At 34.2% G+C, this 57,671-nt stretch carries 55 protein-coding genes, 2 tRNA genes and 1 rRNA gene (2 of these 58 cut by a window edge); 47 read left to right on the top strand and 11 right to left on the bottom strand.

The features are described 5' to 3' along the window. The 3 genes from PHF10_00615 to PHF10_00605 all read left to right on the top strand — a co-directional run. Window positions 1-1,037: the 3' portion of a hypothetical protein gene (locus tag PHF10_00615; GenBank protein ID MDD5534242.1), read on the top strand. 373 nt of this gene lie to the left of the window's left edge; only the last 1,037 of its 1,410 coding nucleotides appear in the window; its start codon lies off the left edge, out of view; it ends in the stop codon at window positions 1,035-1,037. 107 nt (window positions 1,038-1,144) lie between these two features. Then, the gene (locus tag PHF10_00610) at window positions 1,145-1,498 is read left to right on the top strand and encodes a TraR/DksA C4-type zinc finger protein (GenBank protein ID MDD5534241.1); all 354 of its coding nucleotides are present in this window, start codon (window positions 1,145-1,147) and stop codon (window positions 1,496-1,498) included. 11 nt (window positions 1,499-1,509) lie between these two features. Beyond that, entirely contained in the window at window positions 1,510-1,965 is a 456-nt protein-coding gene (locus tag PHF10_00605; GenBank protein ID MDD5534240.1) for a signal peptidase II, read from the top strand. Between the two features lie 161 nt (window positions 1,966-2,126). On the opposite strand, the gene PHF10_00600 is transcribed toward PHF10_00605, so the two are convergent. From PHF10_00600 to PHF10_00590, 3 genes are read right to left on the bottom strand one after another with little or no spacing between them, the layout of a single operon-like run. Beyond that, window positions 2,127-3,062: an FAD-dependent oxidoreductase gene (locus tag PHF10_00600; protein MDD5534239.1), complete on the bottom strand. Its 936-nt coding sequence runs from the start codon at window positions 3,060-3,062 to the stop codon at window positions 2,127-2,129. Next, a complete protein-coding gene (trxA, locus tag PHF10_00595; protein ID MDD5534238.1) occupies window positions 3,059-3,370 on the bottom strand; it encodes a thioredoxin in 312 nt (103 codons plus the stop codon). Before trxA ends, PHF10_00600 begins: the two co-directional genes overlap by 4 nt. Window positions 3,371-3,400: 30 nt before the next feature. After that, window positions 3,401-4,171, bottom strand: coding sequence for a hypothetical protein (locus PHF10_00590; GenBank protein MDD5534237.1), 771 nt, complete (start codon window positions 4,169-4,171; stop codon window positions 3,401-3,403). Window positions 4,172-4,447: 276 nt separating this feature from the next. Here PHF10_00590 and PHF10_00585 point away from each other — a divergent pair, with 276 nt between their 5' ends. From PHF10_00585 to PHF10_00555, 7 genes are all read left to right on the top strand, one after another. After that, window positions 4,448-4,942 (top strand): hypothetical protein, encoded by a 495-nt coding sequence (locus tag PHF10_00585; protein MDD5534236.1) that lies wholly within the window; start codon window positions 4,448-4,450, stop codon window positions 4,940-4,942. Window positions 4,943-5,052: 110 nt separating this feature from the next. Beyond that, a complete protein-coding gene (locus tag PHF10_00580; GenBank protein MDD5534235.1) occupies window positions 5,053-5,187 on the top strand; it encodes a hypothetical protein in 135 nt (44 codons plus the stop codon). A 12-nt stretch (window positions 5,188-5,199) separates the two neighbouring features. Beyond that, on the top strand, window positions 5,200-6,216 hold the full coding sequence (gene mltG / locus PHF10_00575) for an endolytic transglycosylase MltG (protein MDD5534234.1): 1,017 nt from the start codon (window positions 5,200-5,202) through the stop codon (window positions 6,214-6,216). Then, window positions 6,217-6,672 (top strand): GtrA family protein, encoded by a 456-nt coding sequence (locus tag PHF10_00570; protein MDD5534233.1) that lies wholly within the window; start codon window positions 6,217-6,219, stop codon window positions 6,670-6,672. A 185-nt stretch (window positions 6,673-6,857) separates the two neighbouring features. Beyond that, the gene (gene rfbB, locus PHF10_00565) at window positions 6,858-7,865 is read left to right on the top strand and encodes a dTDP-glucose 4,6-dehydratase (protein MDD5534232.1); all 1,008 of its coding nucleotides are present in this window, start codon (window positions 6,858-6,860) and stop codon (window positions 7,863-7,865) included. Next, window positions 7,852-8,715 (top strand): C39 family peptidase, encoded by an 864-nt coding sequence (locus PHF10_00560; GenBank protein MDD5534231.1) that lies wholly within the window; start codon window positions 7,852-7,854, stop codon window positions 8,713-8,715. Before rfbB ends, PHF10_00560 begins: the two co-directional genes overlap by 14 nt. A 70-nt stretch (window positions 8,716-8,785) precedes the next feature. Beyond that, window positions 8,786-9,484 carry a hypothetical protein gene (locus tag PHF10_00555; protein ID MDD5534230.1) on the top strand — a complete coding sequence of 233 codons (699 nt, stop codon included), beginning with the start codon at window positions 8,786-8,788 and terminating at the stop codon, window positions 9,482-9,484. A gap of 63 nt (window positions 9,485-9,547) precedes the next feature. Here the strand turns inward: PHF10_00555 and PHF10_00550 are convergent, their stop codons facing one another. Then, on the bottom strand, window positions 9,548-12,415 hold the full coding sequence (locus PHF10_00550; protein MDD5534229.1) for a PBP1A family penicillin-binding protein: 2,868 nt from the start codon (window positions 12,413-12,415) through the stop codon (window positions 9,548-9,550). Between the two features lie 176 nt (window positions 12,416-12,591). Between PHF10_00550 and tyrS the strand changes: the two genes are divergently transcribed. From tyrS to PHF10_00520, 6 genes are all read left to right on the top strand, one after another. Next, window positions 12,592-13,815: a tyrosine--tRNA ligase gene (gene tyrS, locus PHF10_00545; GenBank protein MDD5534228.1), complete on the top strand. Its 1,224-nt coding sequence runs from the start codon at window positions 12,592-12,594 to the stop codon at window positions 13,813-13,815. Between the two features lie 164 nt (window positions 13,816-13,979). Next, window positions 13,980-15,353, top strand: coding sequence for an extracellular solute-binding protein (locus PHF10_00540; protein MDD5534227.1), 1,374 nt, complete (start codon window positions 13,980-13,982; stop codon window positions 15,351-15,353). A 244-nt stretch (window positions 15,354-15,597) separates the two neighbouring features. Continuing rightward, window positions 15,598-16,275, top strand: coding sequence for a pilin (locus PHF10_00535; protein MDD5534226.1), 678 nt, complete (start codon window positions 15,598-15,600; stop codon window positions 16,273-16,275). Between the two features lie 35 nt (window positions 16,276-16,310). Continuing rightward, a complete protein-coding gene (locus tag PHF10_00530; protein ID MDD5534225.1) occupies window positions 16,311-16,745 on the top strand; it encodes a pilin in 435 nt (144 codons plus the stop codon). Window positions 16,746-16,911: 166 nt separating this feature from the next. Then, complete coding sequence (locus PHF10_00525) at window positions 16,912-17,277, top strand: pilin (protein MDD5534224.1); 366 nt, start codon at window positions 16,912-16,914, stop codon at window positions 17,275-17,277. An 18-nt stretch (window positions 17,278-17,295) separates the two neighbouring features. Beyond that, complete coding sequence (locus tag PHF10_00520) at window positions 17,296-17,718, top strand: pilin (protein MDD5534223.1); 423 nt, start codon at window positions 17,296-17,298, stop codon at window positions 17,716-17,718. A 124-nt stretch (window positions 17,719-17,842) separates the two neighbouring features. Here PHF10_00520 and PHF10_00515 read toward each other — a convergent pair whose 3' ends face one another. The 5 genes from PHF10_00515 to PHF10_00495 form a co-directional block, all read right to left on the bottom strand. Then, window positions 17,843-18,571, bottom strand: coding sequence for a glycosyltransferase (locus tag PHF10_00515; GenBank protein ID MDD5534222.1), 729 nt, complete (start codon window positions 18,569-18,571; stop codon window positions 17,843-17,845). Beyond that, complete coding sequence (locus PHF10_00510; protein MDD5534221.1) at window positions 18,540-18,809, bottom strand: hypothetical protein; 270 nt, start codon at window positions 18,807-18,809, stop codon at window positions 18,540-18,542. Before PHF10_00510 ends, PHF10_00515 begins: the two co-directional genes overlap by 32 nt. Window positions 18,810-19,941: 1,132 nt before the next feature. Continuing rightward, window positions 19,942-21,237, bottom strand: coding sequence for a hypothetical protein (locus PHF10_00505; GenBank protein ID MDD5534220.1), 1,296 nt, complete (start codon window positions 21,235-21,237; stop codon window positions 19,942-19,944). Window positions 21,238-21,270: 33 nt separating this feature from the next. After that, entirely contained in the window at window positions 21,271-22,878 is a 1,608-nt protein-coding gene (locus PHF10_00500; GenBank protein ID MDD5534219.1) for a hypothetical protein, read from the bottom strand. A gap of 104 nt (window positions 22,879-22,982) precedes the next feature. Continuing rightward, a complete protein-coding gene (locus PHF10_00495; GenBank protein ID MDD5534218.1) occupies window positions 22,983-24,032 on the bottom strand; it encodes a bifunctional phosphoglucose/phosphomannose isomerase in 1,050 nt (349 codons plus the stop codon). A 114-nt stretch (window positions 24,033-24,146) separates the two neighbouring features. Between PHF10_00495 and PHF10_00490 the strand changes: the two genes are divergently transcribed. The 11 genes from PHF10_00490 to PHF10_00440 all read left to right on the top strand — a co-directional run bounded on the left by PHF10_00490 (window position 24,147) and on the right by PHF10_00440 (window position 37,643). Next, on the top strand, window positions 24,147-24,872 hold the full coding sequence (locus PHF10_00490; protein MDD5534217.1) for a YebC/PmpR family DNA-binding transcriptional regulator: 726 nt from the start codon (window positions 24,147-24,149) through the stop codon (window positions 24,870-24,872). Between the two features lie 79 nt (window positions 24,873-24,951). Next, on the top strand, window positions 24,952-25,434 hold the full coding sequence (ruvC, locus tag PHF10_00485; GenBank protein ID MDD5534216.1) for a crossover junction endodeoxyribonuclease RuvC: 483 nt from the start codon (window positions 24,952-24,954) through the stop codon (window positions 25,432-25,434). Window positions 25,435-25,449: 15 nt separating this feature from the next. After that, window positions 25,450-26,916 carry a glycogen/starch synthase gene (locus tag PHF10_00480; GenBank protein MDD5534215.1) on the top strand — a complete coding sequence of 489 codons (1,467 nt, stop codon included), beginning with the start codon at window positions 25,450-25,452 and terminating at the stop codon, window positions 26,914-26,916. 80 nt (window positions 26,917-26,996) lie between these two features. Next, on the top strand, window positions 26,997-28,976 hold the full coding sequence (locus PHF10_00475) for a hypothetical protein (GenBank protein MDD5534214.1): 1,980 nt from the start codon (window positions 26,997-26,999) through the stop codon (window positions 28,974-28,976). Window positions 28,977-29,041: 65 nt separating this feature from the next. Next, the gene (locus PHF10_00470) at window positions 29,042-30,073 is read left to right on the top strand and encodes an aminoglycoside phosphotransferase family protein (protein MDD5534213.1); all 1,032 of its coding nucleotides are present in this window, start codon (window positions 29,042-29,044) and stop codon (window positions 30,071-30,073) included. Window positions 30,074-30,090: 17 nt separating this feature from the next. Beyond that, complete coding sequence (locus PHF10_00465; protein ID MDD5534212.1) at window positions 30,091-30,957, top strand: PHP domain-containing protein; 867 nt, start codon at window positions 30,091-30,093, stop codon at window positions 30,955-30,957. 221 nt (window positions 30,958-31,178) lie between these two features. Further along, on the top strand, window positions 31,179-31,802 hold the full coding sequence (locus PHF10_00460) for an MBL fold metallo-hydrolase (protein ID MDD5534211.1): 624 nt from the start codon (window positions 31,179-31,181) through the stop codon (window positions 31,800-31,802). A gap of 12 nt (window positions 31,803-31,814) precedes the next feature. Next, window positions 31,815-32,132 (top strand): hypothetical protein, encoded by a 318-nt coding sequence (locus tag PHF10_00455; GenBank protein ID MDD5534210.1) that lies wholly within the window; start codon window positions 31,815-31,817, stop codon window positions 32,130-32,132. After that, window positions 32,092-34,602: a DNA gyrase subunit A gene (gene gyrA, locus PHF10_00450; GenBank protein ID MDD5534209.1), complete on the top strand. Its 2,511-nt coding sequence runs from the start codon at window positions 32,092-32,094 to the stop codon at window positions 34,600-34,602. Before PHF10_00455 ends, gyrA begins: the two co-directional genes overlap by 41 nt. Window positions 34,603-34,618: 16 nt before the next feature. Then, complete coding sequence (gene pcm / locus PHF10_00445; GenBank protein ID MDD5534208.1) at window positions 34,619-35,254, top strand: protein-L-isoaspartate O-methyltransferase; 636 nt, start codon at window positions 34,619-34,621, stop codon at window positions 35,252-35,254. A 223-nt stretch (window positions 35,255-35,477) separates the two neighbouring features. Next, a complete protein-coding gene (locus PHF10_00440; protein MDD5534207.1) occupies window positions 35,478-37,643 on the top strand; it encodes a S8 family serine peptidase in 2,166 nt (721 codons plus the stop codon). Window positions 37,644-37,736: 93 nt separating this feature from the next. On the opposite strand, the gene PHF10_00435 is transcribed toward PHF10_00440, so the two are convergent. Further along, entirely contained in the window at window positions 37,737-38,192 is a 456-nt protein-coding gene (locus tag PHF10_00435) for a hypothetical protein (GenBank protein MDD5534206.1), read from the bottom strand. 130 nt (window positions 38,193-38,322) lie between these two features. On the opposite strand from PHF10_00435, the gene PHF10_00430 reads away from it, so the two are divergent. The 4 genes from PHF10_00430 to PHF10_00415 all read left to right on the top strand — a co-directional run bounded on the left by PHF10_00430 (window position 38,323) and on the right by PHF10_00415 (window position 43,708). Then, window positions 38,323-38,826 carry an Hsp20/alpha crystallin family protein gene (locus PHF10_00430; GenBank protein ID MDD5534205.1) on the top strand — a complete coding sequence of 168 codons (504 nt, stop codon included), beginning with the start codon at window positions 38,323-38,325 and terminating at the stop codon, window positions 38,824-38,826. Between the two features lie 2 nt (window positions 38,827-38,828). After that, window positions 38,829-40,718, top strand: a complete 1,890-nt coding sequence (locus PHF10_00425; protein ID MDD5534204.1) for a VanW family protein — start codon at window positions 38,829-38,831, stop codon at window positions 40,716-40,718. Window positions 40,719-40,732: 14 nt separating this feature from the next. Then, complete coding sequence (infB, locus tag PHF10_00420) at window positions 40,733-42,781, top strand: translation initiation factor IF-2 (protein ID MDD5534203.1); 2,049 nt, start codon at window positions 40,733-40,735, stop codon at window positions 42,779-42,781. Window positions 42,782-42,991: 210 nt separating this feature from the next. After that, the gene (locus PHF10_00415) at window positions 42,992-43,708 is read left to right on the top strand and encodes a sugar phosphate nucleotidyltransferase (protein ID MDD5534202.1); all 717 of its coding nucleotides are present in this window, start codon (window positions 42,992-42,994) and stop codon (window positions 43,706-43,708) included. Here the strand turns inward: PHF10_00415 and PHF10_00410 are convergent, their stop codons facing one another. Then, window positions 43,709-45,226 carry a PEGA domain-containing protein gene (locus tag PHF10_00410; protein ID MDD5534201.1) on the bottom strand — a complete coding sequence of 506 codons (1,518 nt, stop codon included), beginning with the start codon at window positions 45,224-45,226 and terminating at the stop codon, window positions 43,709-43,711. It lies immediately after the preceding gene. Between the two features lie 12 nt (window positions 45,227-45,238). On the opposite strand from PHF10_00410, the gene murA reads away from it, so the two are divergent. From murA to PHF10_00330, 16 genes are all read left to right on the top strand, one after another. Then, window positions 45,239-46,498 (top strand): UDP-N-acetylglucosamine 1-carboxyvinyltransferase, encoded by a 1,260-nt coding sequence (murA, locus tag PHF10_00405; GenBank protein MDD5534200.1) that lies wholly within the window; start codon window positions 45,239-45,241, stop codon window positions 46,496-46,498. A 54-nt stretch (window positions 46,499-46,552) separates the two neighbouring features. Beyond that, window positions 46,553-46,879: a 30S ribosomal protein S16 gene (gene rpsP, locus PHF10_00400; protein ID MDD5534199.1), complete on the top strand. Its 327-nt coding sequence runs from the start codon at window positions 46,553-46,555 to the stop codon at window positions 46,877-46,879. Window positions 46,880-47,058: 179 nt separating this feature from the next. Further along, on the top strand, window positions 47,059-47,367 hold the full coding sequence (locus PHF10_00395; GenBank protein ID MDD5534198.1) for a KH domain-containing protein: 309 nt from the start codon (window positions 47,059-47,061) through the stop codon (window positions 47,365-47,367). Between the two features lie 63 nt (window positions 47,368-47,430). Then, window positions 47,431-48,105: a tRNA (guanosine(37)-N1)-methyltransferase TrmD gene (trmD, locus tag PHF10_00390; protein ID MDD5534197.1), complete on the top strand. Its 675-nt coding sequence runs from the start codon at window positions 47,431-47,433 to the stop codon at window positions 48,103-48,105. 125 nt (window positions 48,106-48,230) lie between these two features. After that, window positions 48,231-49,753, top strand: a 16S ribosomal RNA gene (locus PHF10_00385). A 137-nt stretch (window positions 49,754-49,890) separates the two neighbouring features. Next, a complete protein-coding gene (locus PHF10_00380) occupies window positions 49,891-50,187 on the top strand; it encodes a MazG nucleotide pyrophosphohydrolase domain-containing protein (protein MDD5534196.1) in 297 nt (98 codons plus the stop codon). Window positions 50,188-50,312: 125 nt separating this feature from the next. Beyond that, window positions 50,313-50,387 (top strand) — tRNA-Ile (locus PHF10_00375). Between the two features lie 214 nt (window positions 50,388-50,601). Next, window positions 50,602-50,677 (top strand) — tRNA-Val (locus PHF10_00370). Between the two features lie 185 nt (window positions 50,678-50,862). Further along, window positions 50,863-52,086: a phosphoribosyl-AMP cyclohydrolase gene (gene hisI / locus PHF10_00365; protein ID MDD5534195.1), complete on the top strand. Its 1,224-nt coding sequence runs from the start codon at window positions 50,863-50,865 to the stop codon at window positions 52,084-52,086. Beyond that, window positions 52,068-52,733 carry an ATP phosphoribosyltransferase gene (gene hisG, locus PHF10_00360; protein ID MDD5534194.1) on the top strand — a complete coding sequence of 222 codons (666 nt, stop codon included), beginning with the start codon at window positions 52,068-52,070 and terminating at the stop codon, window positions 52,731-52,733. Before hisI ends, hisG begins: the two co-directional genes overlap by 19 nt. Further along, the gene (locus PHF10_00355) at window positions 52,723-54,159 is read left to right on the top strand and encodes an adenylosuccinate synthetase (GenBank protein MDD5534193.1); all 1,437 of its coding nucleotides are present in this window, start codon (window positions 52,723-52,725) and stop codon (window positions 54,157-54,159) included. Before hisG ends, PHF10_00355 begins: the two co-directional genes overlap by 11 nt. A 5-nt stretch (window positions 54,160-54,164) precedes the next feature. Continuing rightward, window positions 54,165-55,133: a hypothetical protein gene (locus tag PHF10_00350; GenBank protein ID MDD5534192.1), complete on the top strand. Its 969-nt coding sequence runs from the start codon at window positions 54,165-54,167 to the stop codon at window positions 55,131-55,133. A 13-nt stretch (window positions 55,134-55,146) separates the two neighbouring features. Continuing rightward, window positions 55,147-56,274: a non-canonical purine NTP pyrophosphatase gene (locus tag PHF10_00345; protein MDD5534191.1), complete on the top strand. Its 1,128-nt coding sequence runs from the start codon at window positions 55,147-55,149 to the stop codon at window positions 56,272-56,274. A 308-nt stretch (window positions 56,275-56,582) separates the two neighbouring features. After that, window positions 56,583-56,825 (top strand): hypothetical protein, encoded by a 243-nt coding sequence (locus PHF10_00340; protein MDD5534190.1) that lies wholly within the window; start codon window positions 56,583-56,585, stop codon window positions 56,823-56,825. A gap of 14 nt (window positions 56,826-56,839) precedes the next feature. After that, the gene (locus PHF10_00335; protein ID MDD5534189.1) at window positions 56,840-57,307 is read left to right on the top strand and encodes an NlpC/P60 family protein; all 468 of its coding nucleotides are present in this window, start codon (window positions 56,840-56,842) and stop codon (window positions 57,305-57,307) included. A gap of 5 nt (window positions 57,308-57,312) precedes the next feature. Next, window positions 57,313-57,671, top strand: partial view of an HD domain-containing protein gene (locus PHF10_00330; GenBank protein MDD5534188.1) — the start only. It continues 1,198 nt past the right edge of the window; the window shows 359 of its 1,557 coding nt (coding positions 1-359); it begins with the start codon at window positions 57,313-57,315; the stop codon falls past the right edge of the window.

Genomic DNA, 57,671 nt, shown 5'->3' with positions numbered 1-57,671 from the left:
CCAAGCCAAGGGTTGTTGATTTTCCTTTGGTTATGCTCGGAAATGATTCTAAAACTTTTTATTATAAAAAATTAACTCCTCGTATTTGGGCAATAGCCAGTCAGTCGGAAATTTTAAACAATATTAAGTTAAATTCATCAGGATTTAAAAAACAAATTAAAGATTTTTCTTTTTCTCCAGAATTGGTTTGGGGCAGGGGATATTTAAATTTAAGAGAATTTGCCGATTCCCCGTTGTTTAAAGCGGATATTTTGGGGTTAAACAGCGAAACTATTGATAAAATAAAGAATTTCAAGGGCGTATTTTTGAAAATTAATTTTATCCCGTATCAAAATTCTTTGGTTTTGGATTTTGGCAATTCTTTAAAACCCTTTTTGAATTCAGACGATCAGGAATTCAGTTGGGAACAAGGAAAAAAATTTATTATTTCTTCTCTCCAAGATGATTTTAAAACCAATGCCCTTTTATGGGGCGGCTGGGATTTATTTTCTTCAGATATTCAAAAATTCTCCCCGAGTTTAATTTCTTTAAATCAAATAAAACAAGAATCAGTATTGCCGGACAAGTTAAGTTTCACGGTTATTTCCTCTAATATTAAGGCTATGGATAGCTTGGAAGAAAAGATTAAAGAAAATTTAGCCCTTAAGAATCCGGTTGAAAAAAAAGTGATTTTGCCGGACAAAACTTCTTTTATTGAATTGGTGGCCGACCCGAATATTTTTCATTTTAATGAAAAACAAATTAATAATTTAAAATTATCTTATTTCTCAGACGATAAAATAGAAATAGCCCTGGCTCAAGATAATAAATACGCATTTATTTCAAATAATATTTCCTCTTTAGAAAAAATACTCATTAATTATCAGACCCCTTCTCAAATAAATAATGATTTAAATATTTCCAACTATTTTTCTTCGGATATTTTAAGAAAAAATTTCTCTCCTGTTTTATATTGGAAAATTAAACAATTTGGGATAGATGATATGGTTATTATCAATCAAAATCAAAAAATCAAGGGTTGTTTAAGATTATTCTAGATGTGGATAACTTTCCTTGAAAAAGATAGATTATACCCTAATATAATAGGATTAAAATAAAATTATTATAAGAGATAAAATTTAACAACTTTAATTTTTGAAAAAATATGTTGAAAAACTTTTTAGCTTCAAGAAAGGAAGACCTCTTAAAACAAAGAAGTGAATTAAAAAAACAATTGGAAGAAATCGCCAATAAAAGCTCTCGCAATCAAAATGGTTATGAAGCTAAATTCCCGGAATATGGTGATTCTGAGGACGAAAACGCCGATGAAGTGGCGACTTTTATCGATACTCTTTCTCTGGAAGACAATCTTGAAACTTCTCTGAATAATATTGAGGCTGCTTTAAAAAAAATTGAGAAGGGTAAATATGGGCTTTGTGAAAAGTGTGGTCAACCCATTAACCCAAAAAGACTCGAAGCTTTGCCTCAAGCCAAGCATTGTCTTGATTGTCATAAATAATATTTTTTAAAATGAAAAATAAATTAATATTAATTAATATATTGGTTTTATTTTTTTTTATTTTAGACCGGTTATTTAAAAAAATAGCCCTTTTGGACAGGACTATTGGTAATTCGTTTTTTAATTTTTCTTTATTTAAGAACCCGAATTTGGCCTTGAGTATTCCTTTTAACGGAATACTTTTTTATTTTTTATTAATCATTATTTTTTGGTGGTTGGTGGATAATTTAATCAAAAGTTACAGAACCAATAATATCCTTAAGGTTTTAGCTTTTAGTCTGATTTTTGCCGGAGCAATTTCAAATCTTTTGGACAGATTGGAATATAAGGCGGTGATAGACTATTTAAATATTTTTTATTTTTCAGTTGTCAATCTGGCTGATTTGATGATTTCCGGAGGATTGATAATTTTGATTTTGTCTGAATTTTCAAGCTATTTAGCGCAGAAAAATTCAGGAACAAAATAAAACCCCCTCCTTTATCTCAACGATAAGTTTTCGATAATCGTTAAAATAAAAGGCGAAGCCGCTTCGCTTATGTAATAATATAAAAAGAAAGACTTTCAATGGAGTAAAGGAGGGGGTGCTCAAAATTGTAATAAAATTTTCTTCTTCGCCAGCTGGCGAATCTAAAAATTTTGACAATTTTGGCAAAAACGAAAAGCGGCAATCGCGGCGATAGATCCTTCGGCGCTAGCGGTGACAACTTGCCGCAGTTTATCTTTTTCGCCGGTAATATCACCGGCGGCAAACATGCCCGGAATATCAGTGCGCGTTAAGTAGTCGGTTTTAATATAACCGGCTTTATTTTTTTCCGGATTAGCTGAGATGTCAAATAAAGATAAGTTTTTGTTCGGTTCATAGCCGATTTCCACAAACACACCGTCAATTTTTAAAATTTCTGTTTCTTTCGAAGGAGTGTTTAAAAGAATCTCCTGAACCATATCTTTGCCTCTGATTTCTTTGATTGAATGATTAACAATAGAAGTGATTTTTTTCTCTTGCTGGATTTGTTCTTGTAAAATATTTTGGCCCTTAAATTGTTCATAAATGCTGATCAAATAAACCTTAGCCGCTTGTTTGGCTAAAAAAATGGCGCTGGAAAGAGCTGAATTCCCGCCACCAACCACTGCCACTGTTTTATTTTTATATAAAGGACCGTCGCAAACAGCGCAGTAACTTACTCCCTTGCCGTTAAATTCTTGTTCCCCCGGCACGTTTAATTTTCGGCGCTGATTGCCATAAGCCAAAATTATTGTTTTTGATTCAAAATTTTTGTTATTTTTGGTTTTGATTTTAAAGATTTCTTCTTCTTTTTTGATATTAACAACTTCATCTGACAAAATTTCAGCGTTGTATTTTTTGGTTTGATTTAAAAATTTTTGCATTAATTCCGGTCCGGAGATATTTTCAAAACCGGGATAATTTTCAATGGAAAAAATGGTAGCAGTCAGTCCTTGCTCCATTTGGCCGATCAATAAATGTTTAAGTCCGGCGCGAGAGGCGTAAATAGAAGCGGATAATCCGGCCGGTCCGGCGCCGACAATGATTGAGTCGTAAATCATAAAATTGAATCAATTTCTTGTTGTAAATTTTCTTTGCTTTGAGGTCCTCTTAATCTTTTTATTTCTTCCCCATTTTTAAAAAAAATTAAAGTTGGGACAGAACCGATATTATATTTTTGAGTCAATTCTACGCTCTCCTCAATATTAAATTTGCCGATTTTTATTTTTCCTTCCATTTCTTGGGATAATTTTTCAATAATTGGAGCAAGCATTTGGCAAGGAGGACACCAAGTGCTGAAAAAATCCACCAAAACGGGCAATTTTGATTCTAAGACTTCTTCTTGAAAATTTTGATTATTTAAGATCATAAAGTTATATTTTTTTTTAAAGAATAATTATTAAAAAGCGCCGCTGCTTGAAAGTTTTTCTTTGGCTTCTTGAAAAATTTTTTTCTCGCGATATTGTTCTCTTAAATAAGAAATTTTTTCCAAAGGCTCGATTAATCTGGCGTACTCGGAAAGTTCATAAAAAATTGATTTGGCTGCCCCTGAACTCGGGTCACCGCTGAATTGATATTGGTCTATTTGAAGGACGGGTTTGTGAGTCTCAGGGTCTGCCTCCCAATGGTGATAATAAAATTCAAACTGTTGAGCGGGTTGGACTAATGGTCTCCCTTCCTGTTGAGCTTTTTCGCGCGCCTGACGATCAAACGCCTTTGAAGAGGACAAATGAATTAAATGATTTTCTTTCGCTCCAGAGAGAATTATATTTTTAAAATTTTCTTTAGTAAATATATGGAGTCTTAATTCTTTTAACGGTTCAATTAAATTTTCAGCTTGATCCAGTCGTTTTGATTTAATATCTTCATTAAGGGCCTTGTAGATATTCCAAAGCAGTTCAGGAACCGATTTTTGCTCATATTTTTTCACTAATTTTCCCAACTCATTTAAAACCTCGCGGGGTTCTTTTAAAATTTCATCAAAATTATCCATTAATTCTTGTTGCTCATCCCTTTGATTGTTAATTTCTTGTGAATGAGACAAAGAACCAAAAATTTGCCCCTCTTGGTTTTGGCTAATTGGATTTTCTTTATTATTTTGTTTTTTTCCTATTTCTTCTTGATTTGAAAATATAGAATAATTTTCTCCAGATTGTTCAATCCTGCCCATAAATTATTTAGTTGTTTATATAATGTAGGGTATTATAGCATTTTTTATTTTGTTTGTCTATTAAAAATAGACAGCCTTGACCTTCACACCAGAATGACGATAAATTTATTTTTTGTGACTTTAAGATTTAGAGATAAAATAATTTTATAAAAAGATAAATGAATTTAATAAATTGTTATTTTCTAGATACTACATCGTCATTTGGTGTGGGGGTTGACAAAAATCAAAAAATTTGTTTAAATAAATACTAATGTAATTTAAAAAAAAGGAGGAAAGATGAAAATAGTGCTTAATGCATCTTGTTGTGAATTTTGTCTGTCTCACGAGGCGATAAAGAAATTCGCCAAGTTAAAGGGGTTTAAAATTAACCTTAGAGAAGGCAACTATATTAAGGACGGGAAACGTTTTTATTTTTCTTCAATTGGGAGAACAGACCCCGCCTTAATTCAAGTAATAGAAGAATTAGGAGAAAAAGCGAATGGTATTAATGCAAGTTTGGTAATTATGAAAATTCCCGACGGGACGAAATATACAATAAGAGGAAAAAATAGTGACGGAGATGATTGCGCTACGGGTGAAGGAAATCAATATATTGTAGAAGAATGCAGAATTTGGCAGTCAGAATATCCATACAGGGGGTGGGTAATAACAAGAACCGGATTGAGTACAACAATGAAAGAATTAAATTCTATATATGCAGAAAAAAACGGGGAAAGAATAACTGCCAAAAATTTAGAGTTACTACGCAAAATGATTGATAAAAAAGACTGAAAAATAAAAAATGGGTTGTTAAATAACAACCCATTTTGATTTATATGACTGACTTGCGGATTATTTCATTTTTGCTATAATAAAAACATAATAATAACTTATATGATTTTATGACTAAACCACGTTTGTCCTACAGTCTTTGCAAATTTATTCGCAAAGAAAAAAGCCGTTTGAGAAAAGAAACTCCTGATAAAGAAAAATTAAAAGAATCAATTAAAGAAATATATAAAAAATTGGGACTTTAATTATTTTTTTGTATGGAAAAAAAAGGAATTATCATCGGTTATTTGGTTTTTGTTGTTGTAGCCATTGGTTTGTATTTTTGTTTTAATCATTCAAAACCTGCGGTCACAGAAAGCCAAATTCAAACTTTTGTTGTTGAAAAAGGAGAAGGACTTAATGATATTGCCGCCAAATTAAAAGACAAAGGCATTATCAGTAATGTTAAATTATTTGAATTGTACGCTTTTTTAACCAACACTCGCAATAAATTTTTAGCCGGAGAATATTCTCTAAATAAGGGAATGACCTTGAATGATTTGATTAAATCTTTAACCAGCCGGGCAATAGCTCAAGAAAAAACAGTTACTATTATTGAAGGTTTAACCAATAAAGAAATCGGCTCTGTTTTAGAAAAAGCAGGATTAGTTTCTCAAACTGATTTTTTGACTGCTTTGGAAAAAATGAGCCAAGATCAAACTTTGTATTCTACTTATGATTTTTTGGCCAGCCAGCCGGAAAGTAATAATTTGGAAGGTTATCTTTTCCCGGACACTTACAAATTTTTTAAAGATACCACCTCTGATGCCATTATCAGAAAAATGCTGGATAATTTCGGCAAAAAAATGGACGACCAATTAAGGGCTGACATTAAAAAATCAAATAAAACCATTTTTGAAGTTATAACCATGTCTTCTATTGTGGAGAAAGAAGCAGCTTTGGACCAAGACAGAAGATTGGTGGCGGATATTTTTTGGAAAAGATTGAAAGAGAGCTGGGCATTAGAATCTTGCGCTACAATAAATTATATTTTAGGAGCACCAAAAGCGCGTTTAAGTTTTGAAGATACCCGTACTCCCTCGCCTTATAATACCTATCTCCACCGCGGTTTACCCCCCGGACCGATTAATAATCCGGGTCTTTCGTCAATCAGGGCGACAATTTACCCTCTAGACAGTGACTATTGTTGTTTTCTTTCCACTCCTGAAGGAAAGATTATTTTCAGTCAAACAATTGAAGAACATAATAAAAATAAAGCAGAATATTTGAAATAAATGAAAAGAATTATTGAAAAAATAAGAAATCTTTCAATTATTCAAAAATATCCTCATCTCAGACAGTTTATTAAGTTTTTTATTACCGGCGGGATCTGTACGATTTTAGATTTCGCCGTTTATATTTTTTTAACTCGTCTTTTTCCATTTTTTAGAATTCATTATCTTTGGGCCAATTTTTTTGGCACAGTTGTTGGGGCAACGGTTAATTTCACCATGAATAAAAAATGGACATTCAGAAATGAAGAAACAAAAATTTTAAAACAGTATCTGAAATTTTGGTTTGTCGCCATATTCGGTTTGATAATTTATCAATATTTATTCGGATTTTTAGTGGAAAAAATAAATTTATATGATCTTTTGGGCAAGGCAATCAGCGCCTTGGTTGTTATGTTTATCCGTTTCTATTTAAATAAATTTTGGGTATTCCAAAATTCTTCAAAAATTCGAAGCTAATAACTGAAGAATTTTTGATTAGAATTTTGAGAACCCCGCTCTAAATCTTTAAATAAAATTAATCTAAAATTAAAATAAGCCGCAATCCAAGTTTTATTTGGACGTAGGCGTTTCCGCGAATTAAATTAATTAAAATCTCTAAACATGCTTCGGATTTAGGGCGCGGGTTAAATAATTTTATATTTATGAAAAAAATTTTAATTACCGGCGGAGCCGGTTTTATAGGAAGTAATTTTATCCATTATATTTTAAAAAAATATAAAAATTATCAGATAGTTAATTTGGATAAATTAAATTATTGCGGCAATTTGGAAAATTTAAAAGATATTGAGAAGAATTCGCATTATAAATTTATCAAAGGTGATATCGGCGACAAAGATTTAGTTGATAATTTATTAAAAAATGAAAAACCGGATGCAATTATAAATTTTGCCGCCATGACTCATGTTGATCGCTCTATTTTAGACGCAGAAGAATTCATTAAAACCAATATTTTGGGCGTTCAAATTCTACTTGAAGCTTCAAGAAAATATAAAATCAGCAGATTTATTCAAATCAGCACGGATGAAGTTTATGGCTCTATTTTAAAGGGCAAATTTAAAGAAACAGATATTTTAGATCCTTCCAGTCCTTATTCCGCTTCAAAGGCGGCGGCGGAATTATTGGCCTTATCTTATTTTAAAACTTATAATTTGCCGGTTTTAATCACTCGCAGTTCGAATAATTATGGTCCATTTCAATATCCGGAAAAATTAATTCCGCTTTTTGTCACTAATTTATTGGAAGGCAAAAAAGTGCCGATTTACGGCGATGGCAAACAAGTGCGTGATTGGCTTTATGTTTTAGATAATTCCAGGGCCATTGATTTGGTTCTACACAAAGGAAAAATTGGAGAGATTTACAATATTGGTGCAAATTCAGAGAAAGAAAATATTGAAATCACTAAAAATATTTTTAAGATATTGGGTAAAAACGAGTCGTCCATTGAATATGTCAAAGATCGTTTGGCTCATGATCGCCGTTATGCCATAGATTCGTCAAAAATAAAAAAATTGGGCTGGAAGCCCGAATATAAATTCAGCGAGGCAATAAAAATAACCGTTTATTGGTATAAAAATAATAAAAATTGGTGGCAAAGAATCAAAACCGGCGAATATTTAAAATATTATAAAACCCAATATGGCAAAAAATAATAGAAGAATTGCTCAAAAAATAATTATTATTTTCGTAACCATTGCCACGGTTTTTGTTTTTGATTTTTGGTTATTTTCGCCCAAAGATTTGTCAAAAAAAGAAGTAGTGCCGGCCCAAACAAATCAAACTGAAAAAATAAATATTAATCAATCTGTTCCGGGACAGAGTAAAACAATAAACAAAGAGATTCAACCCCTGGTTGAAGATAATAAAACACTTCCGGAAACTCGAGAAATAAAATCAAGCGTTAATTTATCCGTGCCTTTTGTTTCTCAAGCTCCTTTTGGCAAATGGGATGATTTGCATAATGAAGCTTGTGAGGAAACAGCCTTAATCATAGCCAAATATTGGTTGAATAATCAAAAATTGTCTCCAACTGCGGCAGATCAAGAAATTCTATCTTCAGTCGGTTGGCAAATAGATAATTTTGGCGGACATTATGATTTAAGCGCGGAAAATATTATTAAAATGGCTCAACAGTATTTCGGTTTTGAAAAAATATATCTCACTCCAATTAAAAATATTGACGATATAAAATATCAGCTTAGTCAAGGCAATTTAGTGATTGTGCCAACGGCCGGACGATTACTCGAAAATCCTCATTATCAGCAACCGGGGCCAGTTTATCATATTCTAGTGGTTAAAGGATATGATGACAAAAAAATCATTACTAATGATCCGGGCACCAAGCATGGTGAAAATTTTTCTTATTTTTATAATAATTTTTGGAACTCAATTCACGACTGGCCATTTTCTTTAGGAGAAAATGAGGACTTATCAAAAGATGAAAAGGCAACAGAAATTTTAAATGGCCCCAAAATAATGATTGTGATAGAAAAAAATAATTAAATTTTTTCTAAAAAGTTCTTTACAAGCGCCCAAAAATGGGCAAAGGCCTAAAAGGCCAAAGGAGGAAAAAATGAGCCTTTTTAACGAAAAAGGATTGGAGAATTTAAGATTAGTAAGAGATGTTTTTTTAAAAACAGGACTGCCCGGGTATGATAAAAAATCAAAAATTATCTATAGTCCCAAAGAGCATAATCCTCTAACGGTCTTGTGTCAGGAAGTTTTAAGTATTTTATCGCCGGAAAAAACCAAAGCTGTTCAATTGGGACGATGGATTGAAATCGGTCTTTTGGAAAAAGCTAAGTTATCTCTTAAAAAAATTATAGAAATAGTGCCTATTCCCCTTGAGAGAGAAAACGTAGTCTTGGTTTTTCCGGAAAATATTATTTCTTTTGAAAAACAAATTCAATTGATTGGCGGCAAGATTATATTAGAATTGGAATTTCTTAAAAATCTTACCTCATCTCCTTCAGATAAACCGTACTGGTTGTATAAAGCAAAAGACGGCACAGATGATTTTCGCGAAATTTCATTGGATAAAATGGCTAAAGAAAATTTTGTTTTATCGGAAAACAAAAGAGGCTTGACGCCGACCGAAGGACTGGCAATGTTTATCCAAGACCCAAGTATTTTAAAGGGGTTAAATACTCTAATTCTTACCAACTCTATTTGTCAAGGAAAATTCCCAAGATTGTTAAAGAACAGACTGGGCCAAGTTGTTTTAAGCGTTTCACATGGTCAGGGTTGGGGGGCGCCGACTTGCGCAAAATGATTTTTGTTAAAAAGAAAACCGAGCGTTTAAAATAACGCTCGGTATTTTTATTAGAAAGATTTTTTATTTCACTTCAATATTTATTTCATCAGCCGGGATTGAATTTAAAGAAGTATCAACGGCTTCAACCCAAAGTTTATATTTCCCGGGTTGGGCGCTTGGCCAGGTTAAATCAAATTGACCATTGGTTTCAGGTGTAAAAATAGTGCTGATTAAAAATATTTGATTGGTTTCCAAATTTTGAGCGAAAAATTTAATATTATTTATATTAACAATCGGAGCCAAAACGGAAAGGGTTACGGGAAAATTTGATTGCCATAATATTTTATTATTTTCCGGAGAAATCCAGGTTATTTTTTTCTCAAAAAATTGGGTAGTCGTAATTAAAATTTCTTCAGTTTTTGAATTATCAATATCATCATAGGCTGTGGCGCTAACCTTGTGTTGTCCCGGGTTAAGACCGATAAGATTCAATTCGCATTTATAAGGATAATAATAAGCGGTGGTTAATGGTATATTGTCAACTGAGCAAATTATTTTTTTAATTCCTCGCGGCGCTGAAGCTCCGAGTTTAACTTCTAAAGTTTTATCTCCACTGATGGCACCGGTGTTAGGCCAAATAATGGAAACATTGGGTTGATTGGCCGGAACATGCAAATCATCATAAGCGGTTGGTGCTAATTCGGCAATTAATGAAGGATTTTTTTGCGTTTTTGCTTCTTCTGTTAGCCATTTTTGGATTCCTTCCTCCCAGCGACTGTATTGAGGATCATCAGCCGGATTTTGGAGAGCCGGTCCTTGAGGATTATTTTTATCGACATAATAAAGAATATCGTGATATCCTTTAAAGGTTTTTTCTACAACATAAGAAGCCGGGGTTAAGTCTGTGGCAAGTTTGCCTGAAGCTTTGTCTATTTTTACAGTAACTTCGTTGGGCAGTTCTCCTTTAAGAATGGATTTGTCCGTAGAAATCGGTTGAGGCGGAATGAAATTTTCCGGAGAAGTATTTTTCAGCGCTTCTTTCATAAAATTTTGCCAAATTGGCGCGGCAATTGTTCCTCCATCCGCTTTTTCTTTCATTACTGTATTACGGCTATTGCCAACCCAGACGCCGGTGACAAGTGAAGGAGTATAACCGATCGTCCAAGCATCTTTAAAATCATTTGTGGTGCCGCTTTTGGCCGCGACCGGACGATCAGGCAGAGTAAAATAATTTTGTTCGCCAAAAACATAACTTCGCGCTTTATTATCAGAAAGAATATCATTAATATAATCAGCGGATTGTTGAGAGAGAACTTCTTGAGGCAAGAAAAGATGAGAATCATTCATTTCTAAAGTTTCCCCTTCATTGTCTTCCACCTTTAAAATTGCGACATTGGGAATTTTTTTGCCTTCTCTGGCAAAAATTCCAAAAGCCGAAACATGTTCTAATAATTCAACTTCACCGCCGCCTAAAACCAATGAAAGTCCGTAGCGGCTTCGGTCGGTTAAAGTGGTATAACCCATTCGGCTGGCCAAATCCAAAACATTGTCTACTCCTGCCAAATAAAGAGTTTTAACGCCGGGAATATTTAAAGAACCGGCCAGGGCTTTACGCATTGTCACGGGTCCGTTAAATTTTTTATTGTAATTTTGAGGAATATAATCTTTCTGCCCTATTCCGGAAGAACCGAAATTTGTTTCAGTGTCAAAAACAATCGTCTCGGGTGTAAATCCATTTTCAAAAGCCTCGGCATAAACAATTGGTTTAAAAGAAGAGCCGGGTTGGCGAGAGCGGAGAGCAACATTAACTTGTCCGTCAATTGAATTGTTGAAAAAATCTTTTGACCCGACCATGGCTAAAATTTGTCCGGTTTTAACATCCATGCTTACCAGAGCGGCATTGGTTGCGCCGTAAGTTTTTTCATTTTTCTCGGCAAATTTTTCAATAGATTCTTCGGCGATTTTTTGTTTATCCGCATCTAAAGTGGTAATAACTTTAAGACCCCCTTCTTCCACTAATCGCTGTCCGTATTTATCAGTTAATAATTCTTTGACATACATTACAAAGTGAGGAGCAATGATATTCTCTCGGCGGGAAATAATTTTTTCCAAAGTGTTAATATTTTTGGCTTTTTGATTTGATTCAGGAGAAATATATCCTCCTTCAACCATTAAATCTAAAATATAATTTTTTCTGGCTATTAATTCTTCACGATGATTGCCGTCTGGAGAATAATAAGTAGGGGCCTTAGGTAACGCGGCTAAAAGCGCAGCTTCATCCAAGGCTAAATCCCTAACTGATTTTCCAAAATAAATTTGACTGGCCGCCTCCACGCCATAAGCGTTTGAGCCATAAGGTATTTCATTAAAATACATTTGGAGAATTTCTTCTTTGGTATATTTTTGTTCAATTTGATAAGACAAAAATATTTCTTTGATTTTACGAATATAACTTTTCTCCGGCGATAAAAAAGCATTTTTAACCAATTGCTGGGTTAAAGTGGAACCGCCCTGGACTTTACCCCCTCTTAGAATATTAATAATTACAGCTCTGGCAATAGATTTTAATTGAAAACCGGAATGGTTGAAAAAATCTTTATCTTCCGCCACTATGGTTGCCGAAGATACATCTCGCGGAATATCGGAGAGTTTCACCAATGTTCTTCTTTGGTTGGTAAATATTTCATAAAGCACAACCTTGCCGGTTCGATCGTAAATTTTTGTGCTTTGGGCAATATTTCTTTCTGATAATTTATTCGGGTTTGGCAAATCTTTACTGATCCAAAGCAAACCCGCGAATATAGTTACTCCCAAAAATAAAATAAAGAAAATTATTATAATAAAAGAAACTCTCAAAACTTTTCTTTTTGGTTTTTTGGGAGTTTTTTTTATTGACTGAGATCGCCAATAAGTAGGTTGTTTTTTTACTGTTAATCCGGAAATAGGCATACCAAAGATTATAACACAAAAAATATATTTTTCAACCCATAAAAATTTAAAATTCCTCGCGCAGTCTCGCTCCCCGCTTCGTCCCGCCTAACGGGATCGTTTCAACAATATGACCAAACTTACAGCATGCACATTTTCGGCTTGTATTTTTGTTTTGCTGTGTTAAAATAGATTTTATGAAAATCATTATTGACGAAAAATTAATAGATGAAATTTTAAGCCGAAGCGTGGTTGAAATTTTGCCATCAAGAGAAAAGTTGAAAAAAGAACTTTTGTCCGGCAAGCCTTTGAGAATTTATATCGGGGCGGATCCAACCGGACCGGCTTTGCATATCGGCCACGCGACAAATTATATAATTTTAGAAAAATTAAGAAAATTGGGGCACAAAATAATTATTTTAATCGGTGATTTTACTGCTCGCATCGGCGATCCGACGGACAAATCAGCAACCAGAGTTCAATTGACCCGGGAAGATGTTGTTAAAAACACGAAAACTTGGTTAAAACAATTAAAACCGATTATCGCCATTGATGACAAGAAAAATCCGGTGGAAATAGCTTATAATCACGATTGGTTCTCAAAAATGTCTTTTGAAGAGGTGATTAAATTGGCGTCTAATTTTACGGTTCAAAGAATGCTGGAAAGAGATATGTTTGCCAAAAGATTGAAAGAAGAAAAACCGATTTATTTGCATGAATTTTTTTATCCGCTGATGCAGGGTTTTGACAGCGTGCACCTTGATGTGGACGTTGAAATGTGCGGCAATGATCAAAAATTCAACGCCTTGGCAGGAAGAACTTTAGTGCAAAGATATAAAAATAAAGAAAAGTTTGTATTTATCACCACCTTGCTTGAAAATCCGATTACAAAAGAAAAAATGATGTCAAAAAGTCAGGGAACGGGGATCTTTTTGGATATGTCAGGAGGGGATATGTTTAGAGGAATAATGAAACAGCCAGATGAAAATATTGTTCAACTTTTTATTGATTGCACATTAATGAGTCTTGAAGAAATAAATAAAATAAAAGATCAGCTTGTTCAAAAATCAGTTAATCCGCGAGATATTAAAATGCGTCTTGCTTTTGAAATTACAAAATTGTATCACGACGAAAAATCGGCTCAAGAAGCGGAGGCCAACTTCATTGCATGTAAAAGTGAGAAGGTTGTTAAGTTGGAAAAAAATGATTTAGAAGATAAATTAATCGATATTTTAGTAATGATAAAAGAGGCCTCAAGTAAAAGTGAAGCCAGAAGATTAATTGAACAAGGCAGTGTTGAAGTAAATGGTCAAGTGATTAAAGACTGGAAATATAAGTTAGAAGTTCCAAAATGGCCCCGGACGCCGGCGATGTGGGATATTAAAGTCGGTAAAAGAGGATCTGTTACAATTAAACGATAATAATTAAAGGGGATAGACTTTTCCACAATAATTTGCTAAACTATATTGGCAATATGCCTGCCCAAATTTTTTCTAACACTGTTTATTTTTTAAATCTAAAGAGGGCATAAATTAAACAAAAAAAGTATTTTAATATTATTAAACTAATAAAAATTTAGGCGGGTATGTCAAAACAAAAAATACAAATTGCTGTAATTTTTCTAACTGCTGTTTTTTTGATAACCACCGGTTTTGGTTGCGCGGGTACTCCTAAAAAATTGGCAGAAAAAATTCAGCCGATTAATTTAGTTTATTGGCGAACAACTGATGATCAAGGCGCTTTTGACAGTATTATCAATGGATTTCACGCGAAATATCCTCATGTTTCCATTACTTACAGATTAATCAGACCGGAAGAATATGAGCAAACATTACTTGAAGCTTGGGCGGAAGATAAGGGGCCGGATATTTTTTCCATTCCCAATACTTGGCTAAGAAAATATCAAACCAAGATTTCACCGTTGAATATTCCTGATGAATTGTCCTTGGCCAGAAAAGTGACCACCGGAACTTTCAAAAAAGAAACAAAAGTGGTTGAAGAAAAAAAGAAAACCCCTGTTTTAAGAGAACTGCAAGAAAAATATGTTGATACGGTGCCAAAGGATGTGATTATTGATAATAAACTTTACGGTTTGCCTTTATCCCTTGATATTTTAGTTCTCTATTATAATAAAGAACTTTTAAATAATGCCGGTATTGTTAATCCGCCGGCTAATTGGCAGGAATTTGCCGATGACGTCAGGCTTTTGACATTCAAAGATAAAGATGGTAATTTTGTGCAATCAGGAACAGCTCTAGGCGGAATTGATAATGTCGCCAATTTGTCGGATATTTTATCTCTTTTAATGCTGCAAAATGGCACAACCATGATTAGCGAGAGCGGCCAAGCATCTTTTAATCGTCCGGCGGTTGATGACGCAAGTTATTTCCCGGGCGAAGAAGCTTTAAGATTTTATACTGATTTTGCCACACCGGGCAAAGAAATTTATTGCTGGAATGAAAAAATGACAAATTCTTTAGACGCTTTTATTCAAGGAAAAACAGCTTTCTTGTTCGGCTATTCTGATTTCTTGCCGACCATTAAAGAAAAAGCGCCAAAATTAAATTTTGATATTATTAAAGCCCCGCAAATTACCGGATCATTAAAAGAGGTTAATTTTGCCAGTTATCCGATAGAAACAATTTCCAAAAAAAATACTCACCCTGATGAATCTTGGGCGTTTCTTTTATATGCCACTGAAGAAGCGAATAATAAAACTTTCTTGGAAAAAACCAAGCATCCGACCGCGATTCGTTCTTTAATTCAATTTCAATTGGAAGATTTTGATTTAGCTCCGTTTGTCAAAGGCGTGCTAACGGCTCAAACTTGGTATCAAGGGAAAAATTATTCCTTAGTGGAAGAATCTTTTAAGGAGATGGTAAGAAATGTTTTAACCGGCACAAAAGAAATTAAACAAGCCCTTGATTATTGCGTTCAAAAAGTAAATTTAACTTTATAAAGGGCTTTCTTCAAATTTTGGAGTCCAGAGGACGAATAAAATTTGACTAGAAAACCTTTACCCCCTCCTTTACTCCATCGAAAGTTTACCTTTTTAAGATACGCCATAAGCGGAGCGGCTTCGCCTTTTGCATTAACGATTATTGAAAGTTTGTCGTTGAGATAAAGGAGGGGGTACTCAAAATTATAGTTAAAAATTTTGCGTTTTCGCTCCGCTCAAACTTAAATTTTAAAATAATTTTGGTATGAAAAAAATAATTTTTATAATTTTTATCGCCATTTTTTTAATTTCAATCGGCAGCTTTGCTAATGCTCAAAAATACGAAAGAATTATCGGCACAAAAAATATTACTGAAAACGGTGTATTAAAAACTCAAAATATAATTTCCAGTTGTACTTGTGGCGTCGAAGACGAAGGGAAAAAATGTGATTGTTTCTGTCAGGGAACCAATAATGTAACGAATTGTCATGTGGGTGGATTAATTAATCAACCGATTTGCGCTTGTTGCGGCGATTGTACGGTTAATGATTTCGAAAGGTTGTATTTAAATCTTGCCAATATAATTTTAAAATATTTAGGAGTGATTGCTTTGGTTCTGTTTATTTTTGGCGGAATATCATGGATGACCTCTGCCGGTTCTGAAGAAAAAGTTAAAAAAGGCAAGGCTATTATTATGGGAGCGGTTGTTGGAATGGTTATAGTTCTAAGCGCCTATGTTATAGTCCAAGCATTAATGCAGGCCCTCCACACGGAAAGTTATTTATCGCAAGAAAAATGTCAGGTTGATCAAGTTGACGATGGTTCATGTATTGAAGCGGGATCCAGATATAATGATTATAAAGACAATAAAGTGGAAGGTTTTAAATGCAGTGCAGGTAAATGTTCAGGCACAACAACCATCTGCTGTAAAGAAACAAAATAGAAAATTAATTAAAATCATATACCACTAAAGGGTATATGATTATCGTGAATTCTTTAGTGGTTTGCGATAAAATATACAACTTTATGACTAAAAAATTTTACTTTCTTTTAATTTTAAATTGTTTGGTAGTTGGCTCTTTATTATTGATTCATCCTTGTATGGCACAGAATGCTGCTAATACTGCCAATACAGTTGTGTCCGAAGAAGAGTTAGAGCTACCTCAACCATTGGGTCATCGATCCATCCCTGTTATTATTGGTGATGTTTTAAAATATATTTTGGGATTTGTTGGTGTTATCGCTCTAGTAATGTTTATTTATGGAGGTTTTACTTGGATGACTTCAGGTGGTAATGCGGATAAAATAAAGACCGGCAAGAACGCTATTGTTTGGGCAATTCTGGGTATGGCTTTCATATTTTTAAGCTACGCCATAGTCGAATTTCTTTTAAAAGCTTTCGCAAATAAATAAATAGTTGTGATTATGGATAAACTTTATCCACAAATCCAAATTGACAAAGAGCTTTTAAGGTGATTTAATAATATTATAGTTAGTCTTTAATTAAATATTAACTTTCAAGGTCGTTTTTTTAATAAATCGTCCTACTTAAAAGGTTGGACGAAAGAGGAAAAATAAAATGAAAAAATGTTTATTAGCAATGACTTTGGTCTTAGTGGTGGGTTTAGTTATGCCATTAGTCGCTAATGCGCAAGAAATGAACAATGGTTTAGAGAACTTCCGCAGCGCCGCGAATTATGGTAATACCGACCTCCCTACCGCCATGGGTAGAATTATGAGCATTGTCTTGGGCTTTTTAGGTTTAGTCTGCGCAGTCATCATTATCTCCGGTGGTTTTAAATGGATGACTTCAAGTGGCGATGAAACTAAAATTGCTGAAGCCAAGAAATTAATGGCTGCTGGTGTAATTGGTATTATTATCGTTGTCTTAGCCTATGCTGTTGCCAGTTATCTTACTGCAAGAATACAAGATGTTACGAATTAATAATAAGTGAAATTGAATATGAAAAAACTCGACCAAAAGCAGAAGGTCTTTTATATCTTGTTGATAGCCGTGTTCTTAATCAGTATCTGGTTACCGAATATGGTTAGACCGAATGTTTTAGCCGAGGAGCCAGATTCTTTACAACTTTTGAATCAAACCGGTCAGCAAGCCAATCTTAAATCCAACACTGACTTACCGACTTCTATAGGTAGAATTGTTAAGATTATCCTCGGATTAAGCGGATTAATTCTGACAATTTTATTGATAGTTGGCGGAGTAATGTGGATGATTTCCGGTGGTCAGGAAAAACAAATTAGTCAGGCTAAGGCCTTGATGCTTAGCGCAATAGTAGGATTAGTGATTATTCTCTTATCCTACGCGATTGCCACTTTTGTTATTAATTCATTAAACCCGCCGCAAAAAATTGGTTTGGGATCTTAAAGTAAAGAATTTAGGTTTAAAATCTAAAACCCTCTCGTTATGAGAGGGTTTTAGATTTTTTATTGATTTTTTGGATATTTTTTATTTGCGGATTTTATTATCAAGCGAGCGAAAAGTAAAGGGTTTAAAACCCTTTATAAAGCCGCATTTTTAATTTTACTAAATTCAAGATAAAATTAAAACTATCTTTCAATAAGCGAACCTTGGTTTTTCTTTGATCATACCTGTTTTCTTGCCAATCAACCGGTATCTCTTTTATTTTATAACCAAAATATTTGGTAAAAATAATTAATTCCGTGTCAAAAAACCATTTATTGTCATTAATATAAGGGATAATTTTTTTAAAAATATCGGCTTTAATCGCTTTAAATCCACATTGCAGGTCGGAGAGATTATGATTAAACAATATTTTTGACAACCAATTATAAACTTTTGAACTTAAACTTCTGATAAAAGATCTTTCTATTTTTGAAGTCGACAACAATCTGGATCCAACCACCAAGTCATATCTTTCTTTAATAATTGGATCAATCAAGTCAGGGATATTCTTTAAAGAAACAGCCAAATCAATATCCATATAAACAATAATATCAGCTTGGCTTTTTAGGCAATATAACTTTATAGCTCGTCCTTTGCCCGGTTGTTGGATGTTATCTATCTTTATTTTTTGAGGATATTCTTTATTCAATTCTCGTAAAATTTTTTCAGAATTATCCGTCGAGCCATTATTAAGAATAATTATTTGCCAGTCAAAATTAAAATTTTGACTATTGCAATAATTCAATAGCTTTAAAATGTTATTTTTTAATATTTTTTCTTCGTTATAAATTGGCAGGCAAAATTCTATAAACATAAGTGTCCCCATCTTGAAAACTCGGTTTATAATTATTTAAAATATAATTGTCAACCGGGTTATTTTTATCATAATTAAATTTAGCCACTATATTATAGTTCAACACGGCGCAAGTTGGCTGGTATTTTTCGAGCATTTTTTTCGCTTCCAGAAATTGTTCTTTAGTTTGCTGATTGGTTATCAAAACAGAATATGGGGTAGGGTTTATTTTTTTTGTTTCAAAATAAATATCAGGCATAAAGGGGCCGGCATACAAATAAGTGCCCGGGCAATTATCCCTTATATAAGAGATAATTTTATCATTTTTTACCGAATAGAAAAGGGACTGGGAGCATATAATCAGTATTGAAGGATAAATAATTAATAAGACGACCAATGATATTATAAAATAAACGGTTTTTCCCAAGAGATTGGTTCCTTTTATTTCCCCCAATAATACGGGGAAAATGGAATAAAGGGGGAATATAATTAAAGAAATATGATAAAAATCAGGCCGTGGCAAAACAGATAGGAGCAGAAAAAACTGAACATAAAATAACAACCAAATTTTTTTGGATTTCTCATTTTTTAAAAACCAGATCACTAAAAATAAAATGACCAAGAAAAACAAGAATAAATAATAAGGGTATTTATTCGTTTCCGTATAATTGAGGAGAGGAAAGATAATTAAATTTTCGTATAATATTTTTAAAGGCCATTTCAGTAAAAGTAGAAGCGGGAGAAAGGAAAAAATGAGAAAATAAAAATTTAATTTTAATAATAAATATTTTCTCTCTTTAATTAAAAATATGATTAAAAATGACGATAAAGCCAGAAGCAAGGCAATTCCTCTTTGCTGTAGAAATAAGACAGACAAGCCGGATAATAATCCGCTGATGATAAAATTATTTTTTGAATAATCAGATAATCCTTTGAGAAAAAAATAAACAGCCCAAATGACGAAAAATATGTTAAAGGTATTATGATTGATAATCGGCCAATAAATGGAAGCGATGATAAAAACAAGAGGAAAAAAACGATTGAATTTGTTTTTGGAGATTGTTTGAGTGATTCTGTATATGCCTATTGAGCTCAAAAAAACGATTAAAATAGCCAAAAAATTAGCTATAAAATAATGAATACCAAAGATTTCCCAAAACCAAAAAATTAAATAAAAGCTGCCCGGAGAGATAAATTCAAAAAAATCAATATATAATTGCTTGTGATTTATTAAATTCCACGCACCGTTTGTGACAACCCCTTCGTCACTGCTGGGGAGGCGAGCCCAATGGAAAAATAATAAAATTAAAAATAAAAACAGCCACCAGCTGTTAACTGCCAGTTTGTCTTTTATTGTCAATAATAAATTTTTATATATATTTTTCATTTAATTATCTGAGAATAGTGTAATATAATATACCATAGAGAGTGATAAAATAAAGAAGAGTATTGTTTTTTAAATTTAAAATCAATAGAACTATCAATAAAACAAGGTACCAGGGCATTAACCAACTGACCGCGGTTATGATAAAAATAAAATAAACAAAAAAACAGTATTTTAAAATATCATTTTTAATTAATTTACAGTGATCAAAAAATATTTTTACTGTTATTGCGCAATAAGAAGTTAAAAATATTATTTTGCCGATTATATTGGCTAAATTGAAATAGTTGTTTAGATGCAAGAAATAAAACAGCAATGAAAGTATTAATATTGCAATTGATGAAAATATCATTTCTGTTTTTAGAAGCTGTGTTTTGACCCCGGAGAAACCTTTTAAGCCGCCCCAAAAAGGTAAAAAGCAAAGTATTGCAATTATTATGGTTGTTAAAACGGCCGTTAAGGAAAAATACAGTTTTTCTTTTTTTGTTTTAAGATTAAACAAAGAGATTAAAAAGAATATCGGCAAGAATATAATTGTATAGAATTTAATTAACACAGAAAACATTAAAAAAATCCAAGATAAAACATAATTTTTTATTTTATCTTGGCGTAAAAAGAAAAGCAAACCAAGTAAGACGAAAAAAATAATTAAGACGTCATTATGTCCGTTAAGAGCGAACTCGTATAAAATTAAAGGATTCCATGCATAAAGAAAAACAGCTTTGGCGCTATTTGAAATTTTATAAATTAAAAAAAGATTTAAAAAATTAATCAAGATAAAAAAGAGCTTGAAAATCAGCAGGGAAAACAATAAACTATTTTTCCCGATAAAACTTAATATGCTACTGATAATCGTCCAAAACGGCCCATACGGCGTTGTGTTTGTTGACCATGAATTTTTGATCAAATGATAGAAACTGTCGTTAGGAAATGCGCTATAAGGCGTTAAATATGGGTTGGCGTGATGTACTGATAAAACCCTGGATTGATAAATATAAGTGAATATATCGGTTGAACCGATTGGCCAAATAAACAATAAGGTCAAATTAAAAATAATAAAAAAAATGATAATTGTTTTTAAATTAACATTCTTTTTAATTACTTGTTTGTAACCAAAAATGTAAAAAATTAATGCCAGAATTAATAATCCAACTATTAATAAAAATAGGCGATCATTGCAGAGAGTAATGCATTGATCGCCTAAATATTTTCTTAATGGTTCAATAAAATAAAAGGACAAATAAATTATTTCAGTTAATAATCCAAATATAAAAAATTGTTTTGAAACATTAACTTTTGGCATAAATATAAACAACTCTATTCTTCTAATTTATAATCACAACGAGGGAGATTGCATAGTAGGAGAAATTACCCCTACTCTATAAATAATCGCCTCGTCGTCTTCGTAAGTTTTTTCTAATTTTGATTTTTTCAGCAAATTGGCGAATTCTTTGTCTTGTTTGTCCAAAAGAATATAAGAGGCATGAAATTTTTCTTTGATAATTTGAGCAGCAGTTTGAGGATCAGCGCGGCCGGAAACCAAATTCAACCATATTTTATATAGATCTTTATCTTTCTCGTACATGAAGGTTTGGTCCAGCCCATTAATGTAATAATTTTGATTATTAAAATAAAATAATTGGGGAAAAATATCCCAGTTACTTTGAAAAACTATTTCTTGCGGTTGGCTGTTTTGTTTTAACCACCCAGAAGCTCTTTGAAGGTGATTAATAGACGGGTCGTCGAGCTCAGATCTCCGCAATTGATAGATACTTTGATCAATATAATTTATTAAAAAATAACCGCTTAAAATAATGAAAAATACCGTAAAGATAAAATAAAATATATTATTAGATCCTTGAAAATTTTTTTTAATTTGGGTTTTAATTTTCAGCCAGTTTATTTTTTTAATTATTTGGTTGAATATAAGGGCGCTGAAAAAAATAGCCACCGGGATAAAATATTCTACATTTCTTCTGGATTTCAAAGTATATAAAAAGAAAAAAACAGAAAGTAAAAAGAAAAACCAAACCGTCCTCCTTTGTTTTTTTATAAAAGTGAGAAACCAGGCGATGGAAATTACCAAAGGAATAAAAATTGGTAAATTGAAAAAAACCAAGCTGTCCATGGGGTAGGGATACCATTCAGCTCCGACACCGATTTTACTTTGATAATTTAAAATTGCTATTTTGACGGTTTGGAACCAATAAAAAGGAAGAGTTTTAGGGAAATAAGGATTTAAAATCAGTCCGGCAGTCGATCCCAGAATACAAGAAAAAATCAGTTTTAAATTATTCTTTTTGAAAAATCCTCGCCATAAATGCGAAAAACAAAAAGTAAAAATATTTATTTTTTTATTTTCAGATTTCAGTTTTAAAATATAAAGATGATTAATCAAATATTTTAAAGAACCGGCAAGGCCGTAAATAACGGTTACTACAATAATTAGAGGCCAAGCGCCGTGAGTTAAAACATATAAATAAGAAAGCAAAAATAGAAGTAAATATTTTTTCTTTAAAATCAAATAATATCCCAAAATTAAAATACCGACTGAGATTGCCGGCGCTCTAACAAAAGAAAGTCTGACTAAAAAAACAGGAACCAAGAAACAGAGCAGTGTCCAAATCAAGGATTTTTTTGTTTTAAGAAAGCGAAAAAACCAATAAATTATCACAAATATCAGGGCGGCAAAGAAAGTTGTGGCTAATTTTGCCTTAATTAAAGGATCAATTTCGGCCGAAAAAGCGTCTAAGTTGCTCGGCGTTGGCAAAGATAAAAATGGAACCAATAGCCAGTGATAACCAAGATGGTGGTCAACAAAAAGGTCTTTATAAGTTGTAAATTGCGTCCAAGGAAAATCTTGGATTATTTTACCTTCCTTCAACATTAAAGCTATTTTGACGTGATAAAATCCATCTCCATCTAAAATGCAAGGAGGAGCCATATTGATGTAAAGGAATACAATAAAGCCAAGACTAAAAATGACCCAGTAACTGAGCCAGGACCAATTTTTTATTATATAAGAATATACAATTCTCAGCGCTCGCATTATAATTGTTTTTTTAACCAATTAATGTTTTCAACCGGGGTGGGGTCAGATTGATTCAAAATAGCCAAATAAAAGCTTAACCAATCGCTTATTAAAATAAAAGATAAAAATTGAGTGAAATAATTTTCGCCAAAAGGAGAAATTGTTTCTTTGTAATTTCTTTTTTTATCCAATAAATCTTGAAAAGATATTAAAGATTTTTTAATTTCTTTATCTTGATTTAAATCGTCCAAAAATAAATAAATAAGATCGTCTTCCATTCGTAAGGGTAGACGACTTTCAATGAAATTATGAAAAATTTCCGGCCAGGTTTCGGAAAAAGCGAAATTTTTACCGTTTTCCGCCAATTGATTTTTCAGACGATTAGCCAAAGAAGAAAAATGAGATGGAGCGATAATAATCGGCAGGCGATCAAAAACAGAATAAGCCAAGAATTTGGCTTTATTTTTTTCCGTCAATGTTTCAGGTTTAAAATTTTTATTGATTTTTTGAAGTTCTTTTAAAGATTCGGTAATTTGCCATGATTTTAAATTTACCAGACCCATTTTTTCAAAAATAACCAAGATTGGTATAAACAAATAGGCCAGAGAAGCCCGAGGAGGCGCCGAATATTTAAATTTAAAAATAGGGCAATTTTCTTTTTTTGCCATTTTTTCCAATTCACCGCCGCCGGTAATGACAAATTTTTTTGCTTTTGTTTTTAAGGATTGTTTAAAGCAGTTTATGGTTTCTTGAGTATTGCCGGAATAACTGACTAGAATCACCAAGCTTTTTTCATCAACCAAAATCGGTAAATTAAAATCACGATTGATGATAATCGGAACAGTAATTTTATTTTGGACCAAATCTTTAGCCAATTCACCGCCAATAGCCGATCCACCCATGCCGCAGATAATGATATTTTTCACTTCATGACAATCTTTGGGCAGAGATATTTTTAGAGCTTGCTCATAAGCCGCCAAACATTGTTCCGGCAGTTCAGAAATGAAGTCAGCCATTTTTAATTTGTCTATTTTTCTAATTTGTTTCAAATCGTCTAAAATAGTCATAATGATATTATTTTAGCATGTTAACATGGTATCATTTTAACACGGGTAATGAATATTGTCTATAATTTAAATTATGCTATAATATTGTAATATTAAATATTAAAATAAATTAATATGAGTGGACATAGCAAATGGGCAAAATTAAAACATTTTAAAGGGGCTTTAGATATTAAAAAAAGCAATATTTTCACTAAAATGGCGCATGCGGTTACTATTGCCGCCCGGGAAGGCGGCGGCGATCCTGTCTCTAATTTTAAGCTTCGCCTGGCTATGGAAAAAGCCAGACAGGCTAATGTGCCAAAAGACAACATTGAGAGGGCCGTTAAAAAAGGAACAGGCGAATTGGGAGGAGAACAAATTGAAGAAGTTATTTATGAAGCTTTTGGCCCTGAAGGAATAATGATTGTAATTAAGGCTTTAACTGATAATAAAAATCGAACTACCGGCAGCTTAAGGCGCATTTTTAATAAATATAACGGTTCTTTGGGCGGTCAAAATTCTGTTTTATGGATGTTTGAAAGAAAGGGAGTGATTCGAGCTTCTGTTTCACCGGAAAGCAGCATAAAATTAGATGATTTGGAATTAAAAATTATTGATTTAGGGGTTGATGATGTTAAACCCGAAGATGACGGATTAATGATTTATTGCAAGTCAGAAAATTTGCAAAAAATTAAAGAAGGTCTGGAAAAAGAAAATATAAAAATAGATTATGCCGATATAGAATGGGTTGCCAAAGACCCGATTAAAGTGGATGAATCAATTCAAAAAAAATTGGAAACTATTATTGAAGAAATTGAAGACGATCAGGATGTTGAAGAGTGTTATTCTAATGTTGAGTAATTAAATGCGAATCGTTACAAATAATAATTCCATACAAATTTTTACAAACTCATAATTTATAGTGATTAGCATTTAGCTTATGATTATTTTAGGTATAGATCCTGGCGTGGCCACTACCGGCTACGGCGTGATTAAAACAGAAGGCAATAATAAATGGTCAGCCATAGATTACGGGTGTATTCTTACTTCGTCTAAAACCGTTTTTGCAAAAAGATTGTCTAAAATTTTCAATGAACTGAAAATTTTGATTAAAAAATACAAACCTGAAAAAATTGTTGTAGAAAAAATTTATTTTGCCAAAAACGTTAAAACAGCCTTTCAAGTCGGGGAAGCGAGAGGGGTGATAGTTTTGAGTGCGGATTTAAATGACGTCCCGGTTTGCGAACTGACACCATTGCAAGTTAAACAAGCCCTAACAGGTTATGGACAGGCCTCAAAACAGCAAATTCAGAAAATGGTCAAATTGGTGCTTAGGCTCAAGGAAATTCCCAGGCCCGACGATGCGGCTGACGCTTTAGCAATCGCTATTGCCGGAGCGCAAATGAAGAATTTCTTGGATTAATTTTAGCAGGTGAATATGAAAAAAAACCTTAAAATTGTTCATATCAGCGCTGAGGTATCGCCTTATTCAAAAACCGGCGGGTTGGGCGAAGTAATCAGATATTTACCGCGCTCTCTCTATCGCTTGGGGTACAAAGTAATTGTTATCACCCCTTATTACGGCATAATTAAAAAAAATAATTGGCCGATTGAAAATTTGCCGTATAAAATATCCATTAAATTGGCTGGCCGAAATTATCAAGTTGGTTTTAAAAAAATCATTTCTCCGGATAAATATCCGGTTTTTTTTGTCTGCCAGGAAAAATTATTCGGTTCCAGATATAAAGAAAAAATTTACGACTATCCGGATAACGGCTTGAGATTTTATCTGTTTAATTTAGCGGCCATAGAATTGGTTAAAATTTTAAAATTTGATCCGCAGATTTTTCATGTTCACGACTGGCATACCGGATTGGTTCCTTATTTATTGAAAACAAAATATAAAAAAGATCCTGATTTGAAAAATGTCGGTACACTGCTGACGATTCATAATTTAAATTGGCAATCGCCAACTGATTGGTGGAAAATTCCCAAAGAACAAAGAGATAATGGGAAAAATCCACTACCCAACACCGTAGAGGAATTGCAAAATATAAATTTCATGAAGAGGGGGATTATTTATGCTGATGTTATCAATACAGTCAGTGAGCGTTATGCTCAAGAAATTTTAACCCCGCAATTCGGTTGTGAATTGGATTTCTTTTTAAAGCAAAGATTAAAAGATATTTATGGCATTATTAATGGCATAGACTATACGGTTTTCAATCCTCGTTTTGATCCGGCTCTTTATGTAAATTATCGCGCCAATTCTTTGGAAAAAAAAGTGGAAAATAAAATTATTCTCCAAAAAAAGTTTGGTCTGAAAATTGATCCGAGAATTCCTTTAATCGGGTTGGCAAATCGTTTATCCGAACAGAAAGGATTTGAATTGATTATCCAAATTTTGGATTTTCTTTTGAAATTAAATCTTCAGATAGCCATTGTCGGCAGTGGAGATGAAAATTATACGGAGTTTTTCAGAAAAAAAGCCAAGAAACACCCGAAGAAATTATTATTCTTTTATCCGTTTAAAGAAGACATGGAAAGGAAAATTTATGCCGCTTCGGATTTTTATTTAATGCCGTCGCGATTTGAACCTTGCGGAATCTCGCAATTGATCAGTTTGCGCTACGGTTCAATCCCGATTGTTCACGAAGTGGGCGGGCTCTCCGACACGATTGTTGACTACAATCCGCAAACATTACGCGGCAATGGTTTTGTCCTCTCCACTTATCATCCTCAGGATTTATTGTTTACCATCGCCAGGGCCTTGGAAAATTATAAAAGAAAAAATATTTGGCAAAAAATAGTCCGCCAAGCGATGAGAGAGTCATATTCTTGGAAATTACCGGCTAAAAAATACGTGATTTTATATCGTAAAATAGTTAAAAAATTGAGAAAATAAATTTTTATATAAAAGTCAAGAGTTGATATTTAATCAGTTCTTGGCTTTTATATTTTTTAAAATAGTGATATAATATTGATATGAAATGGGCTATTTTTCTACATTTTTATCAACCATCAAGCCAGCAATTGGATATTTTAGAGCGAATAGTCAATGAAAGTTATCGTAAAATAATCAGCGGTTTGGCTCTTAATCCCCGGGCGAAAATTACCATTAATATCAGCGCCGGATTAACAGAATTATTGGCGAAAAACGGCTATCAAGACGTGATTGAGCAAATAAAAGATTTTGCCAAGCGCGGACAAATTGAATTCACCGGAGGGGTTAAATATCACCCCTTTTTGCCTTTATTGCCGAAAGAAGAAATTAAAAGGCAAATTCTTTTGAATAATGAAACCAATAAAAAATATTTCGGAAAATATTGGCAGCCAAAAGGATTTTTTTCACCCGAATTGGCTTACAGCGAAAAAGTGGCAAAAGTTGTGGAAGAATGCGGTTTTAAATGGATTGTCGCTGAAGAATTGGCTTCGCCGCAAAAACCGGATTTTAAAAAAATTTATCCGATTCAAAAATTGAATCATTTGAAAATTATTTTTCGCGATAAAAGAATCAGCAATTTGATTCTCTCGGCCATTTGCCGAAATTTTAAATCTTTGACCAGCGAAATCGGAGATGAAATTAAAAAAGACCGTTATCTTTTGACGGTAATGGACGGCGAAACATTTGGTCATCATCGTCCGGGTTTGGAGAATTTACTTTTCGAAATTTATCAGGATCAAAAAATTGAAAAAGTTTTTATTTCGGAATTGATTAAAAATTTTTCAACAAATAATGAAAAAATTATTCCTCGGGATTGCACTTGGAGCTCTGAGGAGCAGGATTTTTGGCTGGAAAAAGAAAAACAACACCCATTCACTCTTTGGCAAAATCCGGGGAATCCGATTCATTGCCATCAGTGGGAACTTACTTATTTTGTAATTGATTTAGTCTCAAAATTGGATAAAAATGTCGCTAATTATAAAGAAATCAGAGATAAATTGGATAAGGCATTGTCTAGTGATCAATATTGGTGGGCTTCGGCCAAGCCTTGGTGGAGTTTGGAAATGATAGAGCAAAGCGCTTTTAATTTAAAAAAGATTGTTTTTTTGATTCCTAAAATAAGCCATAAAATAAAAGAAAAATCGGAAAATTATTATCGCGCAATTATTGATTTGGCTTTTGAATATCAAAGATCCGGATTAATCAGGCAAGCGCATCGCCAGGCTTTTAAAACAGTAAAATTAAGACCCTACAAAGAGAGAGTTATGGCTGCTGATTTCAGCTCGATGGTTTTGGAGTTTGAAGACGAGATGAATAAGGCGATTAAATTGAGAGAATTGGAAAAAGCGATAAAATGGCGCGACGCTATTTTTAAATTGAAAAACGGAATGGATATTTATGATGTTATGCACGTGGTTGACGATTTGGGAACCACCCGATTATTGCCTTCTTTAAAAGGTTACTGGGAATATGCGCCGGGAGAGTTTTCAAAATTCGCCAAAGAATATTTTGAAAATCACAAAGATAAAGAATTTTTAAAAAAACAGCCGCAAGAACTTTTCAAATTGATTAAAATCGCTTTTAAAAAAAGAAATAAAAATACTCATCCCCTGGGTTTTTCTTTTGATGAATATAATAATTTTTATCTTTGCGAATTGCCTTCCATATATATAGAATATTGGCTGGGAGAATTCGGTTGGGACGCCATGAGCTTACTGCGTTTCTCCAAATTCGGCGATTATCAACAAAAAGGACAATGCGACTATCAACATAAAAAAGGAAAACTGAAAATAATCGTTAAGTCGGGAAGTTTGATTAATGATTTTTTGCAGCTTTTAAAACAATCGGATTCTGCAAATGGCAAATATTTAAAATTAGCGCTTTTGGCGGAAGCCAATCGATGGTCGCCGATTTTTTTCAAGAAGAATAAAGCAGGGCAATTATTTGTTGAGATTCCATATAAACCAACCGCGGAAGGATTTGGTTTTAAATTTAAAATTTCCGGTTATACATCAAAATAAGCTTCTTAGGCATTAGAAAATAATTTCCTAATAAGCTAAAAAGCTAATTCCTAATAAGCTAATCTATGATTTTTATCAAATTACCTCGCACTTTCAGCACCAAAAAATCTTTGAATAAAAAACACATGCTTCTTCTTTTTCAGAAAAGAAGAAAAAATTTTTTAACTAAGGGCGAGAAACTATTGGATCTTCAAATAGAATTAGTCAGAAATTTTTGCGGAAAATACCGCAATATGAGCTTAAAATATACGCTGGCAACAAGCCGCGGGGCAAAAAATATCAGAGCTAAAATTCATCGTCGGCAGGACATACCGTATCGGGAGTGGAGAACTTTAAACTGGTTGAAAAGCAAAGGTTTTAAACAGAATATTCCTCATTTTTTAGATTATGACCCGTCTCTAAATATATATTTTTATTTGGAAACGCCCGGCTTCTCATTGGAGAATTCAATGGCTCAAGGAAAAATTAATAATCAAATAAATTTAATCAAGCCGATTATTCGTTGTCTGAGAAAAATGCATAATATCTCGTCCAAAAAGCCGGATTTTTTGCCGATTAAAACTTTAAAACGCGAAAAGTGGGAATATCGGCACTGGTATTTTTTGGTTAAGAAATGCGCCAAAGATTTTTATCCAAAATTCAGTTCTTTACTTAAGCAACTTTGGCAATTCAGGCGAAAACATAAAGAAATTTTTAAAAATAATTTCGGTTTAGTCCATGGGGACCTGCATTGGGGAAATATCATTTCTCAAGATAAGAAATTTAAAATCATAGATTTCAGTTATGCTTTTTGGGGGGACCCCTTGGAAGATGTAGGCGGATTTTTAGCCCAGAATGATTCAATGTTCCGTTATTATGCGCCAAAATTTAAAAAACAATCGCGAGAAATAAGAAATTTATTTTTTAAAAATTATTTTACAAAACAGGAGCTGGAAGATAAAAAAATTAAAACTCGTTTGCTCTATTTTGAAATAAGAAAAATTTTGGAAATGGCGGCGATTTTAGCCTTAGTTGAATCAAACAAAGAGAATAAGGCCAAGGGGATTGAAATTTTATTAAAACAAGCAGGAGAAAAACTAATAACAAAAAACGAATAACTAATAAACTAATTTATATGATTGATTTACATTTGCATTCTTATTATTCGGATGGCGTTTATTCGCCTCAAGATTTAATGAAAAAAGCCAAGCAGGCAGGTTTTAATTTTTTATCTTTAACTGATCATAATGGAATTGACGGAATAAAAGAGTTTCAAGAAGAAGGCAAAAAGTTAAAAATTAAAGTCATAACCGGCGTGGAAATTTACACTCATTTTAAAGACAAGCATCTTCATCTTTTGGGTTACGGATTTGATTTGAAAAATAAAAAATTCAATTCGGTTTTAAAAGAATTGCAAGCATCTCATCTTTTAAAAATTAAAAAAATAATCAGAATTCTTCAAAAAGACGGATGGCAAATGGACGAGAGAGAAGTTTTTAAAATAAAAGCTCCATATATCGGCGTGGCAAACTTGGCCGGAGTTTTTCAAAAATATCCCCAAAATCAAAATAGAATCAGAAAAAATTTTAATTGGACTCCTAAAAAAATTATTTCTCTGACTGATATTATTGAAAAATATTTTTTTAAAAATGGCGTTTCTCTTTGCCCGGAAACCGAATTGGATATTAAACAAGCCATTAAATTAATCAAGCAGGCCCATGGTAAGGCGGTTTTAGCTCATCCTGGGCAGCAGCTCGCTTGGCATGATCAAGATATAATTAAAGATCTTAAAAAAATGGGATTAGACGGCCTGGAGGCGATTTCCAGTCATCATTCATGGGGGAGTAACGAACATTGGCAGAAAGTAGCCAAGGAATTAAATTTAACCATTACCGTCGGTTCGGATTTCCATGGTATTTTACCCAAAGAATGGGGATTTGATATAAATTCAGTTTGGGATTATTTTAAAATCAACAATGAAAATTTTATTTGCCGCTTCTGAAACAATCCCCATTATTAGGGCGACAGGAGGCTTGCGCGATACTGTAAAAAATGTAAAATTAAACAATGATTTGTCAGGTCTTAACAAAAGGATAAAATCTCTAAATTTTATCAAAATAAAAAAATTTGGCGAAAAATCCAAATTAACGCCATAAGCCAAATTTCTTGGCATCAATCGGCGAAAAAATATTTAAAATTATATAATAAATTATTTACAATAAAATGATTATCAGTTGGTACGGACAATTTTGTTTTAAAATTCAAACAGGAGAGAAGGTTGTTTTAATTGATCCTTATAGCCCGAGAAACGCGGGATTAAGAGGACCTAATTATAAGGCCACAATTTTGGTATTAACAAATCCGGAAGAAGAAAAAATCGCCCAGAAAGATTCAAAAGATGAATGTTTTTTAATTTCCGGCCCGGGAGAGTATGAATCAAAAAATATATTTGTTTACGGCACGGATGCCAGTGATGATAAAAAATCATTAACCATTTATCAGATTATTGTTGATAATATCAGAATTGGAGTTCTGGGAGAAATTAATAAAACATTAACAGACGGTCAGTTGGAAAAATTAGACGGCATTGATATTCTATTGATACCGATTGGCGGAAAAGGCATGCTTGATGCGGAAAAAGCGGTAAAAGTCGTTCATCAGATTGAACCCAGAATTACCATTCCTTGCTGTTATAAAATTAAAGGACTTAAGGTATCTTTAGATCCTCTTGATAACTTTTTAAAAGAAGCGGGCGCTAAAAATCCAGAAACCATGGAAAAGTTATCTTTACATAAAAAAGATTTGGAACTGATAGAAAATAAAGTTATTATTTTGGAGCCGAAATAATAACAAGCGATTATGAAAAAAGCTCCTCAAAATAAGACAGTGGAATTATGGACTATGGTAATTTCACTTACAGTTCTTATTTTCATAGGCTGGATTTTCAGTTTAAAATACAGTTTTCAAATTATTGACAAAAAAGATTCCTTTATTTCTATTATTAAAAAGACATATTCTGAAGTTAATAAATCATTTAAAGAAGCGCGTCTTGGAATAAAACAGTCTCCGCTTCTTCAAAAAGATTTAATGACCAATGAAGAAGTTGATCGTTTAAAGAAAAAAGTTTTAGAAGAATATGAAGAACAAACACAAAAAAATTTATCGATTACCCCATAAAGAGTCAAAAGTCAAGCCAGAACCTTCAGATGAGATAATAACGGGGAGAATAGATACACAATCTTTGGAAGACGAAGTGAAAACTTCTTATCTTGACTATGCTATGAGTGTAATCGTCGCTCGTGCCTTGCCTGATGTCAGAGATGGTTTAAAACCGGTTCATCGCCGCATTCTTTACGCCATGCATTCTATGGGTTTGAAACATTCGGTTAAATACAGAAAATCAGCTACGGTTGTCGGTGAAGTGCTTGGTCATTATCATCCGCACGGCGATATGGCGGTTTATGATTCAATGGTCAGAATGGCTCAAGATTTTTCTTTGCGTTATCCTTTGATTGACGGTCAAGGAAACTTCGGTTCAATTGACGGCGACGGAGCAGCGGCTCATCGTTACACTGAAGCCAGACTTTCCGCTATTGCTGATGAAATGCTTTTGGATATTGATAAAGAAACAGTTAATTTTACGCCAAACTACGACGGTACTTTAACTGAGCCGCAAGTTTTACCGGCCAGATTACCCAACTTACTTTTAAATGGTTCAATGGGCATTGCCGTTGGTATGGCCACAAATATTCCACCGCATAATTTAGGGGAATTGTGCGATGCAATCGGTTTATTAATAGATCATCCCCATGCTGAAATTGATGAAATTTTTAAACTTGTGAAAGGACCTGATTTCCCGACCGGCGGTCTTATTTTTGACGTCAATCAAATAAAGCAAGCTTACGCGATCGGCAAAGGACCGATTGTGGTCAGAGCAAAAACAGAAATTGTTGAAACAAAACAGGGATATTTTCAAATTCTCGTCCATGAAATTCCTTACGGAGTCAATAAATCCGACTTGCTTCAAAAAATGGCAGAGTTGGTTAAAGATAAGAAAATAGATGATATCAGGGATATTCGCGATGAATCAGGTAAAGAAGGAATAAGAGTGATGATTGAGCTTAAAAAAGGAACTTTCCCGCAAAAAGTATTGAATAAATTATTTCAAATGACTTCTTTGCAAACGGTTTTTTATGTTAACATGGTGGCGCTTTCCGAGGGTATTCAACCGAAAGTTTTCGGTCTTAAAGAAATCTTGGAAGAATATATTGATCATCGCCAAATTATCATTCGCAAGCGCACGGAATATATTTTAAGACAGACTCAAGACAGAATTCATATTTTAAAAGGATTGGAAATCGCCATTGATCATATTGATGAAATTATTAAATTGATTAAAAAATCTCAAGACAAGAATGAAGCCAAAATTAATTTGATGAAAAAATATCGCCTAAGTGATCTTCAGGCGGATGCCATTTTGGAAATGAAACTTCATCAATTGGCGAATTTGGAAAGAAGTAAGGTTAAGGATGAGTTGAAAGAAAAATTAGCCTTTGCTAAAGAATTGGAAAAATTATTGGCTTCTCCAAAAATGATTTTGGAAATTGTCAAAAAAGATTTAAAAGAATTAAAAGAAAAATACGGTGATGATCGCCGAACACAAGTAGTGGCCACGGAAGTAGGGAAATTCAGCGATGAAGATTTAATTCCTGATGAACCGACCTTGGTGGTTATTACCCGAGACGGTTATATTAAAAGATTGGCTTCAGAAAGCTTTAAATCACAGAGCCGCGGAGGCAAGGGCGTGGTTGGACTGGAAGTGAAAGATGAAGATCAAGTGAAGCAATTAATTTCCACTACCACTCACACCAATTTATTATTCTTTACGACCAAGGGCAGAGCTTTTCAATTAAAAGCTCACGAGATTCCGCAAACCGGCCGAGCGGCCAAGGGCCAGGCTTTGGTTAATTTTTTGGAAGTGAGCGATCAGGAAAAAGTTTCCGTGGTTTTGCCTTCTTCCAATTTGAAAAATTCCCGCTGGATAGTAATGGTGACAAAACAGGGAACAATTAAAAAATTGGAAATAAGCGCTTTTGATAATGTTCGCAGATCAGGATTAATTGCCATTAAATTAAAAAATGATGATTCTTTGGATTGGACTGAGTTGGTCGCTCCTAATGATGAAATTGTTTTGGTTTCCGCTCACGGGCAAGCGGTTAGATTCAAAGAAAAAGATTTAAAACCGTTGGGACGGGTGGCGAGCGGCGTCAGAGGAATGAAACTTAAGAAAGATGATTATATCGTTGGAATGGGGGTAATTGACACCAAAGAAATAGCCAATAAAAAATTATTAATCGTGGCGGAAAACGGTTTTGGCAAAATGACGCCCCTTAAAGAATATCGTTTGCAGCGCCGGGGCGGCAGCGGAATCAAAACCGCCAAGGTTACTGATAAAATCGGGAAAATTATCGGAGCGATTGTGGTGGATGATAAAATTTCAGACAAAGACTTGCTTTTGATTTCTCATCTGGGCCAAGTTATACGTTTGCCGCTTAAAAGCGTTTCTACCACCGGCCGGGCGACTCAAGGAGTGAGATTAATGAGATTTAACACCAAAGATATTGTTGTTTCTTGCACTCTAATTTAAATAATAAAAAGTTTCTATGGATTTAATCCAACAATTGATTAATACAAAATATCTTAAAGATCCCAATATTATCAAGGCCTTCCAGGCAATTAAGCGCAAAGATTTTATTCTTGATGAAAATGAAGAAGTGGCGGAATGCAACGCGCCTCTGGCTATCGGTTTCGGACAAACCATTTCTCAGCCATTGACCGTCGCTTTTATGATGGAATTATTGGATCTTAAACCAGGTCAAAAAGTTTTAGATATCGGTTTTGGCTCGGGGTGGGCTTCAGCTCTTTTGGCGGAAATTGTTGGTAAAACCGGTAAGGTTTTCAGTATTGAAAGAATTCCTGAATTGGCGGAATTCGGCATTAACAATATTAAAAAATATAGTTTTATTAAATCCGGCCGAATGACTGTTAAAATTGGGGATGGGTCAAAAGGATTACCCGAACAAGCTCCATTCGATCGCATACATGTTGGCGCGGCCGCTTTCAGAATTCCCGATGAATTGCTCGAGCAATTGGCGATTGGCGGCAAATTGGTTATTCCTGAGGGTCAAGACACGCAAGACATAGTTTTAGTGGAAAGAATCAGTAAAGATGAATATAGTAAAAAAAGATTTCCGGGTTTTAGTTTTGTTCCCTTGATCGAAGAAAATAAAGGGTATTAGATTTCAGAGCAAGTTCTGACTTCTTATTTTACATTCGCCAGTCGGGTATTAAACTCTTTTTTATCTGCTCCCGCTAACAGCGGGATCGGAAAAGAAAATAAAACTTTCTTTTCTCTTGCTCGCTTGGCAATAAATCATTATCTTAGATTAGTTTTAAAAAATTTTGATGAAATTGATTAATCAAAAAAATATATTTGTTATTTTTTTAGTTGTTATTTTGAGTATGACAACTTTTTTCAATTTCCCTAAAATAGCTCATTCTTCCACTATTCCGGAAACAGGAGAACTTTTAATTAAATTGAAAGATTCTTCAAAAATTTATAATGTCGAATCAAATGATTTGCCAATTGAAGAATTTCAAAAAATTATTCTTGAACGATCGGAAATAGAATGGGCTGAACCGAATTATTCATTTAAAATCGCTTATATTCCCAATGATCCGCTTTATTTTGAACAATGGTATTTGGATAAAATTCAAATACCGCAGGCATGGGATTTAACCCATGGAGGGAACACTGATATCACGGTGGCGGTTTTAGACACAGGCGTGGACATTGATCATCCTGATTTAAAAAATAATATTTGGTCCAATAAAGATGAAATCAAAGGAGATGGTATTGATAATGATCATAACGGTTACATTGATGATATAAATGGATGGGATTTCATAAATAATGTGCCAAACCCAAAGCCTAAATTTGATGAAGTTTTTGACGCCAATGGCATTCATCACGGCACCTTAATCGCGGGCATTATTGCCGCAACAGGAGATAATTCCGCGGGTACGGCCGGTATAGCTTTTAAAAGTAAAATTATGTCTTTAAGAGTTTTAAACAGTGAAGGGTCGGGAACAGTAGAGCATGTTATTCAAGCGGTTAAATACGCGGTTGACAATGGAGTAAAAGTTATCAATTTAAGTTTTGTCGGCACCAATAAAAGTTATTTTTTAGCTGAAGCTCTAAAAAATGCTTGGCAAAGAGGAGTGATTGTCGTGGCAGCCGGTGGCAACGAAACAACAGGCGAGCCGGTGAATCTCAATAACACGCCTAATTATCCGGTCTGTTTGGACGAAGATGATGAAAATTTTATTATTGGCGTAGCAGCTACGGACAGCGCTGATAAAAAAGCGTCTTTTTCCAATTATGGTTCAAAATGTATTGATATCTCGGCGCCGGGAACGCGCATTTATGGCCCGCTGGTTTATAATTCAAATTACGAAAATTTTAAAGAATATTACGGAGGTTATTGGTCCGGCACTTCCATTGCCGCGCCGGTCATTTCCGGGTTGGCGGCATTAGTTTGGTCTGTTAACCCGCTACTGACTCAAAAACAAGTTCAAAGTTTTATTATCAGTCAGGCTGACAATATTGATTCTTTAAATTCCAATTTAGTCGGTCAGTTGGGCAGCGGTCGGGTTAATGCTTATAAAACCATAGAACGTACTTTTAATCAGGCCGGAGAATTGCCCCAATCTTATTATATTATCACCGGCGCAGGTCCGGGCGGCGGACCTCATGTCAGAATATTTGATCTTTACGGCCAGCCGAAAAGTGGATTTTTCGCTTATGCAAAAACTTTTACCGGCGGCGTGAATGTCGCTTCGGGTGATGTTGACGGTGATGGGAAAGACGAAATTATCACCGGCGCAGGTCCGGGCGGCGGACCTCATGTCAGAATATTTGATCTTTACGGCCAGCCGAAAAGTGGATTTTTCGCTTATGCAAAAACTTTTACCGGCGGCGTGAATGTCGCTTCGGGTGATGTTGACGGTGATGGGAAAGACGAAATTATCACCAGTGGAATGACCAGTAATACTCAAATTAAAATTTTTGATTTTTCCGGTAATTTAAAAAATGAATTTTTTGCTTATCAATCCAGTTTTAAAGGCGGGGTGAATATTGCTTCAGGAGATATTGATGCTGACGGTCAAGACGAAATTATCACCGGCGCAGGTCTTGGAGGCGGTCCTCATGTCAGGGTTTTAGACGGTCAGGGAGTTATGGAATTAAATTTCTTCGCTTTTAATAAAACTTTTTTGGGCGGCGTGAATGTCGCTTCAGGCGATGTTGACGGTGATGGGAAAGATGAAATTTTAGCCAGTGTGGCCTCGGGCGCTTCTCCTTATGTGAGAGTTTTTTCCAGTGAATTTCTCCAACTCAGACTTCAATTTTTGGCTTACTCTCGCGAATTTTATGGAGGAATTAATCTTGTCACGGCTGATTTTGACGGTGATCAAAAGGCGGAAATTATTACCGGTCCCAAAAAAGGCATGGAACCCCAGGTTAATGTTTTCAGTTTTTCCAGCAAGCAGCTTAGTCAGTTTTATGCTTATACTAAACAATTTAAGGGCGGAACAAGTATTGCCGTGTTAAAAACAAGAGGATATTAATTTTACTCTTTAGGGAAAAGCCGCTGCTTATTCGAGAAAATAATTTTTTAAAAAGAAAAAGACCGTTGATTTTTTCAACGGTCTTTTTTATTTTCAATTTTTTAGAAGCCACTTATGGATATTAACCACTACTTTAACCAACAAGACAAATAAGATAATAAATGCGAAACAGATTCCAAATATTACTCCAACTCCCAGCCCGGCAACGAATCCAGCTCCTAATCCTTCAAAGAGCCCGCAAGAGAATCCAACCAAAAGTCCTATAACGACTCCATAAGCGAATGCGTCAAGAATTGAGATTGTGATTGTTTTTGCTCCTGAAAACACTTTTTTTTCTGCTGTATCCAGCATCCACATTAAAAACAGAATCCAGGAATAAGCAGGTAGAAAAAGAACATCCCACCAGCGGGAGAGAGTTAATTTAATCCATGGAATTTCTTGGGTTGAGACTGGTCCGAAATGACTGACTATACATAAAGTTATAGCCATTATGACTGTGCTCCAGAAAGAGACAATAGCCATAATTCCAAATTTTCTTCTTTCACTCATCTTGCCCCCTTTTTTATAAAGAACTGATTTATATATAAATATAATAACATTTTTTTATTTTTTGTCAAGGGGTTGTTTTTTTATTCTTTTCTGTTACAATAAAAGAATAGTTTAATCTAAATATTCGTTTATGACAAAAATTATTTGGTCAAAAATAACCGGTCTGCCCAAGGATGTTTTGGAAAAAGAAACCGAGGAAGTGAATACGACTTCCGAGGCGCCGATAAAGAAAAAAGTAAAAGAAAAAAAGCCGTTTATGGCCAAAAAGAAACCTGAAGAAAGCGAAATAAAAAAATGGCTGCCTGATTCAGGACAAGGTCAATTGGTGGTTGATATTTTTGAAAGAGACAATAACATTATCGTTGAATCCACGATTGCCGGCATTAACAAAGAAGACATTGATATTACGGTTGAATCTGACTTGATTGTTATCAGGGGTGAAAGAAGGCAGGAAACAGAAGATGAAACAAAAAATTATTATTTGCAAGAATGTTTTTGGGGGAAATTTTCCCGGACCTTGGTTTTGCCATATCCGGTAAAATCCGACAAAGTAAAAGCGAATTTAAAAAATGGAATTTTAACCGTTATTTTGCCAAAAACCGAAGACAAAGATCAAAATATTGAAGTTGAATAATTATGGCTCCTCGTTTAAATTTAACCAAACAAAATCATAATCTTGTGCGCAGGCCGAATCATAAAAAAATAATATTTTTCTTTTTATTTATTATTGTTATTTTACTTGCTCTGAGTGGTTATTGTCTCATGTTTCAAAAAAAATACGCCTTGGCCATTTATCCGAAATTTTATTGCAATGGCCTGGATTTGGGCGGTTTGAAATTGCAAGAAGCCAAGGATTTATTAAGTGAAACAGTTGATCAAATGGAATCTCAAGGTTTTTCTTTTTATGCCAAAACTGATTTGGGGGAGAAAAGAATAAATACGGAAACTAATTCAATCGGCTTGGCCGATCCGGATTTAAGCCGTTCAATTATCAATTTTAACACTGATTTAACCGCGGAAAAAGCTTTTGCCATCGGACGTCAAGGTAATATTTTTCAAAGATTTTTGGAAATTATTCAAGGCAAAACAATTTATCCGGAAGTTCAAATAGATAAATCAGGGCTTCAGCAAATTTTGGAAGAAAATTTTAAATCATTGGAAAAACCGGTTCAAAACGCCAGAATTGAATTAAATAAGCAAGAATTGGTTTTATTGGAAGAAAAACCGGGGTTTATTTTGGACTATGAAAATGGAATCAAACAAATGGAAACCAATTTGCGATTTTTCCAAAATATTGAAGTGCAGATTCCGGTTAAGGAGTTAGAACCTCAAATAAAAATTAGTGAATGTTCAAAAATTTTCAATCAAGCTCAAGATTTATTTAATTCGGCATCTTATATTTTGCAATACGGCAAAAAAGAGAAAAAATTGCCTTCAACCAAATGGGCTGAATGGCTGGAATTTACCAAAGATGGCAGCAATCAAATAAGTTTGACTCTTAATCAGGAAAAAATTAAAGAATTTTTAAAACCACTGGCCGCGGAAATTGATGTTGAATCGATTGATGCTCAATTTAAAATAGAAAATGATAAAGTGGTTGAGTTCTCTGCCGGTCAATCAGGCATGAAGATGAATTTTGATGCTTCTGCTCAGGCAATTATTCAATCATTCTCAGATGATTTGTCGCAAAATAAAACTGGCGAAGAAATTCAGAAAAATAAAGAAATCAAATTAATTGTCGAAGAAACTAAGCCGACCCAAATTGTTGAAAACATTAATGACTTGGGTATTAAAGAATTGGTCGGTCGAGGAGTTTCCGATTTTAGCGGCAGCCCGCAAAATCGTCGCGTTAACATTAAAGTCGGAGCTCAAAAATTAAATGGCATTCTGATTAAACCCGAAGAAGAATTTTCTACTATTAATGCGATCGGCCCGGTTGATAAAGAAGCCGGTTTTCTTCCGGAATTGGTCATTAAAGGAGATCGGACAGTGCCGGAATATGGAGGCGGTCTTTGTCAATTAGGGACAACTATGTTTAGGGTGGCTCTTAATGCAGGTGTGTCTATCACTCAGCGCTCCCCTCATTCTTATCGGGTTGTTTACTATGAACCGGCCGGTATGGATGCTACTATATATTCACCTCAACCGGATTTAAGATTTATCAATGACACAGAACACTATCTTTTAATTCAGACAAAAATAGAAGGAAATAATTTGATTTTTGAATTATATGGCACACCGGACGGCCGAAAAATTGAAACCACCAAGCCTAAAATTTTTAACATCACCAAGCCGGGTCCGATTAGATATATTGAGACAGATACCCTGGCGCCGGGCGTAAAAAAGAAAGTTGAATCAGCTCATCAAGGGGCTGACGCGGAATTTAAAAATATTATTACTTTTTCAAATGGCACCATCAGAGAAGATGTTTGGAAAAGTCATTATAAACCTTGGCCTGAAGTTTGGCTGATCGGCAAGGAAACAACAATAGTGCCGGAACCTCAAATTAATCAACCAACAAATTAAAAAATTGAAAAAAAATGAATATAACTGAATTAGCCAGACAATTAAAAGTTACGCCGCAAGAGCTTAAGGAAAAATTACCCGAGCTCGGTTTTCATATTGGTTTAAGGGCGATTCAAATTCCGGACGATCAGGCTAATAAAGTAATAGAAGCTTGGCATGAAGCGGAAAAAAAATCAGCCTTGCTTCAAAAAATTAAAGATAAAATGTCGCGTGTGGCAGACGAAGAAGAAACAGTTAAAACCAATTCCATCTCCATTCCGCCGACAATTCAGGTTTATCGTCTAGCCGAAAAATTAAAAATGCCTATTACCAAATTAATGGGAGAGTTGATTAAAAATGGAGTTCTGGCCAGTATTAATGAAAATTTGGATTATGAAGTTGCGGCAATTGTTTCTGAAAATTTTGGATTTAAAGCCACAAGAGGGGAAGGAGGAGAAGAAATAATAAAGAAAAAAATGATTAAAGAAAGATTGGAAGAAGTTCTGGCACAGGAAGATAAAAATGATTTGATAATTCGTCCGCCGGTAGTGGTGGTGATGGGTCATGTTGATCATGGTAAAACCACTATTTTGGATGCTATTCGCCAAACTCATGTTGCTGACAAAGAAGTGGGAGGTATTACTCAAAAAATCGGCGCCTATCAAGTGATGATTCCTTCAAAGGAAAAAGAATCATCACCCCGAGCGAAGAAAGGGGCAGCTGCGTCACGCACAATTACTTTTATAGACACGCCCGGCCATGAAACTTTTCAAGCCATGCGATCAAGAGGCGGAGAAGCAGCTGATATCGCTGTTTTGGTAGTGGCCGCTGATGATAAAATTCAACCCCAAACCATTGAATCAATAAAAATTATTCAACAAGAAAATTTGCCGTTCATAGTGGCAATTAATAAAATAGACAAACCCGAAGCAGACGTTGAAAGAGTCAAGAAAGGTTTGTCGGAAATTAATTTAATACCCGAAGATTGGGGAGGCTCGGTTATTTGTGTACCGGTTTCCGGTAAAACAAAACAAGGAATTGATGAATTATTGGAAATGATACTTCTTTTGGCAGATATGAAAAAAGATAAATTGATGGCCAATCCGAAAGGAATACTGGTGGGAACGATTATTGAAACTCATCGCGATCCGGGCGCGGGCGAAGTGGCAAGTCTGATTATTTTTAACGGACTTTTGGAAAAAGGAACTAATTTAATCGCCGGTCATGGTTATGGAAGAGTTAAATTAATCAAGAATCGGGCGAATAAAGAAGTGGAAAAAGCGCCAAGCGGCATGCCGGTTCAAATTTTCGGTCTTAAGGGAGTGGTGAAAGTCGGGGACATTGTTGAAGAAATAAAAGACAACAAGGAATTTAAAAAGAAAATTAAAGAAATTGATTTGTCTTATCAAAAAAGAGGAGACAGTAATCAAACGCAAGGAGTAAAAGACAAAAAGACAACACGAAAATCTCTTAATCTTATTTTGAGAGCTGATGTTTCCGGATCACTTGAGGCCGTTATTCATGCTTTGGAAAAAATAAATCATCCGGAAGTAAAAATTAATATTTTAAAAAAGGATTTAGGCAATTTGACCGAGATTGATGTGGAGCTGGCCAAAAATGCCAATGCTTGGCTGATCGGTTTTAACGTTGATATGACCAATCAGGCAAAGCAAGCGGCTTCGGATATGGGAATTAAAATAAATATTTATCAGATTATTTACGACTTGCTGCAGAATGTCAAAGATGAAATGAATAAATCTTTCTCCATAGAAATTATAGAAGAAAAAACCGGTAAATTGGAGGTTTTGGCGATTTTCAGAACCGCGGGCAAGGAAACTATCTTGGGCGGCCGGGTTGTAACCGGTAAAATATTCAAAGATAATATCGCTCGAGTTTGGGGGGTAAATCAAGAATTGAAAGGCGAAGGTAGAATTGTTGAGCTTCAAGTCCATCATCAAGATGCGGCCGAAGCAAAACTCGGCACAGAATGCGGATTAAAACTCGTCGGTTCAGCCGAAGTTGTAGTCGGAGATTTTTTGGAAACTTATCGCGAAATTAAAAAAGAAAAGAAATTTATAGTTTAGTTTTACAAAATTCGTCTTCACTCAGCGCTCCAAACCCTTGAAAATTATACTCGTTTTATTCTGAAAAATTCATAACTCCTCTCCCGACTATAGTGGGATCGTCAAATAGATGAATTTTTCAATAAAACTCCTTAATTTTCTAAGGCTTTTCCGCGATATCGTTCAGGCAAATTTCGTTCATAGTGTGTTAATTATTTTTTTATAAATAATATGAAAGGAATTATTTTAGCCGGCGGCAACGGCAGCAGATTATTGCCGTGTACCAAAGTCATCAATAAGCATCTCTTGAATGTTTATGATAAGCCGATGATTTATTATCCTTTAGAAACCTTGGTTAAAGCTGATATAAAAGAAATTCTTTTGGTTACCGGTGGTAATAATCCCGGTGATTTTTTAAAATTATTGGGTAGCGGCAAAGAATGGGGAATTAAAGAAATGCATTATGCTTATCAGGAAGGCGCGGGTGGAATTGCCGAAGCATTGGGTTTGGCTGAAGATTTCGCCGACAACGAACCGATTGCCGTTATTTTGGGAGATAATATTTTTGAAGATGATTTTTCTCAAGCAGTGAAAGATTTTAAATCTCAGGTAAAAGGCGCCAAGCTTTTTTTGAAAGAAGTTCAAGATCCTCAACGTTTTGGCGTGGCGGAACTCAAAAATAATAAAGTCATTAATATTGAAGAAAAACCAACTAATCCTAAAAGCAAATATGCCGTAACCGGACTTTATATGTATGATTCGCAAGTTTTTGATATTATAAAAAATATCAAGCCCTCCCAAAGGGGAGAGCTTGAAATTACTGACGTTAATAATTTTTACATCAAACAGGGTACGGCCAGTTCGGAAATTGTTAAAGGATTTTGGTCTGACGCCGGAACATTTTCTTCGCTTTTGAAATCGGCGAATTTGGTGGCGCAATCAAGATAATTACTGAATTCTTAATTTGAAAAATCCTTCTTTGTCTCCAACTTTGCCAAGACAAAATAGATATGAGTTAGAATCCACTAAACAAGTGGAAATTTGTTCGCTTGAAAAAATAAGATGATTATTAAATCCGCCACGGTTATCTATTTCAAGAAGAAAAATTTGATTTTGTTGGGAAGACGCATCAGTCATGATATATAAAAGATAATTTTGAGTCGGATACAGAGAGGCATCTGAAATTATCGGACTGAGACGATTTATAATTTCTCTTTTAAACGGATTTTGTTCCGGATTGTCGCCGGAAATGTCCAATATTTGAAGCTCGTGATCGTTATAATAGAAATAATTATTTTTAGATGTAAAGGGCAGAAGTTCTGAGGCTTGAACATTTGTGGAAGCGCTTAATTGTCCAAGCGAATCAGGAGAGAGAATCATAAATTCTTTTTTACCGTTGTTGGTTAAAAATCTTGAATCACTTGAGGGCTGAATTTCAGAAAAAACAAACGGAAGATTCGGCAATTCCTGCTGGGCAATTAATATATTTTGTCCATTATTTTTTTTATTTAACCAATATTTTTCCAAAAATAATTTTTTTTGTCGTATTGTTAAAATTTCAATAGTTTCAGAAGATTCCAGCCAATCCGTAAAAGGATTATTAATTTGGAAGAAAACAGACATTTTATTATCAGATAAATTTATAGAGTAAACAGTGTTGTCTAATCTGATCAGAATAGTATTTTGTAAATTTTTCGCCCATTTGATATTAACAGCACCTTTTTGTTTGTCAAAAGCGGCAAAGTTAAACTTCGTAAATTCTTGATTCAGATTAATAAGTTTTTTTTCAGTCCAATCAAAAATAAAATAAGTATTTTTTTTATCGCGTTCAGCTGAAAATAAAATATTTTTTGCATTTGGAGCAAAGGAGATGAAATTAATTTTTCCGATATCGGTTAATTTTTCCAAAGAAATCAAACTTTCTTTTTCCGTTGTAAATAATTTAAATTGTTGACTAGATTTAGGGGACTCAGAACTGATCTGATAGATAATTTTATCTTTATTGGGGTTGGTCCATTTATTGACAATTTTTCCTTCATCCAACCAAATCGGTTGAGGAGAATTTAAAAATAATTGAATAAATTGAAAAGAGGTGGTTTGATTGGGCAGGATTTCAACTTTTTTATTCCAAGAATGATAACCGTTTTTTTGAACTTCCACTGAATATTGGCCGGGCAAAATATTGGAAATCAGAGAAGCAGTCGTTCCTTGTCGTTTAACCATACCAAAAATATCTTTATAAAACAAAAGAGAATCATACCAATGGTGTTCAATGGAGGTCTTACCATCAACTACCACTAAAGCATCTCGCGGATACGAATCAACGAATAAATTGCCGGTTTTGGTCAGCCGATGCGTTCTAAAATCAAATTGATACCCTTTGGCGTAAAATATCAAGGGCGGGGCGGTAATAATAAAAGCAAGAGTAAAAAATATAATTAAAAAAATTCTAAATTTTTTCGGCATAAATTAAATAATATGTCTAAATTCATTATTGAGGGCGGGAAACATTTGAAAGGAGAAGTAGAAATAAAAGGAATGAAAAACGCGGCGACTCCCATTATTGCGGCGACTCTTTTAACCGAGGAAACTAGCGTTATTGATAATGTCCCAAAAATTTCCGATGTTGATAAAATGATTGATATTTTAAAGAGTTTGGGCAGTGAAATATCTTGGACTGGCGATCATCAACTGACAATTTGCAATAAAAATATTTCTTTAAAAACATTGGATCAGAAAGCGGTCAAAAGTTTGCGTTCTTCAATTTTATTTCTTGGTCCTTTATTGGCCAGATGCGGCAAAGTTGATTTGCCTGAACCGGGCGGCTGCATTATCGGCAAGCGTCCGATTGATGTTCATCTGTCTGCCTTGAAAAGTTTGGGCGCTCAGATTATTGAAGATAACGGGTTCTATCATCTTAAGGCCGATAAGTTGATTGGCAGCAAGATTATTCTACCAGAATTTTCCGTTACCGCAACAGAGAATATCTTAATGGCCGCAGTCAAAGCTCAGGGCCAAACAACTATCAAATTAGCCGCTGAAGAACCCCATGTTCAGGATTTATGCAATTTTTTAAATAAAATGGGCGCGAAAATTTCCGGCATTGGCACTCATAATTTAATCATTGACGGGGTAGAAAAATTAAAGGGTGTTCAATATAAAATTATTCCTGATCAAATAGAAATCGGAACTTTTATTGTTTTGGCCGCAGTCACTCATTCGGAGCTGCATATTAAAAATATTATTCCCGAACACCTGGATTTAATTCTTTTAAAATTAGCGGAAATCGGTGTTAAATTTGAATTAAAAGAAAATCAGTTGGACATTTATCCTTCGTATAATTTAAAAGCTTTTAAATTGCAGGCCTTGCCTTATCCGGGTTTCCCCACTGATTTGCAGGCTCCTTTCGCGCTTTTAGCGACTCAATGCGACGGAGTCAGTTTGATTCAAGATCCGCTTTTTGAAAGTCGAATGAGTTATGTTGGAGAATTGATTAAAATGGGAGCCAACGCGGTTGTTGCCGATCCGCATCGCGTAATTATCACCGGTCCGACGCCTTTGTACGGACAAGAAATAAAAAGTTTTGATTTGCGCGCCGGCGCCACTTTGATTATTGCCGGTCTTTTGGCCAAAGGACAAACTATTATTAATCAAGTTGAAATTGTTGACCGGGGATATGAAAAAATGGAAGAAAGATTGTCTCTTTTGGGCGCAGACATTAAACGTACAGAAAATTAATCATTGTTAATAAACAGGATTGACTAATTTTTAAGGAGTGTTATATTAATCTCTATGTTAGCAATCAAACTATCAAGAATAGGAAAAAAACATCAGCCGTCTTTCAGACTGCTGGTTTTAGAAAAGTCCAAAGATCCGTGGGGAAATTTTTTGGAAGACCTGGGATATTATAATCCTCTGACCAAAAAATCGTCTCTTAACAATGAACGGATAAATTATTGGATTTCCAAAGGCGCTCAACCGACCAAGACGGTTCATAATTTGTTGGTTAATCTGCAAGTTATTACCGGCAAAAAGGTTAAGGTAACAAAAGTAACCATGAAAAATCAGGAAGCCAAAAAGCAAGCCGATATAAAAGAAGGAGAAAAGGCTGAGAAATAGGCTTGACAGATTTTTTATTTTTTGTTATAGTATATAAAGTAAAAGTGCCAGTCTCAAATGTTTGTAAATTTTAAAAAACATTTGGAAAAAGGTCGGAAGGCTGGATGATTTAAAAGGTAGCAAGTATTGATGTCCTGACTTAGAAGGTGCAGGAATCAAGCAAACTATAAAATACCAATATGGCAGTAAAAGCAAAAGATCAAGAATTTATAGAGTACGTTGTCAAGGCGCTTGTAGTCCACCCAGACGATGTTAAAGTCGTTCGCACAGTAGACGAAATGGGTGTTCTTCTTTCTTTAAGGCTTAATCCGGAAGATATGGGACAAATAATTGGTCGAGAAGGTTCAACCGCTCGAGCAATTAGAACTCTTATCCGCATTATCGGCTTAAGAAATAATGCGCGCATTAATCTTAAAATCGAAGAACCAGAAGGATCTACACGCGGAGTGAGAAGCACTTCCAGCGCGGTAGACGATTTAAAATTATAATTTTTACTCAATAGGGAAATAAAATCACTACCCTTTTGGGTGGTGATTTTATTTTATTTTATTATGAAATTTGACATTCTGACAATCTTCCCTGATATTTTTGAAAATTATTTCAACGCTTCGATTATCAAACGAGCTCGAGAAAAAAAATTAATTAAAATTAAGGTTCATAATTTTCGTTCTTTCACCGCCGACAAGCATAAAAAAGTGGATGACAAACCCTACGGTGGCGGTCCGGGGATGATTTTAAAAATAGAACCATTATATAACGCTCTTACAAAATTAAAATTTTTTTCAAAAACGAAAAATCAGAAAATTATTTTATTTACTCCGGAAGGAAAAAAATTTGATCAAAAAATGGCAAGACGTTTATCAAAATTGGAAAGAATAATTTTGATCTGCGGACGATACGAAGGCGTGGATGCCAGAATTGATAAATTTATTGATGAGAAAATTTCTATTGGCGATTATGTCTTAACCGGAGGAGAATTGCCGGCTATGATTTTGGTGGATGCCATTACCAGATTGATTCCAGGGGTTATCAGACAGGAATCCCTAAAAGAAGAGTCATTTGGCGATTCAGAGTTAACCACAGAATATCCACAATACACCCGTCCGGAAGTCTTTACATTTAAAGATAAATTTAGTAAAATTAAAAAACTTATTGTGCCGAAAGAATTGCTTTCAGGCAATCATCAAAAAATAGAGAAATGGAGACAAAAACATTTCGGCAATTAATAAGAGTACGTTGACAATTTAGATATTAGAAGCCTATTAATCTAAAAACATTAGTCTATTCAAACGCAAATCAAAGCGGGTAGCTAATCTGTTTCTTAATTATAAATTTTGGATCAAATAATCTCTTTTAAGAGAGTTTGATCCTGGCTCAGGATGAACGCTGGCGATGTGTCTAAGGCATGCAAGTCGAACGCATTGTGTCAATTTGACACAGTGAGTGGCAAACGGGAGAGTAACATATTAGTAATCTACCGGAAAGAGGAGCATAACCTGTCGAAAGACAGACTAATACTCCATGTTCTCCAATTTCGCAAGAAGTTGGAGCAAAGGTCGTAAGGCCGCTTTCTGAGGAGCTTATATCCTATCAGGTAGTTGGTAAGGTAATGGCTTACCAAGCCTATGACGGGTAGCAGGTGTGAGAGCACGACCTGCCTCATTGATACTGAGACACTGATCAATCTCCTACGGGAGGCTGCAGTCAAGGATCTTTCTCAATGGCCGAAAGGCTGAAGGAGCGACATCGCGTGCAGGAAGAAGCTCTTCGGAGTGTAAACTGCTTTTTTAGGGGAAAAATTTTTGTGATTGTACCTTAAGAATAAGCCGCTGCAAATCTCGTGCCAGCAGCCGCGGTAATACGAGAGCGGCAAGCGTTATCCGGATTTACTGGGCGTAAAGAGTGTGTAGGCGGTTTAATAAGTTTTCGGTTAAAGACCTTTGCTCAACATTGGGAATGCCGGAAAAACTATTAAACTAGAGGCTGGGAGAGGCAAGTGGAATTGCCGGTGTAGGGGTAAAATCCGTTGATATCGGTAGGAACACCAAATGCGAAGGCAACTTGCTAGAACAGCCCTGACGCTGAGACACGAAAGCGTGGGGATCAAAAAGGATTAGATACCCTTGTAGTCCACGCCCTAAACTATGGATGCTGAATATTGGAAGTGTCGACCCTTCCAATGTTGTTGTAAAAAAGCTAACGCGTTAAGCATCCCGCCTGGGGAGTACGGTCGCAAGACTAAAACTCAAAGGAATAGACGGGGACCCGCACAAGCGGTGGATTATGTGGTTTAATTCGACAACAAACGAGGAACCTTACCAGGGTTTGACATACTAGAAGTATTCTGACGGAAACGTCGGGAGACCGTAAAATCGGAGTCTAGAACAGGTGCTGCATGGTCGTCGTCAGCTCGTGTCGTGAGATGTACCGTTAAGTCGGGAAACGAGCGCAACCCTTGCTGTTAGTTACTAAACTCTTTATTGAGCAGAACCCTAACAGGACTGCCGGTGATGAACCGGAGGAAGGCGAGGATGACGTCAGATCAGCATGGCCCTTATGCCCTGGGCTACACACATAATACAATGGCCGGTACAAAGGGAAGCAAAGCCGCAAGGCGAAGCAAATCCCATTAAAACCGGTCTCAGTTCGGATTGAGGTCTGCAACTCGACCTCATGAAGCTGGAATCGCTAGTAACCGTATATCAGCTATGGTACGGTGAATACGTTCTCGGGTCTTGTACTCACCGCCCGTCAAGCCAAGAGAGCCGATAGTACCCGAAAGCCCATGTTCATGGGAATAAGGTAAGATTGGTAATAAGGGCTAAGTCGTAACAAGGCATCCGTAGGGGAACCTGCGGATGGAACACCTCATTTAGAGGACTTATATTTTTTCTATTACTTTCGAGTAATAGAAAAATTAAGGTCGAAGGTTAGTTTACCCGCTTTGATTTGCGTTTTTAGAGCAAGAAAACCAGTTGACTTAACTGGTTTTTTTGTTACAATTATTTATTATGGAAATAAAAAAAGCTCAGCAATGGGTTGACGAAGATTGGAAAACAAAATCTCAAACAGTTGACGAACATCTGGAAATTTTATTTTTAATGGAAGAACTTGGTGAAATGGCGGAAATGATCAGAAAACAAGCCGGCAAGAAAGAAAGAAAAAATATTAAAGTTGATTTAGGCAAAGAAATGGGAGATATTTTAATCAGCTTATTGACCTTGGCTAATCGTTATGGCGTTGATTTGGAACAATCTTTTTTAAAATCAAAAAGAAAAATTATCAAACGCCACAAACAAGGATATTAAATGGGGTTGACTAATTCTTAAAATATTATATTATTTTATTTGTGAGCGAGCGAGAGAAAAGCAAATTAATTTGCTTTTCCGAGTGAGTGAAACAAACACAGGGTAAAAACCCTTTATTATTCAATGCGCGAGTAGTTCAATGGTAGAACGCGTCTCTGATAAAGACGAGGTTGAAGGTTCGATTCCTTCCTCGCGCACCATATATTAAATGGGCACTTGGTCCCTCACATGAAAATTATATGTTTAAGAATTAGTAGAATTTATAAAACATTAATTTCCATTTGATTTAGTCTGTGTATAAAACAGGTGCTCCTAAAAAAGGCACCAAAATATAAAAAACATACTTAAAAGATATTCTGGGTCGTATATACATTTAAAAAAGAATCAAAATATTTCTAATAATTTTCATGTGAGGGGCACTTGGCGCAGTTGGTAGCGCGTCACATTGACATTGTGAAGGTCAGAGGTTCGAGTCCTCTAGTGCCCACCATAAAGTGAGGGAAAAATCAGAGATTTATTCCTCACTTTATTTATTATAACAATCATGCACTTATTTTTAAAATTGCTGAATGAAGATAATCTCACGCGCATGAAAACTAGGAAATTTTAGTGACGATTTATAGGTTTCGTTTAATTTTGACGAAAATTATTTTATGCTATATAATAAAAGTATCTATGATAATCCCAAGTATTGATATTATAAGAGGTAAAGCAGTACAATTGCAGCAAGGAAAAACTAAGGTTTTAGAAAGATCTGACATTTTTAGTTTAGTTGAAGATTTTAAAAAATATGGAGAAATTGCGGTTGTTGACCTTGATGCTGCGATGGATAAGGGTAATAATTTGAAATTAATAAAAAAAATCTGTAAGTTAGCAGAATGTAGGGTTGGTGGCGGGATAAGAAATTTAGAAAAGGCCAATGAATTATTAGCTGCAGGAGCAAAAAAGATAATAATTGGGACAAAAGCAACTAAAGAATTTTTAAAAGAATTGCCGAAGGATAGAATTATTGTCGCCATTGATACAAAAGGAGGTAAAATAGTTGATCATGGGTGGACCAATCTAACAACAAAAACTCCCTCACAGGTTATTGAGGAGTTGTCTGAATATTGTAGTGAATTTCTTTTTACCAATGTAGATAAAGAAGGTTTAATGAATGGTCTAGATTTTAATATTTTTAAAAAATTTTTAAATTTAACTTCAAATAAATTTACAATTGCAGGCGGAATAACTACATATAAGGATATAAAAAACCTCGAGAAACTAAATGTTAATTCCCAGATCGGTATGGCTTTATATACTGGGAAAATTAAACTATCCGAAGCTTTTATTTCTGTGCTCGATTTTAAAAAAGTAAAAGGATTAATCCCGACAATTGTTCAAGATACTAAAGGAGGGGTTTTAATGCTAGCTTATTCTTCTCATGAATCGCTTAAAAAAACTTTTGCTACTAATTTTGCTACATATTATAGTCGTTCAAGAAAGGATCTTTGGCAAAAAGGTGAAACTTCTGGTAATAAACAATTTCTTTTAAAAGCTAGATATGATTGTGACAAAGATGCTATTATTTTTGTAGTAAAACAAAAAGGATGCGCATGTCACACGGGATCTTATTCTTGTTTTGGTGATAAATATTTTTCCCTTGAAGATGTCTATAATATTATTTGTGATCGGATTAAAAATCCAAAAGCTGATTCTTTTGTTTCAAACTTAGCTAAGAATGAAATAAAAATTAAGGGTAAGATTTTAGAAGAAATAGATGAAATGATTAATTATAAAGATAGAGATAATTTAATTTGGGAAGTTGCAGATTCAGTTTTTTTTATAATGATGTTTATGGCAAAACATCATATTACAATCAGAGATATAGAAAATGAATTATGGAGAAGAAGAAAATAAATAATATAATGAGACTTGCGTTGCCTAAAGGAATATTATTGTCAAATGTTCTTAGTCTTTTGGAAAAAATTGATATCAAATTTAAATTTAAAAATAACAGAGACTATAATCCTATTTGTAATGATTTAAATATAAAAGCTAAGCTTGTCAAGGTTCGTGCCATTCCTCAATTATTAGCACTTGGTCAATTTAATGCGGGTTTTGTCGGACTTGATTTAATAAAAGAATCTGGTTATAGTGAGATTGAACCAATTTTTGATTTGAAATTAAACCAAGTGAGATTGGTCGCCGCAGTCCATAAAAGTCAAAAAGATATCATAGTTAACCCCCCAAAGAGGCCGCTGCTTATTGCGACTGAATATGAGAATATTGCTGGAAATTGGGCATTTGATAAAAATTTAGCACATATAATTATTCAAACTTGGGGATCAACCGAAGCATATGCTCCAGATGATGCTGATATTGTTTTTGATAATATTGATACTGGGGAAACGATGGCTGCAAATAATCTTATTGTAGTAGACGAAATAATGAGAAGTTCGACTTATCTGGTGATAAATAAAGAAAATTACAAAAATGGATTTATTAAAGAAAAAATTAATGAAATGATTATTAAATTAAATGATATAAAAAAAAATGAAAAATAACAAAGTAAGCTTTGGTAATAAAAAATCTGGCAAAGCAACTGTTTTAGTGGGTATCCAGTATGGTGATGAGGGTAAGGCCAGGGTTTTAGATTATCTCTTGAAGCATACGAAATATGATGTTGTAGCGAGGTTTAATGGCGGCGCAAATGCTGGGCATACACTGGAGGCGAATGGTATTAGAATTGCTCTGCATCAGGTACCCTCTGGAATTTTTTATAAAAAAATGATTTTGTATTACGGTTCAGGCTGCGTGCTTGAACCTATTAAATTTAATAGGGAAATAAAAGAAATAAATTCTCATGGTTTAAATATTAATAATAGACTTATAATATCACCTAACGTGCCATTAGTTAAACCTTCTGATATTATTTATGATAAAATATATGGCGCCAAAATAGGGACAACCGGCAATGGTATAGGGCCAGCATATGCAGATGTGGCACTTAGAATGGAGTCAGACATAATTAGGAATATTAGAATTGGAGATTATTTATCTAATCCATTGAAATTTAAAAATATAATCAATAAATTGTTGATTAATGCTATTAAATGGAGTCAAATTAAAGATATGAACATCCAAAAAGCTGTTGACGATTTTGATTATGGGGTAAAGAAACTTAAAAAATTTGTTTCAAAAGATCCACTTGTTCTTCAAAAAATGGCAGAGGGTGGAAAAAATATATTTTTTGAAGGGGCAAATTCGATTATGCTCGACCCGATTTATGGAACAGTGCCTTATGTAACTTCTAGTAGAACTGTAGCCGGCGCAGCTTATGTGGGCGGAGATTTGTCTAATAAATTTCATCAAAAAACCGTGGCGGTGGTTAAAGCTATTATGTCGCGAGTCGGCAATGGCCCTTTTGTTTCTGAATTTGGCGGTAGCAAGAGTGAAATATATTGTGCTGAAGACGGAGGGATGTCTCATACAAAAGAAGAGGAAAATATTCAATATTCTGATCCCAAGAGATTACTTTCTAAAAGTGAGTTTGAAATCGGGGTTGCTTTGAGAATACTTGGAGGTGAATATGGAGCTACTACAAAAAGACCACGTCGTATCGGTATTTTTGATTTAGTGATGATCAAACATAATGCCAGATTGAGTGGTGTTGATGAAATATTCATAAACAAAATAGATTGTCTAGAATATTTTAATCATACTAAACTACCAGGGATTCCTGTTGTGGTAGCATATAAACTAGGTAAAAAGATTATAGATTTTTTCCCTTCATCCGAAGAAGAACTTAGAAAAACTAAACCGGTAATAAAATATTTACCATTCATAAAACAAGATCTTTCAGAAATAAAATTAAAAAATAAATTGCCTAAGGAAGTTTTATTTTTTATTAAATTTGTTGAAAATGAGACTGGCTTAACTGTTTCAGGTATCGGTGTGGGCCCAAAAAGAGATCAATTTATTTTAATGTAATATTTATGATTGATATAAAAAAGTTGGACTTAGAAGGTTTTAAAAAATTACCTTTGGTAATCGAAGGAGAAAGCAAGGAAGTAAGATATGCAGGTGAAGGGATGGTGGTGATAAGATTTAAACCTACTATTTATTCTTTCACGGAAAATAGATGTGCCGAGGTTCCGGGGTCACATATTCCTAGACTTAGAGCGTCTAAAATTTTTGTTGATCTTTTAAAAAAGAATGGCATTGAACATTCATACAAGGAGATAACTGACGATTTTGTTCTCTCTCTCTTGGTTATGCCGAGTGAGGTTGAGTTTAAAAAATATGGTTTTAATAAATTTATTCCTCCTGATTTAACAACAGAAGAGAAAGAAAAATTGCCAAAAGCACCTCCAATAGAAATTGTCGCCAAGAGATATTTGACCGGGACAACAAAACATAGCTGCGTGGGCTTATCAGATTCATTGATTAGAAAATCTCATTCGTTTTATAGTGGAATAAAACTTGGGCCAGATGATGCTTTCCCGGAAATAGTTGTCAGATTCGATTGGCGCAATCCTCTTATTCAAAAAGGTAAGGGTTTAAATATAGCTAAACAAATTTTAGGGGAAGACTTTGATTCAGATAATAAATATGTGAATCAAATAAAATTAAAAATTGAAGAATGGGGGAATAGAGTTGCAGATGTGGCGTTACCTCTACAAATTGCGGATTGGTTTATAGACACAAAAGAAGCACAGCGGACAGCCTTTCTTACCGCTAAATGCATTGAGGAGTTCTTAGCATTAAAAAACATTGTTTTTTATGATTTATGTATGTTTATATCAGAAGATGGGAATCTTGTGTATGGAGAAATATCTCCGGATTGTGGTAGATACAGGCATCTAGATTTAGGATCTTTGGATAAAGATGTGTGGAGAACAGGCGGTAGTAGCAATGATATAATTAAAAAATGGGAATTATTGGTTGATTTAATAAGTAAATAATGTTATTAAATTTATGAAATTTTACATAGGCACAAGCAATCCATATAAGGTAAGAGAACTGGCTAGTATTTTGCGTCCTTTAGAAATAGATCTTGATGTAACAGATTCTATTGAACCAGAAGAAATGGCCAACACCTTTGATGGCAATGCAGAAATCAAAGCTAGAGAATATGCAAGGCATGTATGTAAAACTTTGGTTGAAAATCTAAAGAAAAAGAAGAAAATAAGCGACAGAAGAGCAAAAGATTTTTTATTATTAAGTGATGTGTTGACTATTAGTGAAGATTCAGGATTGATTATCCCAATTTTAGGAGGCCTCCCTGGTCCTTGGTCGGCCCGGTTCTCTGATTTTTCTGATGTAAATATTTCTGAGGGCATATTATCAGGCTATAAGGCAAGTGGTATATTGAGAAATGAAATTGATTTATTAAATAATAAAAAGGTTCTGGAATTAATGAAAAATATCAAACAGCCCTATCGATCAGCAAAATTTGTTGTGTCCTTAAAGGTTGCAGATTTAAATGGTGATATAATATTTAGTTCATATGGTGAAGCACATGGATGGATTACCGATCAATCAATCGGCAAAAATGGTTTTGGATATGATCCTATTTTTATTAGTGACACTTCGTTCGGTAAAACATGGGCAGAAATAGATTCAATGAGAAAAAATCTTATAAGTCACCGTCGAAAAGCTCTTCAAGATTTCACAATGTGGCTTGCCACCCAAATTAAAAAAATAACAAATTCTAATATTATAATTGTGGTAGACGGTAATGACGGGACAGGAAAAACCACTCTAGTAAATCAACTAAAAAATAGAGGATATATTGTTAAAGATAGAGGGATACCAACAAAATTAACTGATGATGAAAACATCCTCCCGGCAGAGAATGAATTTTATATTATTCTTGATGCTTCTGTCGAAGTTTGTAGAAAAAGATTAGAAAAAGCCGGTCGAGTTTTAGATGAAAAATATCATACTGTTGGAGATTTAAAGTATTATAGAGAAAAATTTATTAAAGTTGCTAAAAAATTAAAAGGCAGAGCTGTTATTGTTGATTCATCTGGATCAGAAGATGATCTTTGTAACTCTGTAATAAAGAGAATCAATGAATATATTTATAATAAAAGTTTGTGATTAAGTGATCTTTTTTAAATTATAATTTTTATCAAAGCTAGACAAGATTTAAAGATTGCCACTGATAATTCAATTATTTTTTCCTTTAAAAAACTTTCCAAATTTACACACTTGCGAAATTATTTTTATTTAGTGACTTTGAAAATAGGCGTAAGGTTGGTATAATGAGGATACTATATAAAGTGAGGGAAAAATCAGAGATTTATCTCTCATTTTATTTTAACTGATAAATTTTTTATGTTGCGGAATTTGTTAAAATGAGTTAATGTTAATTTATATTATTATGGAAAATAGAAGAGGAAGGCGTAATGTTTTTAGCTTTTCAAAATCCGGAAGGATTTACCAAGGTTTTATTGCAATTAGAAAATGATTTAAAACTTTTTTTAAGTAAAGATTGCGTTCAAAATCAAGGAGGCAGATTTCTAGAATCAGTTAAGGGATTGGTCAGTGGGTTATATCATAAATTGCCAGATGAGCCGGAAAAAATATTAGATAGAATTTTGGATATAATTTTAGATTTATATCCTCCAAAAAAATCAGATTCAAAATAATAATCAAAGATAAAATGGCAAAAAAATTTTCTAAAATTGAAGTTGCTTTGAGTCAGTCATATTTTAAAATGATAGAAAATGGCGTGGGATCCAATCTTTTTCGTAATTTTTATATCCGGCAAGGAGATAAAAAGCAAGACGCGGTTCAGGGCGGCAAACTTTCCTGCGCTTTTTTTGTTTCCACGATTTTAAATAATTTCAATTTGATCAAACAGCCTCATTTAACGGTTAAAAGCACCTTGGAAGATATGCAAAAAATGGGCTGGAGTAAAATAAAAAAATTAAAAAAAGGAGCGATTATTTTGTGGGAAACAAAAGATGATCATTCCCATCTGGGTTTTTATATTGGGAATAATAAAGCAATCAGCAATAATCCAATTAAAAAACAACCGATAATCCATCATTATACTTTTGGTCCAAGAGGAGATAAGTCTTATCGTCAAATTACCGCCGTGTTTTGGCATAAAAAATTGGACAAATAATTTTTATGTTATCTAAAAAAAAGAACAGTTTTAAACTTAATTTAGACTTCCTGAATAAGGATAAAAATTTTGATTTTTTAAAAAAATTACAAAAGAAATTTCCCAAAGCTGAAATTTATTTGGTTGGCGGCGCGGTCAGAGATTTGTTTTTAAAAAAAACAACCAAGGACTATGATTTTGTTGTTTGTAAGGTTAAAGTGTCTGATTTGGAAAAGTTTTTGGCGAATTTAGGACAAGTGGAATTTGTCGGCAAAAGTTTTGGTGTTTTTAAATTCACCCCAAAAGGCGGCGACAAGCATAATCCTTTTGATATTGCTTTGCCTCGCCGCGATTTTTCTTTTAATACCGGCGGTTATCGCGATGT

The organism is Patescibacteria group bacterium (genome assembly GCA_028716665.1).
Taxonomy (GTDB): domain Bacteria; phylum Patescibacteriota; class Patescibacteriia; order UBA2591; family JAQUPP01; genus JAQUPP01.
This window is presented reverse-complemented; position numbering and strand designations above follow the sequence as displayed.

Bases quoted from the DNA above. Each gene is read 5' to 3' on its own strand.
- PHF10_00460 (MDD5534211.1), top strand. From the start codon at position 31,179: ATGATTATCAGTTGGTACGGACAATTTTGTTTTAAAATTCAAACAGGA.
- PHF10_00585 (MDD5534236.1), top strand. From the start codon at position 4,448: ATGAAAATAGTGCTTAATGCATCTTGTTGTGAATTTTGTCTGTCTCAC.
- PHF10_00380 (MDD5534196.1), top strand. From the start codon at position 49,891: ATGGAAATAAAAAAAGCTCAGCAATGGGTTGACGAAGATTGGAAAACA.
- trmD (MDD5534197.1), top strand. From the start codon at position 47,431: ATGAAATTTGACATTCTGACAATCTTCCCTGATATTTTTGAAAATTAT.
- PHF10_00580 (MDD5534235.1), top strand. From the start codon at position 5,053: ATGACTAAACCACGTTTGTCCTACAGTCTTTGCAAATTTATTCGCAAA.
- PHF10_00415 (MDD5534202.1), top strand. From the start codon at position 42,992: ATGAAAGGAATTATTTTAGCCGGCGGCAACGGCAGCAGATTATTGCCG.
- PHF10_00340 (MDD5534190.1), top strand. From the start codon at position 56,583: ATGTTTTTAGCTTTTCAAAATCCGGAAGGATTTACCAAGGTTTTATTG.
- PHF10_00465 (MDD5534212.1), top strand. From the start codon at position 30,091: ATGATTGATTTACATTTGCATTCTTATTATTCGGATGGCGTTTATTCG.
- murA (MDD5534200.1), top strand. From the start codon at position 45,239: ATGTCTAAATTCATTATTGAGGGCGGGAAACATTTGAAAGGAGAAGTA.
- PHF10_00475 (MDD5534214.1), top strand. From the start codon at position 26,997: ATGAAATGGGCTATTTTTCTACATTTTTATCAACCATCAAGCCAGCAA.
- PHF10_00440 (MDD5534207.1), top strand. From the start codon at position 35,478: ATGACAACTTTTTTCAATTTCCCTAAAATAGCTCATTCTTCCACTATT.
- PHF10_00335 (MDD5534189.1), top strand. From the start codon at position 56,840: ATGGCAAAAAAATTTTCTAAAATTGAAGTTGCTTTGAGTCAGTCATAT.
- rpsP (MDD5534199.1), top strand. From the start codon at position 46,553: ATGTTAGCAATCAAACTATCAAGAATAGGAAAAAAACATCAGCCGTCT.
- gyrA (MDD5534209.1), top strand. From the start codon at position 32,092: ATGAAGAACAAACACAAAAAAATTTATCGATTACCCCATAAAGAGTCA.
- PHF10_00510 (MDD5534221.1), bottom strand. From the start codon at position 18,809: ATGCCTGATATTTATTTTGAAACAAAAAAAATAAACCCTACCCCATAT.
- PHF10_00470 (MDD5534213.1), top strand. From the start codon at position 29,042: ATGATTTTTATCAAATTACCTCGCACTTTCAGCACCAAAAAATCTTTG.
- PHF10_00350 (MDD5534192.1), top strand. From the start codon at position 54,165: ATGATTGATATAAAAAAGTTGGACTTAGAAGGTTTTAAAAAATTACCT.
- PHF10_00480 (MDD5534215.1), top strand. From the start codon at position 25,450: ATGAAAAAAAACCTTAAAATTGTTCATATCAGCGCTGAGGTATCGCCT.
- PHF10_00610 (MDD5534241.1), top strand. From the start codon at position 1,145: ATGTTGAAAAACTTTTTAGCTTCAAGAAAGGAAGACCTCTTAAAACAA.
- PHF10_00395 (MDD5534198.1), top strand. From the start codon at position 47,059: ATGGCAGTAAAAGCAAAAGATCAAGAATTTATAGAGTACGTTGTCAAG.
- PHF10_00490 (MDD5534217.1), top strand. From the start codon at position 24,147: ATGAGTGGACATAGCAAATGGGCAAAATTAAAACATTTTAAAGGGGCT.
- PHF10_00425 (MDD5534204.1), top strand. From the start codon at position 38,829: ATGGCTCCTCGTTTAAATTTAACCAAACAAAATCATAATCTTGTGCGC.
- mltG (MDD5534234.1), top strand. From the start codon at position 5,200: ATGGAAAAAAAAGGAATTATCATCGGTTATTTGGTTTTTGTTGTTGTA.
- PHF10_00590 (MDD5534237.1), bottom strand. From the start codon at position 4,171: ATGGGCAGGATTGAACAATCTGGAGAAAATTATTCTATATTTTCAAAT.
- ruvC (MDD5534216.1), top strand. From the start codon at position 24,952: ATGATTATTTTAGGTATAGATCCTGGCGTGGCCACTACCGGCTACGGC.
- infB (MDD5534203.1), top strand. From the start codon at position 40,733: ATGAATATAACTGAATTAGCCAGACAATTAAAAGTTACGCCGCAAGAG.
- PHF10_00345 (MDD5534191.1), top strand. From the start codon at position 55,147: ATGAAATTTTACATAGGCACAAGCAATCCATATAAGGTAAGAGAACTG.
- PHF10_00515 (MDD5534222.1), bottom strand. From the start codon at position 18,571: ATGTTTATAGAATTTTGCCTGCCAATTTATAACGAAGAAAAAATATTA.
- PHF10_00430 (MDD5534205.1), top strand. From the start codon at position 38,323: ATGACAAAAATTATTTGGTCAAAAATAACCGGTCTGCCCAAGGATGTT.
- PHF10_00495 (MDD5534218.1), bottom strand. From the start codon at position 24,032: ATGACTATTTTAGACGATTTGAAACAAATTAGAAAAATAGACAAATTA.
- PHF10_00600 (MDD5534239.1), bottom strand. From the start codon at position 3,062: ATGATTTACGACTCAATCATTGTCGGCGCCGGACCGGCCGGATTATCC.
- tyrS (MDD5534228.1), top strand. From the start codon at position 12,592: ATGAAAATCATTATTGACGAAAAATTAATAGATGAAATTTTAAGCCGA.
- PHF10_00520 (MDD5534223.1), top strand. From the start codon at position 17,296: ATGAAAAAACTCGACCAAAAGCAGAAGGTCTTTTATATCTTGTTGATA.
- PHF10_00455 (MDD5534210.1), top strand. From the start codon at position 31,815: ATGAAAAAAGCTCCTCAAAATAAGACAGTGGAATTATGGACTATGGTA.
- PHF10_00410 (MDD5534201.1), bottom strand. From the start codon at position 45,226: ATGCCGAAAAAATTTAGAATTTTTTTAATTATATTTTTTACTCTTGCT.
- pcm (MDD5534208.1), top strand. From the start codon at position 34,619: ATGGATTTAATCCAACAATTGATTAATACAAAATATCTTAAAGATCCC.
- PHF10_00435 (MDD5534206.1), bottom strand. From the start codon at position 38,192: ATGAGTGAAAGAAGAAAATTTGGAATTATGGCTATTGTCTCTTTCTGG.
- PHF10_00555 (MDD5534230.1), top strand. From the start codon at position 8,786: ATGAGCCTTTTTAACGAAAAAGGATTGGAGAATTTAAGATTAGTAAGA.
- PHF10_00500 (MDD5534219.1), bottom strand. From the start codon at position 22,878: ATGGCTCCTCCTTGCATTTTAGATGGAGATGGATTTTATCACGTCAAA.
- PHF10_00525 (MDD5534224.1), top strand. From the start codon at position 16,912: ATGAAAAAATGTTTATTAGCAATGACTTTGGTCTTAGTGGTGGGTTTA.
- PHF10_00570 (MDD5534233.1), top strand. From the start codon at position 6,217: ATGAAAAGAATTATTGAAAAAATAAGAAATCTTTCAATTATTCAAAAA.
- PHF10_00560 (MDD5534231.1), top strand. From the start codon at position 7,852: ATGGCAAAAAATAATAGAAGAATTGCTCAAAAAATAATTATTATTTTC.
- hisG (MDD5534194.1), top strand. From the start codon at position 52,068: ATGGAGAAGAAGAAAATAAATAATATAATGAGACTTGCGTTGCCTAAA.
- PHF10_00540 (MDD5534227.1), top strand. From the start codon at position 13,980: ATGTCAAAACAAAAAATACAAATTGCTGTAATTTTTCTAACTGCTGTT.
- PHF10_00605 (MDD5534240.1), top strand. From the start codon at position 1,510: ATGAAAAATAAATTAATATTAATTAATATATTGGTTTTATTTTTTTTT.
- PHF10_00535 (MDD5534226.1), top strand. From the start codon at position 15,598: ATGAAAAAAATAATTTTTATAATTTTTATCGCCATTTTTTTAATTTCA.
- trxA (MDD5534238.1), bottom strand. From the start codon at position 3,370: ATGATCTTAAATAATCAAAATTTTCAAGAAGAAGTCTTAGAATCAAAA.
- PHF10_00355 (MDD5534193.1), top strand. From the start codon at position 52,723: ATGAAAAATAACAAAGTAAGCTTTGGTAATAAAAAATCTGGCAAAGCA.
- PHF10_00550 (MDD5534229.1), bottom strand. From the start codon at position 12,415: ATGCCTATTTCCGGATTAACAGTAAAAAAACAACCTACTTATTGGCGA.
- rfbB (MDD5534232.1), top strand. From the start codon at position 6,858: ATGAAAAAAATTTTAATTACCGGCGGAGCCGGTTTTATAGGAAGTAAT.
- PHF10_00505 (MDD5534220.1), bottom strand. From the start codon at position 21,237: ATGCCAAAAGTTAATGTTTCAAAACAATTTTTTATATTTGGATTATTA.
- PHF10_00530 (MDD5534225.1), top strand. From the start codon at position 16,311: ATGATTATCGTGAATTCTTTAGTGGTTTGCGATAAAATATACAACTTT.
- hisI (MDD5534195.1), top strand. From the start codon at position 50,863: ATGATAATCCCAAGTATTGATATTATAAGAGGTAAAGCAGTACAATTG.